This window comes from Microbacterium sp. W4I20, from assembly GCF_030816505.1.
In the GTDB taxonomy this organism is placed as follows: Bacteria; Actinomycetota; Actinomycetes; order Actinomycetales; family Microbacteriaceae; genus Microbacterium.
In genome coordinates, this window is record NZ_JAUSYB010000002.1 from 56420 (window position 1) to 110947 (window position 54528).

A 54528-nucleotide genomic window follows, 5' to 3' on the forward strand; every position below is an offset into this window, starting at 1 on the left:
CTCATCCATCCGTTCACTGGTGTGCCTCGGCCGGCCCGCGAGTGCGTCGGAGCTTTCCTCGATCACATCAACCCTCATTTCGATGGCCTCGAGGAAGCCGTCCGCGCACACCAAGGCGTGAAAGACATCCTGGCTCGCGGCACCGGGGCAGCTCACCAACGAACCCTGCTCGCTGAGCACGGCAACTGGACCGACATGATGGCCGCAGTCGTCGCACGAACCCACTCGGGCGGTGCCGATCGATGAGTGCCGACAACACGCCAACCGAACAGCATGCCCACGATCACGTGGGCGCATACATCACCAGCCACACGCCAGACATGCTCCAGCGCCTCGCCGCCTGGGTGGCGATTCCTTCCATCGCCGCAGACCCGGAACGTCGGTCAGACCTCGTCCGGTCCGCGCGCTGGCTTGCTGGCGAAATGCGCGACGCGGGATTCACCGCCACCATCTTCGAAACCGGTGACTCTCACGCGGTGTTCGGCGAGTTCATCGTCGACCCGTCGGCGCCGACGGTGCTGGTCTACAGCCACCACGACGTCCGCCACGCGAAACCCGAGCAGTGGAAAGAGACCAAACCCTTCACGCCGGTCGTGCGCGACGGCCGCCTCTACGGCCGAGGCGCGTCAGATGCCAAGGGTCAGGCTCTCGCCCATGTGTGGGGAGCACGCGCCCACCGCGCCACTCCCGACTCGGCGCGCATCCCGCTCAACATCAAACTCCTCATCGAAGGGGAGGAAGAAATCGGGTCGCCACACCTCGCGGAGCTTCTCGACACCCAGCGGGAACGGTTCACCTGCGACGTGATCGTCTTCTCGGACACGGTGCAGTGGTCCGTGGACGTCCCCGCTCCCGTGACCTCGATGCGCGGCATCCTGACCGCCACTCTCACCGTCACCGGACCCGCGAAGGACGTGCACAGTGGCGTGGCATCGGGAGTGACCGTCAATCCGGCACTCGCCCTCGCCACGGTACTGGGCCGGCTGCAAGACCCCTCCGGTCGCATCATGTTGCCGAACTTCTATGACGACGTAGCCCCCCTCACCCCACAACGGAAAGAAGAACTGGAGGCGATCCCCTACGACGACGAAGACTGGCTCGCACGCACCGACACGCGAGTTGTCGTCGGCGAAGCAGGGTTCACCCCGAAAGAACGACTGTGGGCGCGACCCGCGATCGAGGTGATCTCCCTTCTGTCCGGTGACACCGAACTCAGTCGATCCGTGATCCCCGCCGAAGCGAGCGCCACATTGAGTATCAGAATCGCGGCGAACCAGCGGATCTCGACGGTGGCAGAGCAGTTGCGGGTATTCGTCGCACGGGAGATGCCGCGCGGTGCGGCCTACACGCTGACGGTCGACGAGGATCTCGCGCAAGAGGCATATACCTCGCCAGAAGGTCCCGTGCTGGATGCGCTGGAGCACGCGCTCGAGCTCGGATACGGGACAAGCGCCCCCGGACGTGTCGGCAATGCTGGCGGAGGACCCGCCGACCTCTTGACCCAGAAGCTCGGAGCGCCCATCTACTTCTTGGGGACGGGACTTCCCGAAGACAACTGGCATGCCGACGACGAGAGCATCAACATCCGCATGCTGAGCCAAGGCACCGCCGCGATCGCGCACCTGTGGAACACCCTCGGCGGAATCCTCAGTGTCGAGACACCTTCAAGCGATCCGGAGGCATCTGTAGGACTCCTGCCGACAGATTGAAAGGAGTCGCGAAGAGGGCGAGAGCGAGAGCGAGTACGACGCGAAAGCGCATCCGTCAATAACCTCTTCGCCACCTCGTTCCGTCACTAACGTCAGAGAGTCCCACGGCGGCTACGGCCGGCGTCACATCACAGCCCAGGAGCGTCAGCCTTGAGCGCCAACACAGAAACGGCATCCGGATACGCGAAATCCGCCATCCAGAAGACGGCACTGATCGTGGGTATCGTCTTCCTCCTCGTCGGAATCGCCGGGTTCATCCCCGGCCTCACCCACTCGGCCGAGCACCTGCACAGCGTAGGTGCCGATTCCGAAGCTCACCTGCTCGGAGTGTTCCAAGTATCGGTCCTGCACAACCTCGTCCACCTCGTCTTCGGCGTTGCCGGCCTCGCCGCCGGCGCCCGCATTCGCAACTCCCGCCTGTATCTCATCATCGGTGGCGTGGTGTATCTGGTCGTTTGGATCTACGGCCTCATCGCGGTGAACAACGACCAGATCAACTTCCTCCCGGTGAACGACGCCGACAACTGGCTGCACCTTGGACTTGCTGTCGGGATGATCCTCCTCGGCATCTTCGTCTCACGTCCCACTCGCGTCGACCGGCCCGACGCCCGATCGCCGCGCGCATGATCGAACGAGGGTGATGGTGCACGGCGCGAGACAGCAATGACAGCAGCTCGACAACGACGCGCCGCGCTCTTGGGCTGACTTGTCATTGTCGGCGCAGTGCTTGTTCTCACCCAGTGGGGATACCCCGCCTCCTGGTTTGGCGGCGTCCTGGGAGCAGCCTCCGCCCTCAGCGTCATTCACCTCTTGACGACCAACGACGATGTCGCGCGACAGTACGCTAGTTCGCGAGTGGCCGTGGCGACAGTGACGGTTCTGCGCGTCAGCGGATCATGCGCGGGGCGTAGACGCTAGGCGGGCAGGCGAATCTGGCTGGCACCGGCACCCGTCGCGCCCCGAGTTGCGCGATGTCAACCCCTTCTGATGCCGAGACGACCGTTCGTAGTATCGCCTCATGTCGGATCGCTCTCTCACCGTGGGGTCTTCCGGGTCGGGCTGGTCGGAAGTCGCTCCGGGGTATTTTCAGCTTTCGGTCGCGGGGGTCAACTGCTTCCTCATCCGTCGTGACGACGGCCTCACGCTTATCGACGCAGGGTTGCCTCGGACCGCCCGCGTACTGGGGGAGGTCCTCACGCATCTTGGAGCACGGGCGACCGATATCGACGCGCTCGTTCTCACCCACGGGCATTTCGACCACGTGGGCATGGCCCGTCGGATCCGGGGTGCGGGCACGCCGGTGCTTGTGCATTCTCGCGACGCAGACCTCGCGCGGCATCCTTATCGCTATCGTCCTGCAGTCCCACGCGTCCCTTACCTCCTGAGCCACCCGGGCGGGATACCCATAGTCGGACGAATGGCGCTGAACGGCGCGCTGGTGGTGCGCGGGGTGGAGGCCCTGGGACGCGTTTACCATGGGCACCCCGTCAACGCACCGGGAGCGCCGATCGCATTGTGGACACCGGGGCATACGGCGGGCCACTGCGCCTACCTTTTCGTTGACGACGGGATCCTCCTCTCCGGAGATGCCCTGGTCACACTCGACCCGTACACGGGCGAGACGGGCCCGCAGATCGTCGCGCAGGCGGCGACAGCAGACGGCGACGAGGCTATGAGCGCACTGGACGTGCTCGCCGATACGTCTGCTTCGCTCGTGCTTCCCGGCCATGGCCGCGCCTATGCCGATGGTGTGATCTCAGCCGTAGCGCACGCACGTCGACGGGGCGTGCATTAGACCAGCACGGGAGATCGCTCGCCCGTCAACGTGGGTCGTCGGTGCTGGGCGGCGGCGTCATCCAGGTCGATGCCTGGTTCCGACGTGCTGCGGCGGCTGGTTCCGACGTGCGGCACCGCTCGAGACGCCCGTCTTTGTTCATGCTGTTTTGTCAACATCCTTCTTTGATTGCCTGGACTGGCCGACAGTTGTGCTGTTCGATTGGAGGCCGAAATGCCTGAGGCGCGGTTCGAGCTCCGCGAAGCCGCGGAGAAAGAATGGCTGGTCCTTGACCACAAGTACCCGGCGAACGACCCTCGACGCACTGTGGGCTGCGTCTATGAGGTCGACGAGTATGAGGTCGAGGTGATGTGGATCCGGGCACTACCCGTTGCGACGCGGTATATGTCACCGATAGAGGTGCTGGAGGATGTGCGGCAGCTGCACGAGCGCAGCCGATCCACGCGGCCGATCACGATCCCGCACCTGCCTCCCCTCCTCGCCACGTAGGGACACTGCTGCTCGCGTTGCCCCTGTTGGGGCGACGCCGGGCCGCTTGCTCGCCGCCCGACTCTCGATTTCAACGAATGGTGGTCTTGTGCACGGTCACGCCGACGGCGACAACTCGTTCGGTCAATGGATCATTCTGCTGCCACTCGCCGCTGCTGCCGTCATGTACGTCGCCGCGGCCGTCGGTGAATCCGGGAAAGGAAGGCCTTGGCCGTGGTGGCGCACATCGTTCTGGCTTCTGGGACTCGGCGTCGCGGCGTTCGCGTTGTCGGGTACCAGCCCGTCTGGCGTCGGTCGACCCTTCACCGATCATGCGATCGGACACCTGCTCGTCGGCATGGCGGCGCCCGTGTTCCTCGTTCTCGCGGCCCCTGTCACTCTCGCGCTCCGGAACTTCGCCGTGCTCTCAGCGCGCCGCCTCAGCCACGCGCTCCGCTCGCCGCCCGCCCGGCTGCTCTCGCATCCGATCATCGCTGCCCTACTGAGTATCGGAAGCCTGTATCTGCTATACCTCACCCCGCTGTACGAGAGCACCACCGATTCGGTACTGCACCTCGCGGTCATGGTGCACTTCCTAATCACCGGGTTTCTGTTCACCGCATCGATCATCACCGTCGATCCGTCCCCGCACCGGTCTTCGATGAACCTGCGCCTCATCGTCCTCACCCTTTCTCTCGCGGCGCACGGCGTGCTGACGAAAGCGCTCTACGCATCCGCCGTCAACGGAGAAAGCCGTCTTGCCCAGCTTGTGCAAACTGAGGGCGTCTCGCCGTCGGATCTGCAGGCGGGAGCGCAGCTCATGTACTACGGAGGCGATGTTGTCGACCTGGTCCTCATCGCCATTGTGCTCTTCGGCTGGTACCGCAGCACGATCCGACCCGCAACCAGGAGAACCCGAATGTCCCGGCGCACGCACATCGCTCAAGGCGGGCTCGGATGAGCGCACCAACGACAGGCACATGGCGACCCATCATCCACAACCGAACGTTCTGGGCAGCCGTCCTGCTGGGTGTCGGCACAATGGCGGCGATCGACGAGATTGTCTTTCACCAGTTGCTGCAGTGGCACCACTTCTTCGATCCTGCCCGCGGCGATCTCGGCATAGTCTCGGATGGGCTCCTGCATGCAGGGGAATTGCTCGCCCTCGGCACCGGGTTCTTCCTTCTGCTGGACGCGCGACGCCGAGGCGACTTCACGCGACCGGTCGCCGCGTCCGGCTATCTGGTCGGGCTCGGCGGTTTTCAGCTGTTCGACGGCATCATCGATCACAAAGTGCTTCAAATTCATCAGATCAGATACTGGGTCGATCTGCTGCCCTACGACATCATCTGGAACGGCGCGGGCGCTGTGTTGTTACTCACGGGCATCTCGATCGCGCTCCTGGCCCGCGACGAGCGGCCCACTGAACCGACCCCGAGGACATCAGATGATTAGGCTGCTTCGGCCGACAAGTCGCAGCGCCGTCTGCCATACCCGCGAGCCGGACCCGCTGCCGAGCCGCCGGCAACGATCGTTGCCGGCGGAGGCGGGATCTTATTGGCCTCTGGAGGCGGCGGCTAGTGGAACGGGCAACGGCGCGAAGGATTCACTGAGCGCATGTCACCGCCGGAGCGGGGCTTGGTGGGTAGCCGGCGGAGGTTGACCTGGAGCCCGGTGTCCAGGATGCGTAGTCGCGGGTCGCTCAACACGGCGATGGCCGCGGTGAGCCCGGCGACGGCGAGCTTCTCGCCCGGGCACCGATGGCCGGTCGCGACGTCGGCGCCCCCGTGCGGGATGAACGATGTGAGGGTTTCGAAGTCTTCGACGCCGAGGAATCGCTCGGGTGCGAAGCGTTCCGGGTGTGCCCAGGAGTTCTCACCCGTATTTGTGCCGAGGATGTCGAGCACCACACGGCCGCCGGCGGCGACGTGCTGGCCGTCGATGTCGATGTCAGCCGTCGCACGCCCAGGAAGCATCGGCACGAAGGGTGAGGTGCGGCGTATCTCTTGCGCGAACAACGTGGCGAGTTCACCTCCGACGAGCCGCCCGTTCGTCGCCGTCTCGGTCGCGATGCGTGTGCGCCATTCGGGCCGATCGTGAAGTTCTTTCGCCGCGAACGCGACGAAGCGGGCGACGGCGATCATCGGGCGGATGCTGTTCTGCAACTCGACACCCGCAGTCCGCGCGGAGAGCAGTTCGCCTGACTGATCGCGATGGTGAGCCCACACGAACAATGCGGTGTCGGGTTCGGGCTCGAGTGCCCCGGCCCGTACTGCTTCGATCAGGTGTGCAGCGTGTCGGTCGGACCAGAGTCGATTGAGTACGGCGACGCCGTATGCGGGCGAGTAGGGAGCGCCGAACCCGTAGACGATCTGCGCCAACCGCGCCGACCAGCGCGTTTTTGCGGCAGGGGTCCCTGGCAGCCCAGCCCAACCCATCACCGCGCGACCGAGAGCGCCCGTCGCTGCCTGATAGGCGTTGCGGATGCCACCACCGAGCCAGGCCGCACGTTCCGTCTCCCACTCGCGCTCCAACCATGGTGTCAGCCGTTCGACCTGCGTGTCCTCGTAGGCGACGTCGACGAACGTCGCCTTGCGATGCCGGTGCGCTTGTCCGTCGAGGCTGTGCACGGAACCGTGGCCGAAGAGCGTCTCCTGCACGAGAGCGGGCATCGCCCCATGCCGGGCGATACGCGATCGTCGTAGAAGACATCGATGCCCTCCGCACCCCGCACGAAGACGGTATCGTGGCCCAGCAGGCGCATCGGTGCTGAGCGGGCACCACGATGCACCCGTCGCCACACGGTTGCTCCGAAACCGTAGCCCCGAATGAGGATGGATGGAGCGTCGTCGACGAAGGCGCGCAGCGGCCGAACCGCCCTCGAGGGGAACCCGGGCACTATGAAGCGACGTCTTCCGTATCGTCGGCATCCGAACCGTCTGGCACCTCCATGGCCCTCGGATCGACGGCCACGGGGTCGTCCGACAATTGGCGCGGGACAAGCTCATCAGGGATCATCTGCTGGTCCTCGGGCGGGCTCTTTGCACCGAGCATCGTCGGTCTCACTTCCTTGAACTTCGCTGTCATGCTTCGGCGACCTGCCGACGACGGCCATGACACCTGGTGCACGCCCGGCTGCACAGGGCCTTGACACCTAGGGGGCACGCTCACCCGCCAGCCAAAGACGCACACAGCGGCCTCGCCTCGGGAGTGATCGTTAACCCGGCTCGCCCTCGCCGCCATGCGGGCGGCTGGGGGCTCATTAGTTCTGGTGAGGGGGCAGGCGGGTTTAGATCGACCCGATGTCGTACTCGCCGGGTCCGTCGGGCATGTCCTCCGGCGCGAACGGTGACACAGTGATCGGACTGAGTGATCGTGCTCTTGCCAAGAGGCGGTCGGCTGCCTCATCGTCGTCGAATTCGTGTGAAGAGTCGGCGTCCGCGACGGCTATGGGCATGTTTCCGTTGACGGCCAATCGCACGTGCGAGCGCTTCCCGTGCGAGTCCATGATCGGCAGATCGATGACGTCGCCTCGCCGCTCTTCCATCAGCGCCGTCCAGTAGTGCATTAGGGCGTCAGCGACCTTGTCGGTCGTGGTGTATGTCCCTACTTGGGTGATGACAGTTTTCACGCGTTCCCCCGATGTCGTGCGGATGTATCCGCTACCGGGTCCGGGGCAGCCATTCCAGCCTAGACCGAGTCGACCGACGGGTGACCCCCTTGCGCTTTCAGCTCTCCGGTGCTCCCAGAGTGATCTCGCGCCGCACGACGCGCTCCGCCACCTCACTCAGCCGCAGACCTCGAGTGCGAGCATACGTGCGAAGGAGACAGAAGGCGTCGGGGATCGGCACGCCTGCCGTGAACGAGATCACGCCCTTCGCCTGTTCGATCATCACTCTGCTGTTGAGCGCCGTCTGCAGCTGCGACGACAGCGTCTCCTTCTCACGCACGGTGCGCTCGTGCAGGATACCGATCGTGGCAACATCGGCGAAGGCCCGCGCCGCCACCAGATCATCGGGCGGAGCTGAGCCGGGGGTGGACCTCAGCAGATTCAGCGTGCCGATCGTCGTGTCCCGCAACCGCATCGGGATCGCCTCGACCGATACGAACCCGTTTTCCAACGCCGCCTGCCGGAAGAGCGGCCATCTCTCCGCATCGACACTGACGTCAGGGACGGACACCGGTGCCCCCGTCAGGAAACACTCGATGCAGGGGCCGGACTCCGCGCCGAGCTGCATCACCTCGACGAGCTCGGTGGCCTCGCTCGTCGACGCGATAAGCTCGAGTTCCCCTGCCGGATCGGTCAGCAGGATGCCGGCGTCCGTTGCATCCAGGAGGTCATGGCACGCATCCACCAGGGTCTGCAGCAGCTCCATGACGTCATAGTCATCGACCAGCGTGTCCGCCAAAGTGGCGAAGAGTTGAAGGAGGCGCGCATCCCGCGTGAGTTCCGTCACGAGCGCGCCTCCATCCCACCCGCCGTGCGAGTGAAGCGGAGCGTGCCATCCACGACGGCCTGAGCGACCTCCATCATGCGCTGGCCGGTCGAGAACGCTCGAGCCTGAATCATGAGCAGCGCATCGTCGGGGCTAATGTCGAGTTGCGCGAGGACGATTCCGGTCGCCTGGTGGATGATTCGTCGTGAGAATGCGCCGGATTGCGCGTCTTGATCGGCGAACTCGGCCAAGGCGTCCCGGAGGACGTGGCGGCCGATCACCTCAGCCATGGCGGTCGCCTGAGTGCATTCCCGCGAGCTCAGGGTCATGGGCGACGCCGCGTACAGATCGACCGCGCCGATCTTGAGCTCGCCGAGCGACAGGGGGAACGCGAACATCGATGCGACCGCGTCCTGGTCGACGGAGGCGGCGAATGCCGGCCAGCGGGTGACACCGCGGCGCCGAAAGTCCGGTTCCAGCACGGGGGAGACCGTGCGCATCGCCTCCCAGCAGGGTCCTTCGCCCAGATCGAACTGCAGCTCATCGAGACGCGCAGCCACATCATCCGAGGCGGAGATGGTCTCGCTGCCGAGCACATCACCCACCGTCGATACCGCCGCCCCCGTGATCGGGAAAAGATCCACGAAGAATCCGCTCAGGCTCGCCAAGCGGTGACCAGACTGCTGCAGGTCAGCGAGCGCGGATTCGAAGGACTCTCTCATAGTGTTCCTCACGATAACGCGATCCTCGAAGAACCAAGGGCATTCATGCAGGGATAACCGCTGCGTCCATCCCGGCCGACCTACTCCATGCGCGAGTGATCACGCCCTTCTTCGAACGAGGGCGACCCATCTTCCGGGACGATCTCCGGAGGGCTCTCTAGTTGCGATATCTGCGCTCGCATGTATTCGATGCCGGCCGCGTTCTCCGGCTCCTGCATGTCGCTGGAGGAACTCTCCATCAGCATGACGGTGCTCGGGTTGAGGAGGAAGGTGGCCTCGACGTAGTTGCCGTGGTCGTCGACCGCGGTCAGCGTCACCGTATCGCTGCGATTGGCATTGCCTAGAACGCTCGCATACTCCATGAGGGTCTGGGCCGCGTCGTCGCCCAGGAAATGGGCTTTTTCCCCGTACGTCAGATGCTTCATGGAAAGACGTTCCCGCCCCGGGATGATGCAGCCCAGGGGGTTGACAGCTGGCGTGGATCGTTCGACGGTGAGGTATGGGATATCTCCGCTATGACAGTAGCTCGCCTCCGATCGCGATCGAGGACGCCGAGTTGGCGAACCTGAAGGTCGTGATCGGGACGAAGCTTCGCAGGCAGGAGAGCTTCATGATGACGTGGCATCCGCCCGGGGGCGATCCGGGGCGGACCTGCAGTGCGTGGATACATCCCGCGATACCGTTGCAGTTCGCGTTCGACGGCGAGAGCATCCCGCAGGTGGAGCCCGCCCATGTCGCCGCGCTCATGGAGCGGGCGAACGCCACCGGCGACCTCGTCCTCACACACCTGATCGACTAGCTCATCGTGCCGCTGGGCGTAGATCGGCAGGCTGTGCTTAGACGGCAGGGAGCGGAGCCTTGTCTGCGGCGAGCCCGGTGTCGACCGGTTCATGCACGAGATAAAGACCGGTCGGCGCATTCGCCGTGTGCGCGAGTGCGTCAATCCAGTACCGGTTGATCGAGGGCTGCCGACTGCCCCCGTATTTGAAGACCAGCGCACTGCCGGGGTGGACCCAGACGGTCGTCCGCCCGCCACCGATGCTGACGTCCTCTCGCCAGGTGAAACCGAAGGGTTCGCCCCGGCGGAGTTTCGCGGTCATCACGAGTTGGATATGCGTCAGCGCGCGATCCTCCATCTCGACCTTCATGGTGCTTTCGTAGATGAACCGACCCATCCCGTCATTCCTCTGTTCGCCACGAAGTGCCCGTGCCAGAGGCCGCGACCATGATGATCGCAGTAGTGGTGATTCCAGCCTCCCAAGGAGACGCGCGCGCCGCGACCCCTTGCCAGTCCACTCCGCCGATGGTAGATCGAGATCGGCGAAAGCGGGGAGGCGCGAAAGCGGGAGCAGGCCTACCATCAGTCTGGGTGCCCAGAATCGCGCTCACAGAGAGGGACAGGTTAGCTAGCGCGACACCACGGGAGCCATCATGGTTCCAGACTGGGCTCAGCACGCATGTTCCGGCTCTCGACGGAGATGCGATTCGCGACTATTTCGCCAATCACCTGCCCGGGATCCTCGATCGGCTTGCCGTGTGGGTGGCGATCCCCGTCCATGTCGGCGGACCCGGGCGGCGGAACAATCTGTCCAGTCGTGGAACGCGGTTGGTGGCAACTCCTTACACCATGCATTAGAACCAAGCGTCTTACTCACGATCCGTCTCGCGGTCAGAATCCGGCGGGCCGTCCAGATCGACCGTCACACATGCGACCGCCACAGCAAGCAAACTGACGAAGAACACCACCACGCCCGAAACTACCGAGAATCCCCACGACCTTATGGTGAGCAAGGAGACGGCACTGAAGAAGCCCGCAGACAGCAGCGGCAGCCCAAACATGGGGAACACGAAGGCCTTTCGCGAGGCCTGACGCGTGGACGCTTTCATACTGTTGACTGCTTCCTCCGGCGGGGCGGACCCACTTTCCCGAGTGGGTCCGCCCGATCTGGTGGCGTGTCAGCTCTCGGTGAGATCCGCGCGAGCGTGCTGAGCCTGGTTCTTCACTTCGCCGGCAGCGGTCTGGGCTTCATCTGTGACCGTGGCCGCGGACTCCTGCGCCTGGTCCTTCACCGATGCGAGGGACTCCTGCGCGGGCTCTTTCAGGTGCTCGCCGACCTCCTTCGCCACGTCGGTGACCTCGTCGACCAGGGGCTGCGCCTGGTCCTTGACGGTCGCGGCGAGGTCCTTCTCCTTCGACGATGCCGGGATCAGCGACGCCAGCAAGAGACCTGCACCGAACGCGATCAGACCGACGGCCATGGGGTTGCCTTCGGCTTTGGCGACGGCACGGTCCTTCACGTCCCCCACGTGGACACCGGCGTCTGAGAGGGAAGAGCCTGCATCGTCCGCGGCACCCATCACACGCTCGCGGACGGAGCTGAACGCCCAGCGGACTTTGCTCATCTGCCGGTCCACCATCTTTGACGGGGACACCTTGTCGGCCAGGGCATCCACGTCGAGACCGAGGTCCTGACGGGTACGTTCGATGCCAGCGCGGATCTCATCGGGTGAATCACTCATCGGTTCTCCTCATTCCTTTTCAACGTTTCCGGAATCTCTTTCACGGTGTCCACCGTCTGCGGCGCACCCTCGACTTGCTTGAGCTGACCCCGCCCGACCAGGAACAGGATCAGTGCGATCGCCGCCCAGATGACGGCGACGACGACGCCGGCCCAACCGCCCCCCATCAGGGTGCCGAGAGCCCACCAGAGCGCGACGGACAAGAAGAACACCGCCATGAGTGCCCCGTAGCCGGCGGCGCCCATGAGGCCTGCGCCCTTGGCGGACTTCGTCGCGGACTCCTTCAGCTCGGCCTTCGCGAGCGTGACTTCCTGGCGCATGAGCGTCGAGATGTCCCGCGATACCTCGCCGAGTAGATCCCCGAGTGAGGTGGAGACGGCCTTCTGTTCAGACGGCGTTGGGTCGGTCATCGCCGTCCTCCCCGAGGATGTCCGGCCGGCTCGAGGCCGTGTGGTCGTAGAGCGGCGTGCCAGCTGCCTCAGCACCCGTCGCCATGTTGCCGACGGGGACAGGGACTGCCGGATCCGGGTGCACCTGACGCGGGGCCGGGGCCGGGGCCGGGGAGGCATCCTTCTCGTCCGACGCGTTCGTGGCGAGGGCACGAGTGAGCCTTCCGACGGCAACTCCGATGATGGCCGCACCCAGGATGAAGGTGCCGGGCTTGCGGCGGGCGTAGCGCTTGACCTCGGTGAGCACGGAGCCCGGGTCGCGGTCTCCAAGCCAGGTCGCCGCCGAGGACAGACGCGTGGAGACCTGCTGGACAAGGTCACTGGCGACACCGCTGCCGGTCGAGTTGGAAGCCATGGAGCCCAGCTCGTCCCCTATCGAGCGAAGGCCGCCCGCGACCCGCTGCTGCTGCGTGTGGGCCTGCTCCTTCAGCTCGCGCTGCGCCTGCGTGTATAGATCCTTCACCTGAGTCTTCGCTTCACCGACCACAGTGGTGGCTTCATCCTTCACCGTACCCAGGACATCCTTCGCCTGTGTCGCGGCGGTCTCCTTCAGGTCGGTCGCTTCCTGCTTGGCTGCGTCGACCTTGCCTGAAGAATCTGGGGATTGCACGTCGGAGCCGCTCGGGCTCGTCGACTCGAAATTGTCCGACATTGGTGCTCCTTTCGCGGACCGATCGATCTGATCGGTCCGCCTTGTATAGCCCCCGCTTCCGCCCCGAAGATGACCCTTGCACATAGAAGACTTACGGTGTAAACCGTCTCGAGGGCAACAAGAAGCGGCAGCGCAGCCGGCGCAGGCGCACGAGGCCGGTGTAGTCGCCGGTCCGTTGAACCTGGGCCGTACGAAAAAGGGGATCTACAGGCCGGTGAAGTCCACAACACCGCTGACTGGTCGCCCCGAGGTTCCCCAGACCTGTCGGGACCACCCTCATCCACAACTGCGGGGAACGCCCCCACGCGGTTAACGTCGACAGATCTGCGTCTGATGCTCACGCGAGACGAGGCGCAGAGTGGGAGATAGGAGTTAGCCGCGCCGAGTGAATCCGCGGCTCATGAGCGCACCCACACGTGGCTTAGGGTAGCGCCGGCCCAATAATCTTGCTCGAGGGAGGACCCGGTTGCACAGGCGATGGGCCTCAGTGGGCTCCGTCGATTTCGAAGTTCGAGACGTCTTCGCTAGCAAGGGGTGCGCTCGTCGGTCTTTCGATCGAGGCCGTGAGGTGGCGCAACCGTCCCACCAGCTCGGTATCAACGAGCTCCGCTCCGGGGGTCTCAACGGCTTCCGTCACGATCTGACTGGCTGGCCCGATCAGGAATTTCGCTGAGACAACTTCCCCGCTCTCATTGCGCACCGGGATCTCGATGATCTCTGCTCGATCGTCATCACCGAGCGCTCGACTGTAGTCGAGTAGCGCGTCGGCGATGTCGTCACCCGTCAGATACTCGTCTCCCGCGTAGATGATGATCCGCATACAGCGTTTCTACACTCGGCAGTGAGACAGGAGATTCCCCTTGTCAGGGGCCTGAGCGGGTGCTAAATGCTTCACACGCTCGGAAGACAAACGGCGAGCGGCGGCGTCAATGTACGACGCGAGCGAACATCCGTCAATATCCTCTTCGCCCGACCATCTCGTCACTACCTTCAGAGCTCCCAGCACGCCGGTCCCACTAGCGTGACACATCACAATCCAGGAGCGTCGCCATGAGCACCACCACAGAACCCGAAGCCGGGTACGCGAAATCCCCTATTCAGAGGACGGCACTGATCGTCGGTATCGTCTTCCTCCTCGTCGGAATCGCTGGATTCATTCCCGGCGTCACGCACTCGGCCGAGCATCTGCATGGCGTAGGCGCGGACTCTGAAGCCCAGCTGCTGGGCGTGTTCCAAGTGTCGGTTTTGCATAACCTAGTCCACCTCGTGTTCGGCGTTGCCGGCCTCGCCGCCGCCGCTCGCGTTCGCAGCTCCCGCCTGTATCTCATCGTCGGCGGTCTGGTGTATCTCATCGTCTGGATCTATGGCCTCATCGCCGTGACCAACGCCGAGATCAACTTCCTCCCGGTAAACGACGCCGACAACTGGCTGCACCTCGCTCTTGCTGCCGGGATGATCCTTCTCGGACTCTTCGTCGCGCGCCCCGCCCGCAACGCCCAGACTGCCGCAGGAACGCCGCGGGCGTGATCGGGTGAGCGAAGGCGCGCCGCGCGAGATGACAACAAGGCAGCAGGTGATGGAGGTCTCGCCGTGCTCTTGGAACAACTTGCCATTGTCGGCGCGGTGCTCGTTCTCGTCCAGTGGGGGAGTGCCTCCTGGCTCGGCGGCGTCCAGGCAATCACCTCCGCTATTGGCGTCGTTCGCCTCTTGAGACGGCCACGCCAGGGGGCGACGCCCAGCGAGTTCTCAAGATAGGCCGGAAGCTCATGGGTGGCCGCGGCGACGGTGAAAGTCGCGCTGGGCGCCACCATGCCGAACGGGCCATTACCCAGTCGCTTGTCCATCGAACGCGAGCGGGCCCACCAAAACGATCGTTTTCGACTGTCTCGCGCCCCATTGACGCCCTGGCGCTTTCGCGTAGTTCAGCGCGGCCAGTAGGGCCGAGCGCGAGCGGCGAGTGCCGGCACCATGCTCGCATCGATCTTCACGCGCGTCTCGTCGATGCCGAGTGTCGGCCATTGCATGACCAGTTCGATCGGCCCGGCTGGCGGCAGAGGCCATAGCCACAGGTGGTCCGCGGAGGAGTATGTGCTCCCTCCGCCGCCGCCTCCTTGCTCCCGATGGCTGAGAGTGTGCCCCTTGGGTTCGATCATCGGATCGCTGCCACGGAAGAACGGGGATGCGTCGGTCACGATCTTCTCACCGTCTGCGAGCACGACCCCGAATCGCAGCCGACCGGCTACGTCGACGAGGCCGCCGTAGGACATGTGCCCCATGAACGCGCCGCACAACTCATTCCACTCCGTCAGGGGGAGACCCTTTCGGCGGAGACGACGCTCCACCCGGAATTGGACCCCCTCACGGTGAACGTCGATCCCCACGAGTGCGATCGCGACGTGGTCAGTCACATGCCCGCTTTCGACTCCGCAAGGGCAGCGTGAACGCGGCTCCTCTCTGGCAGCTTCCAGCGCCAAGATCCGCGCATCGACCTGAGGGGCCGTTGATCGCCCTGGTCCGGTCACTAGAGGTGATCTCCAGCCCGCCCGGAAACGATCGTTTTCGGTGTGGTCGCCTCACTATGTGCCTTGTTTCATGCTCGGTGCAGCTCGCTTGTTATGTCCCGGATGCGCGCAGTGTTGTCCACAATGGCCATCGCTGGAACCCTCACTTGGCTGTAGCCCCCTCGGCTATGGCGGCGACGACGATCGACGGCCCCGTCAACCTCGGCACCGCTGCACCACTCTCGGTACTGGCCTCGTCAACGGGCACTAGCGCGGGGTCGTCTGTGATTAACGCGCGATGCAGTTCTCCCGCGGCGCTCGCGCAGGGGAGGGTGGCCTTCCGCTCCGCGATTGGCCCCAGCGCTCGCTCGGCGGAAGGCCAGAACGCGGCGCAGATCGTCCCCAGCTCAGTGGCACCGCTGCTCTGCGAGCAGAGTACGCCGTTAGACGCAGGGCGTCTAGATCGGCACTCGCTGCAACAACGTCGCAACCGCGAGACTGCTACTCTCAGCCGGTCGGGCTGTCTAAGACTTCGTCGATGAGCTGGGTGCCGCCGGCCGAGTTCGCAGAATGCATGAGTTCCTCGACCCACTTCACGTTGAGTTCAGGTGCTTCAGGTTCTTCGAACGTGAAGCGGAACGGTATCGAGGGGTAGCCAGATTGTGGAGCGTACGCCAGGCTCGTCCTCGGGTGGCGCCACGACAGCGTGAAGCTTTCGTTTCGTCGGAGCTTGGTCGCTACGACGACTTTGGGGTGGGCGAGGGCGCGGTCGTCGATGTGGATCGCGTCGGTGCCGGCACCGTAGAGGGTGGTTCCCATGGTCGTAACGATAACGTGGCGCGGCCTGCCGTCGTATCCCTTCACACGCCGACAGGCCGCAGGATTGCAGGGTTTCGCATGGCGTTCCCCAGAACGGCGCGCGTTCGCTACAGCTGGAAACGATAGCTGTCCCTGCTGACATGGCTAGGGGATTGACACTTCTCGAAGATGGTCAAGAAACGAACGATATTCCGTCTGCAACTAATTGCAACTACCGTTGTGCGGTGTTACTCGATATGTTGACAATAGATCGCAAGAAACGGCGGTCTACGGGCCGGTGAAGTCCCCAGCAACACCGGCAGGTGGTCCCGAGGGTTCCCCAGACCTGCCGGGACCACCCCTATGTGCGGCCCGCCCGTGCGTTGATGTCGTTCGGCGTACAGGAGCGTGACGGGTGAAGCTAGGAGAGATGCGGCCTATCGGCCCTCGTGAGTTGGCCGAGCATGGCATTCACTATCTTGCGGGTAGCGCCGCGCTGTCAGTTCGGGAGCGGACGCCCGGCAACATAATCCTGCTGGCAATGCGCGGCACTTCGACCGAGTTCAGGATCGACACCACCACGGCCAGGCCTGACCACGCGGTCTTCGCCTTCGTGGAGGCCGAGGCACTGTGGTCGCGGAACCAGGACGAACCGTGGCTGCAGATCGAGAGCGGCCTGGTGATCGCTGCGCCGGGAATGGTCCGCACCGTGCGCTGCCAGGGCTCCTGGCGAGCTGCCATCGCGTTCGTGCCGCGCGAAGCGATGGCGATGTTCGTGCCCGCCCTGCCGGCCGACGCGCAGATCTTCCCCGACCGGCGCCTTCTCGACCGAGCCATGCAGAACTTCATCCAAGGACTGCTGAGCGCGGACGAACGCGCAACCGCCATCGAACGGTACGCCGTCGAGCAGCTCATCGTGGAGATGAGTGGCGCGATCCTCCTCGACCGCGCGGGGGCGACACTGGGCCACGGCTCCCCACGTGCCGTACTCCGAGACAAGGCAATGGCAGTGATCGCGCAGCAATGCGGAGACCCCAGCCTGACACCCAATCAAGTCGCACGAGAGGTGCAGTCGTCCCTGCGCCAACTGCAACTCGTCTTTGCCGAAGCGGAGAACAGCGTTGCCGACGAGATTCGCCGCCAGCGTGCCCGCCTCGCGCGGACCCTTCTGGTCGACAGCCGCTACGACGTTCTCAGCGTCGAGCAGATCGCGAAGCGCGCGGGGTTCCGGTCACCGATGAGCCTTCGCCGAGCTATCGCCGAGGCGTACAACACAACGCCCCGCGCACTTCGCAGCCAGCGACGCACCTAGCCACCCTTCGTATCGCACGCCAAACGTCCCGCCGAGAGGATCGTCGCCCCGAGCGAATGAACGTGAGGTTGGCTTCGCGGCGTCCGCGGGAACAGGATGAGTGCATGATCGAGACGCCTGCTCCTATCTCCGCCTTCATCGATGCCACAAACGCTGGCGACTCAGATGCCTTCGTCGCAGCGTTCACCGAAGACGGATCGCTCAACGACTGGGGGCGCGTCGCCTCAGGGCATGAAGGAATACGCCACTGGGACCAGACCGACAACATCGGCAAGCAGTCGCAGTTCGAGCTCATCAACATCGCGGCAGAGTCCGAGCCTGACACCTACCTTGTGCACCTGCAGGTCAGCGGCAACGGATTCAACGGTGTCAGCCCTTTCCGCTTCACGCTGCGCGACGACCGTATCGAGCGGGTCGTGATCGTCCCCGACTGAACCACACCAGGAAGCAGTCCCTCCTCGGGACGCGACGCAATCCACCTCAGGCCCGACCGGGCGGGCAACGGGCATTGGCGGCTCGCCTCGCGCTCGTACGCTCGCCCCATGAGCGAGACGCGAACCATGGCGCGAACCGAGGTGGTGATCGATGGCGAACCTGTCCTCCTGGCCCAAGATCAAGACGTCGCCGACCTAAACGCGTCATCCGCATCGCCCACGCCCGCGGACCGCTCGATCCTCGGCGGCGAGACTTGCAAACCGCCCGGCGTCTGCGAGCTTCCGAAAACGATCGTTTCCGGCAAGACTCGCGGACACTGTTACCTGGACATCGACGCGCGCCAGGTGCATATCGTCAGTCTCACCGAACCCATGACTGTCGCAGGCTGGGGGTGTATCCGAAGCGGCACGACGAAAGTCGCGTAATGCGGAGAAGATCAGAGCGTCTCTCCTTGTGGGCGGCTTCCGCCCAGTTCCTTTCTCCGGAACTGTGTTGTTCCAGACCACTCCCGCGAGGTGATGAGAGGTTCCCGACCCTCTCTTCACCTCACACCATTGGCCGCTACTGCATCCACCGAAATGAACCGACATGACGCCTACCGCCCTCGCGAGCAACTACTCCAACCATGTGGACCCGCTCCTCGTTCGTAGGCCAGCCGAGGACACGCCGCGCCGATGGTCCGCTTCGCCCGCGATGGAGAACAGGCCGACTCGTCCTGGAGCACCAGTCGCGGGCTTTGGGAACGCATGAGGTCGGCTGCTGCCGCTGAGCCGCGGGGTGCCGACACAGCCCCTGCCGCTCGCATCATCGGTTTGGATCTCGCGCGCCTCCTGGCCGTTCTGGGCATGGTCGCTGCCCATATCTTCCTGGGGAACGCTCCCGAGGTCGCGCTGCTCGCCATCACGGGTTTTCCGGCTGCTCTCTTCGCCGTACTCGGGGGAGTGAGTGCAGTCGTCTCCACCCGTTCACAGGTGCACGAAGGCCGTGTCTTCGCTGCATGCGCTTCAGTGGTCCTCCGCGGGGGGATCCTCCTCCTGATCGGGACGCTCCTGGGGTTGCTTCCCAACTTCATCGTGATGGTGCTCGCCTACTACGGCGCTGCACTGGCGATCACCGGATTGCTGCTCTGGTTGCCGACATGGCTACTTGCGCTCGGCGCCACAACCCTCGTCTTCATCTCCCCGTACGCCATCTTGGCGGTCCGTCAGGCGACCACGTCCGAGCCGATCGCCGTCCCGGTGCTCGACAGTCCTCTGTCGTTCATACAGACGATCGGTTTCACCGGCTTCTACCCAGCAGTCACATGGCTGACATACATGCTCATCGGAGTGTGCGTCGGACGCTGGCTCCTCAACGCGCCCCTCACCGCAAACCGCACTCTTCGGGGCGCGGCAGTGGGCGCGCTGATAGCAGTGGCGGGGAGCGCCAGCGACCTCGCAAGCCGGGGCCTCATGATCGATCAGTTGCGCCGAGAAGGATCGTCGTTTGACGAGGCACAGCACCTGTTGACAGCGGAAGGCCACGGAACGCCCCTAAGCGGCGGGTGGGTGGCACTACTGAACGCAGCACCACACACCGGCTCGAGTGCAGATATCCTGCGGACCGCAGGTGTGGGCATCCTTATCCTCACGCTCCTGGTCGCGGCAACGGCCTCAAACAAGCAGCCGCTGCGACAGCCGCTCGACGCCCTGGCGCGCGCAGGCGCCGCATCCTTGACCATCTACGTCCTCCAGTACGGCAGCGTCCCCATCATGCTCATCGTGACGTCCCTCCTTCTCCAGGACACCGAAGCGGCCCCGGCCATTCAGGTACTCACGCTGTTCGCGCATGCTGTCCTGATCGCCGCGCTGAGCTGGCTATTGTCGCGCCTGAACCGACGCGGTCCGTTGGAGGCTCTCGTATCCGACCTGGTGAAAGCCTTCACGAGCAGAGCCTGACAGGGCGGAACAACGGGTTACACGTACTCACTGACAGGTCTCGTGGAACCCAGGCCGACACCTCGTCGACATCGAAGGTATCCAAGGACGCTGGGGCAGGAAGGTCGCCGCGCTCAACGAAGTGACCGAAGTTCTGAAACGAACCGACTGGTTCAAGAGCCTCACCGAGCCGATCTGGGTACAGCTTCGGGGCGGAGCATCAGGCACGGGACGCTGAGGAGATTCCTTTAGTCTCTGACCACATCGTCGACCGGAGGGTGAACAAATTGCGCACCAACGACGCCACCTACCCGTCGCTGATCGCACCTGTGGTTTAGCCGGAGGGAGGCTGCCGTCCCGTCACGTGAGGGTTCAGGAAGAGAGCCGAACTGATGGGCCTTCCGCTCCGCAATGTCAAACAAGGCTCGGCGGAAGGCCCGAGAGCGGGGTACGAGAGGTCCCCAGTCCGCACCGACGCCACCCTCGGCGAAGACTACGTTGAGATGCCTACCCTCGGCAATACCGCGCTGGGAGTTTGAGTTCCCAAACGATGCAACGCGTCGCAACTTTGCCAGGTATAGAGTGACCATTAATCGCTTCGAGCGTTCGCGATTATGGGCCGGCGGAGTCCCCAGCGAAGCCGGCTGGTGGTCCCAACGAGCTCCCCAGACCCGGCGGTACCACCCCGCGCTTTCCCGTCCACGACGGAGGCCAGGTCGAGACGGCATCGGCCGCGTTCCGTACGCAGCCAGGTGCACCGCGAAGGGAGCCGGTCTCCACGGCATTCCCAACGGCTGAGGTGCTACGTGCTATTCATCGCGAATGCGCTAGGTCCAGCCAGAAACGATCGTTCTGGCTGCCGCGCACCCTGCAGCGTGTCGAGACCGGCGTTGGCCGCGTCAGCTGCGAGTGTTCAGTTCGAAGATTAGTTGCTTCTCTTCGGTTGACAGGCTGGAGACGGAGAGCACCTGTTGCAGCACCTCCGACTTTTCGGCGATATAGGTCGCGATATCCATGTCCGAGTCTTCTGACAGTCCCAGCTTGACTGCACCATATCGCTCGCGGAGATCGGATCGCCGCCGAAGGACATCACGCACAGCCAGGTGGTTCCTCAGATGGAGCGTGCCCTCTACGCAGACGTACACGTTGCGCGCGGGTTGCTCATCGGGTGCAGCCACTGCCTCTCTGTCTGTCACGCCCAGATCGCCTCGGTGCGAATATCCCGCGATTGTGAGCGCGATGAGAGCGTCTGCCATGTGCTCTCGGTTCACGATGATGTCAATATCCAGAACGGGTTTGGCAGCGAGGCCGGGCACAGCTGTGGAGCCGACATGTTCGATCGAAACGATTGGAACGGCTTCGAGCGCGCGGTGCAAATCTTGTGCCACGCTGGAGAAACGCGTGGGCCATTCCTCGGAATACGGAACGACTTTTACAGACACCTCAACATGTTCCCATACGTCAACGGAGCTGAGGAGCTATCGCACGGAGCACTGCCCCACCCAGAACCGCCGGCTTACTGGTGATTGTGGCGAGCGTTTGCGGCGGCCACTCCCAGGCGTAGACCTGGGGTCGAACTCGAGATCCCCTCGGATCACCGCGACTTGATCTTGCAGAACGCCTGCGCGGCCTTGTACGCCGGATCATCCTCGACGATGGGGGCGGTGTTAATAACCTTCGCCGGCTCATCCAGACCGCTGTCGACTTGGGCATCCAGTAGGCCCAGCACAGTCCTGAGCCATCTGCCGGACGGCCGTGCTTGGAGAGGAACTGTATGCCGAGCGGCAGCGTGCCGTCGTCGAGCTGGACGTGCTCTCGAATCTCGCTGGCGATCGCCGTGGTGAGGACACGGTCGTCACCGGTAAGGTCGGCGAGGGTGAGCGGCTTGTCGGAATCGCCGTTCTTCGTCGGCCAGGGACCCGTGAAGAGGTCGTGGATCGCGGCGATGGTCTCCGTGGCCGAGGCGTCGATCCACCAGCCCTCGGGGTACTCGAGCGTGTAGAGCGCGCGACCGTCACGGAACGTACGGGGGAGCCACATGGCCTTCATATTGCCGGCCTCGTCCCACTCGGCGACAATCTCGTCCCAGTAGGCGTCGAGGCTCATACCCATCGCGTCCGCGGCCGGCTGCAGCGCGCGTCGCTCAGTGTCGATGTCGGTGCGGTACGAGGCGAGGAGCTCCATGAACGCCGTCACGCGGTCCGCGCTGCTGTAGATGGTCCGACCGAGGGTGTCGTAGCGGCCCCAGTTGCTGGGGTCGTCGGTGGTTTCGCGGGGCTTGGGCGCCAGAGCGCCGTACGACTCGCGGGGCGATCCGGAACGAGGACACCGGACCCGCAACGAGTGCGAGTCCGGTGTTCTGGCAGATGCGCCGGGTGCCCGGCTCAGCCACTGAAGCTGTCATCGATCAGGGCCTGGGCGGCGTTCCCCACGTCCTTGAGGCGGTCCTCGCGGATCGCCATGATCGGGGTGTCGTAGCCGAGCCAAGGGTTCGCGCCGATGAACCAGACGCGAGCGACGTGCTCGCCCTCGACTTCGGCGACCTTTTGCCACTGCTCGTACGCGAACACCAGGCGCTTGACCACCTCGGGGCCCGGCTGCGGCCCGGACTCCTTGGCCCACTTGTAGGAGGCCTTCGTATCCTTCGAGCCCGCGAGCGTGGAGACGAGCGTGCCGCCGAGCGCTGCGTTCAGGCGACGGGTGATCTCGCGCACATCGAGCTTGACCGCCTTCTTGTGCGCACCGTGCTTCGTGGCCGTTGCGATCGTGTCACCGGTCATCAGCGGGCCTCCTGTTCCTTGACTCGTAGTCACACTCTACTCCGGCGACACTGGGAATGCCATAAACATGCCACTATAAAACCCCTAGTCCGACACCGCGACTTCGATGCCACCGCGACGGGTTCAGGCGACAGGTTCGAGCAGTATGGGGTCGGTCGGGTCGACCGTGCGAGTCGCCGACCTTGCGGTCGACGATGTGCTCGCGGATCGTAGAGGCGATGTCGCTTGAGGTGTGCTCGAGCGCTGCCAGGTCTCAGCCTTGCGGTCACCGGTGAGCTTCTCAGGGGCCAACCACGCAACCCAGGTATCGGGCGCGCGGAACGCGGGCACCCAGTCGTGCACCTCTCCGCTGGCATCACGCGCCTCGCGGGTGATGACGACGACCAGCGCGAAAAGCGCTACGAGCAGCAGCGATTTCGGCATGACCCGGCGGAATCCGAAGGCAGTGAGCGGTCGACGGATGAGGACAGCGGGGTATGCATCACGCACAGGAAGCGTGTCTGGGTGTGTTCGATTTGATCTTCGGATCAGGTTGCGCAAGCGTTGGGGGGTGGAGACGGGGGGCGCGATCGACGTACCGAACGGGTTGATTCTCGCCCCCTTGGCAGTGGGCGGCCTGGTCCTAGTGTGGCGGCGACTCACACTCGGGCAAAGGCGGACCCCGATCCGAACACTCAGTGGACTTGCCGGAGTGATCTACGGGCTCGCCCTGGTGTATTACACCTTCCTGCCCCTCCAGCTCGGTCCGGATCCGTACACCAACCCGTGGTGGATCTGGCTGCAGGGCGTGCCGCTCCAGGACCTCTTCGATGATCCCCTCGGCCTGATCCTCAACGTGGCACTGTTCGTGCCGCTGGGCTTTCTCGCGCCGCTTCTCATCCGCGTCTGGAAGTGGTGGGAAGTCGCGCTCACCGGGCTCTCAGTGAGTGCAGCCATCGAGATCCTGCAGTTCCTCGGAGACATCACGATCAGCCCGGGCCGAGTCGCCGACATCGATGACCTGATCGCCAACCTCGCTGGGACGATACTTGGTCTGCTGCTACTGCGCCTCGTTCTGATCGTTCCCCTGTTCCGCCGGCTCACGGAGGCCGCCGCCTGGCCCCCGCCTGCGGCCGGCGCGGATCAACCGATTAGGAGCCTCCGCAAACGATCATCTGAAGGTCACTGCAGCGGCGGTGTCGGGTAGTCCGTGGCGTCCGCCAGGTCGGTTCATTGCGCGTTGACGGCGGAAGGTGGATCTGCAGCTGGCCATCCTTTCGCCGCTGAAGCGAGGTCAACCCAGTACAACGAAGAATCCGAGCACGGCGCTCGCTGCTGACAGCGCCGCGAACACGACGTTGGGGATGATGGACTCGCCGTGACGGATGTGCAAGATGGCTGCTCCCCCCATGGTGAGGAAGAGGCCCACGGCCGCCAGCGGAGTCAGGATCGGTGCGATCCCCAGCAACAGGGGGAAGATCAGCCCGATGACGGCCAACAATTCGACAACACCCACGGCCTTCATTGTTCCCTCGCTCAGGTGCGCGACACCCTTCTGGCCGAGAGCGACGACCTTCTCGCGGCGGAAAATCACCTTCGGGACGCTCGCCCAAGCGAAGTTGAGAACGAGCAGGATATTGGCGATCCAGAGTGCGATGAGCATAGTTCCTCCGATGGTTACTCTTAGTGCGTGACCTCATCATGAGTCACCGCGGAGAACCCTACAAAAGGCACACCCGTGTGCCTGGCTGAAAAGGTGCATCATGCGCAACTCAGAAGCTGACGCCGTCATCGGTGATCAGAAACGGGAAGCCTCCTGCTACGAAGCGCACCAGAAAGACGCTCCCGCTATCCGGGATGTCCTAGCTCGGATCGGTGACAAGTGGTCGCTTCTGATCATCGTGACGCTGAAAGAGGGCAAGCTGCGCTTTTCGGAGCTGCACGAACGCATCCCCGGGGTTTCACAACGGATGTTGACTCGCACCCTTCGCCATCTCGAGCGCGATGGCCTCGTCGACCGTCGCGTTCATGCGCAGGTCCCACCACGAGTCGATTACACCCTCACGGAACGAGGCCGAACCCTCATTGACCCCGCGCTCGCTCTCGCCACGTGGTCGATCGCCCACTTCGAGGGCATCCAAGCCGCCCGAACTGCTTACGACTCACCAACCGTCGGAGGGGACTGAGGAGAGGAGAGTCCAGCCGTGGGTGGCAATAGCGGCGGGGTCGCATAGGCGCGTCGTCGACGGCAGCGGGGGATGCCCCTTAGCCGTGGTGTGTCGAGGGCGAGCCGGCAGTAGCTGGCCGCTCTGAGAGCCAGCGAGGGACTTAAGCCTCTATCTCGAGATTTGTCGGGGCAGATAGGTTGACGGGTAGATCGCATGAAGCCGCGATTCATGGGCCGGTGAAGTCCCCAGCAACACTGGCTGGTGGTCCCGAGGGTTCCCAGACCTGCCGGGACCACCCCCTTCTTCCTCACGAAAGTCGTCCTCAATGCCGGAAGACACGGCCGCCACGACCCACGCCGCCATACTGCGCAGTACTGCAGCGGGCTATCGGAGCAAGGCCGCCGCCGGTGCCGTTGTCGCCGACATCGGAATGTTCCTCACCGCCGCCTCTCTCCTCGAGGGACGCGCGAAGCGAATCGCTGCCGGCGAGAACGACTTCTCCACGGTTTCACTCGCAGGAGTGGAGAACGAGCTGGGTTGACTCGGGAATTCGTGCTCAACGTTGCATGCGAGCCCTGCGGGCCGTGGTGCGTCTTGAGAGAACGGCTCCGCCGATGATCGCCGCGATCAGCGAGCCGCACCCCGATCCCGAGCCGTAGGCGAGCACTCGAGACGGACTTATCCAAGGACCGTGAACACTGTCCTCTCCCGTCGAAGTCGCGAGGGCGCCTGGAGCGTCACTACTGAGCCACGGCCCCTCGGATATTCCCGATGGAGCGTTTAGTCGCACAGGTCGTCGCCCTGCCGCTAACGATCGTTTTCGGTAACGCCCGTCCCGTGTCGCCGGTCAGTAGAGAAGGCGGTGAAACGCCGTGATGTCGGTTGCGAGGAGTTCGGGTTCCTCGTGTGGGGCGAAGTGGCCACCGCGGGGCATGACGGTGTACTGGACGATGTTGTAGGTGCGCTCCGCCCAGCTGCGGGGCGGGTGCGTTAGATCGAGCGGGAAGACGGCGAGGGCAGTCGGCACTGTCACTCGTGTCACCCGGGTCATGCGCCCGGAGGCGTACTCGTAGTACGGGCGGAGGGACGTGGAGATCGAGCCACTGAACCAGTACAGCGATGCGAGCGTCAGAAGGTAGTCGTCGCTGAAACGGCGGGAGAGGTCGCCGCCGCTGTCACTCCAGGCCCGATGTTTCTCGATGATCCAGGACAGCAATCCGACGGGGGAGTCGGAGAGTGCGGGGGCGAGCGTGAGCGGGCGTGTCTGTTGCTGGTGCTGATATCCACCCTCCGCTGCCGTCCAGGTCTGCACTTCGTCGAGGTACGCGCGCTCTTCGACGGTCACCGTCGCTTCATCGAAATGCGGTGGAGCCGCGACGGCGAGAAGATGAATGCCCACGACGGACTCCGGATGGCTCTCGGCGAGGCGGGAGGTGATGCCCGCTCCGAGATCGCCACCGTGGGCGGTGTACTGCTCGAAGCCAAGTTCCTCCGTCATCAACCTGTGCCAGAGCTCGTGCGTCTGATCGTCGAAGGTGGGCCGCTGCGGGGAGAACGGGAAGCCTGGCAGCGCGGGCACGATCACCGTCACGGCGTCCGCTGCATCACCTGCATAGGCCGAGGGGGAGGCAAGGCGCCTTGCGAGGTCGACGAGCTCGAGGGCGGAGCTGGGCCAGCCGTTGGTCAGTATGAGCGGACGGCGGCCCGGCTGTTCCGCGTCGAAGCGAAGATAGGAGAGGTCCACCCCGTCCAGCGAGACGCTCGCCCAGGGGAGAGCATGGATCTCTCGCTGACGGGCGTTCCAGTCGAACTCGTTCACCCATCGCTCGGCCAAGCGGCGCAAAGTGGCCTGATCCGTACCCGCCTCCCACCCCGCCACCGGCCACGCTGGCACCCATCGAGTGCGCTTTATCCGGTCCCGCAGATCATCCATATCCTCAGACGACGGCACGATGTCGAAAGCGTGCGTCATGAATCCTCCTCGCCAGAGTCGCGGCCGCCTGTCCACTCCCATCCTGCCCCCAGCCACAGAGGACATCGAGTATTACGTCACAATCCGCTGTTTGTAGCACCAACGGGCGCACCGGAAACGATCGTTTACGGCGTTGAGGATCGCCTATCGAGGCGCCCGCGATGGCCGCCGGGTAGGCAAGAATCGGACCATGCAACTTGAACCGGTGGGCCTGTCCAACGCGACCACGACCTTCGACATGATGCTTGTCGATCCGGCGTCCTCAGTCGGGCGCGCAGTCATTAGACGCTTCTTCAAGGAGATCGTCGGACGCTACTGGGGCCGGGAAGCGACCGATGTTGAGGTCGAGCAGGCGATGCTCGATGAGCCCAGCGATGATCTCAGAGGAGATACCGGCTTTCTTGTCATCGTCCGAGATGGAGAGCGGGTCGTCGGGTGCGGGGGCGCGAAGGTCGTCGAGCCGGGGATTGCTGAATTGACACGGGTGTTTGTCGATGATTCTGTTCGTGGACTCGGCACCGGGAAGGCGTTGGTGAGGGAGATCGAAGCCCTGAGCGCGCGGCGCGGCGTGCATACCCTCCGGTTGACAGTTCGGGAAGATCTCGCCGAGGCGCACCGGCTGTACCGCCAGCTCGGCTACAAGCCCGTTCCTCCGTTCTCGACGTCGCCTTACGCCGACAATCAACTCGCGAAGGTGCTACTCGAATCCCGGTAGAGGACTATCGAGGTCGCGGCATCGCTCTCGCTATCGGGATCCGCCTGAAACGATCGTTTCCGGCGACGGCGAGACTGAGTGGCCACAAACGGCGGCCGATTCAAAACTAGGTTTCAAGGCTGATTTTCGGCATGCCAGCGGAGCGTCTCGCAGGAAAGACGGAATCAAGAACGCGCGCGTCACCGTGGATTCGTAGCGAGCGGCGCGCCTGTTCGACCGTCAGTGCGCCGGCTGCAAGGGCGACGATAATCTCAGGGTCCGCTTCGACGACGGTCCCTGCCGCGAGGTCAGGGCGATGGAGAGCGTGGGGGCCACGCTCGTCAATGAGCAGGGTGATCGAGTACCCCTCGATCAATAGATCGACCTCGACCGCGGGCGTCGCAGAGACGCCTCTCAGAAGGGCGGGCAGAGCGAGAACCAGCCAGCGTGGATGGAACGCATCGCCACCGCGTCCTGAGACGACCAGTGGCGTTCCCCACCGTCCGAGGGCTTCCATCGGTTCGCGAAGCTCGGCACCCCACAGGGTCAGGGCATAGAGCACGCCAGCATCCCCGAGCCGTCGTTCGACAATGCCGTTTTCTTCTAGCGTCCGCAGTCTCTCGGCCAAGAGGTTCGAGGCGATGCCGGCGAGCGATGCTTTCAGTTCGTTGTAGCGCAATGGACCGGGAAGCAGCTCCCGGACGATGAGGAGATTCCACCGCTCTCCTACAAGGTCAAGCGCGCGCGCCAGACCGCAGAACTGCCCGTAGGAGCGGGCTCCATGTCGCTTTACTTTATCCATCACGATAGATACTATCAACTTGTTGTCTGGTCAGCCACTACTGGCGTGATCGGAACGACGCTCGCGCACACAGGGGAGTGAATCGCATGATGGGTATCAACTGGCTTAGTGTCGTCCTCGCCATTGTCGTAGGGATGATCGTCGCGTTTGTCTGGTACCAGAAAGGGCCTATCGCTAGCGCCTGGGAGAAGCTGACCGGGGTGACCCCGGAGCGGATCAAGCCGGTGCGGGTGAGAAGCATGGTGCAGCTCTTCATCACCGTCATCATCATGGCGCTCGGGCTGGCGGTCGTGATCCAGCTCGCGGCCGAGGCGACCGGTGATGATTCGGTGTGGGCGGCGCTGCTCGTGGGGCTCGTGATGTGGGTCGCGTTCTCGGCGTCGACACTGGTCCAGCACAACGCATTCGAGTTGAAGCCCGCCAAGCTCACGATCATCAACACCGGATACCAGCTCGTGCTCTTCCTCGCGATGTCACTGGTACTCGGACTGTTGTAGAGGCTGCCGAAAACGATCGCTTTCGGTGGCCGGAGTCGAGACGCCCCCCCGCGCGGCTGGCGCTTTCGTTGTGCCTAATGCGCTGGTCGCGTCGGCCGAGGAGACGTATCTTTGACAAATGGGCAAAAGGCGAGCGGCGGCGGTCGGAGCACTCCTATTGGCGGGATTCGTTCTCGCCGGGTGCAGCGGCGAGCCGACGAGTTCCGACAATGTCTCGTCTTCGTCGCCTTCACCTTCGAGCGCTCAACCGACGGCCACCCCGACTCCCGATGACACCGTCGCGGCAGACGCTGATGCGGCGCTACTGCCCATTCCTGTAAAGGAAATCTCTACGTGGGCGGAGACGGCCGTACCGGACGCCAGCTCCCTCAAACTTTCCGGGTGGTTGAGCGACAACTCCTCCGCGCACCAGAAGTCGACGATGCAGTCTTTCGATCCCGGCACCTATCAGGCTCAGATCGCCTGTTGGGGTGAGGGAGAGATCACCGTGAGCGCCGGCGAGTTCGACGGGGATGGGATGTCAGATCCCGTGGTGTGCGCTAACCAGTCGATCGTCTTCAACGTCCCGATCACCCGCATCGGTATGCAGGTGCTACTGGACCTCGAGGGCGCTCCGAGCATCTACGCAATCTCCTTGAGGCAGGTGGACTGACGACAGGACGGCGTGGCCCTCTGCGCGGCGAGAGCGACCTCCACCAGAAACGATCGTTTCCGGCAGGCGGACTGACCGATCGGGCAGGCTGATCACATGGACGAACTCCCACAGCCGCTGGCCGATCTCTTTGATGCAGAGCGGCAACAGGATTGGCGACGCGTTCGGACGCTTCTCCACCGAGACGTGGTGTGGACTGTGTACGACGGTGAAGAGTCACGCACCTATGGCGCCGAGGCGTATGTCTCCCGTCTGCGTGCGGCGTACGAGCACGGATCTGCGACGCGCTTCACCGTCCGGCATGTCCGGCGCGGAGCAGCCGGCCTCGTGGCCACCGAACTGATCGACGAGAACGGGTCGATCTCGCTAGACATTTTCGAACTTGACCAGAATGGGCAACTCCGGCGCGAGTGGGAACACCTTCTCGGCAAGACGACCAGCTGACCAAGACTCGCAGGAGAACGGCTTGTAGTGCGTCTGATGGCGTGAGGCGCCTCCACCGGAAACGGTCGTTTTCAGTGCGGTGCCGCGTCAAGGAAACTCATGTCGGAGCGGAACGCCGACCGCGAGCATCTCATCAATGCTGGCCCCGCTGAGACTGACCGTGAACACCCCTCGTGCGCCTCAGCGGCAATAGTGGTCGGGCGGTGGTCGACGTTCAACTCGATGTCTCATCGATCGATCCCCCGCGGACACCGCATGGTCCTAGTGGCAATGTCGTCGTTGCTCACCGTCACCGATTTAGAGTCGCTGAGTGCGGGCTCAGCAGATCGACCCCAGAAGTCAGACATCCCAAATCGACGATCCGAGCTATCGGGTGCATTTCTGGGCAGACGATGGCAGCACAAACGAAGAGTGGGAGCTGTCTGAGGCGGACCTCGATGAGGTACTGGCCTGGATACCCACGCACGCACGCGGTCGCTCTCACAGCCTTTGGGCGGTGACAAGATCCGCGGGCAGCGTCTGCTTGATCCGACTCCGGGGCATCGATCCAGATGCTCAACGCATCTCCTGGCCACGCTGGGCGGACCCAGCTCGCTAACCCTCGCAGAGAGGCATAGTGCCGCGCTGGGACTCGCGAAGCGATTCACTTACTCGCAGCCACGACCGGTCCGGGCGGAGCTGCGGTGCCCGAAGATCGTCTCATTCCCCATCTTGCTTGTCGCTGCGGAGTCGGCCGCTGATTCCGAGGACGCTGAACACCCGCAGTATCGTGAGAAATGTGGGATTGGCAGCCTGGCCAGAGGGTGAGCGACCTCGCTCTAGGCAACCGTAGGAACCCAGCGCTATATCGGCTCTCATGGCAACCTCTTCTTGGGAGAGACCTCTTTCCAGCCTTGCCCGTCGAGTCTTCTACGGGCTCAACGACCCTCAGAACTCAGCCAACAGTTGGTCGAAGACGATCGATTTCGAGTGGACGATGTACACCGGATTTCCGTCGGCTCAGAACAAGATACGCACTATCCCCTCTGCGGGCTCTCCGACAATGAGTGGCACTGTAACGAGCCGGAAGCAGAACGGTTGGTGGGCGCCCCCCACAGAGCTCTCCTCCAGTATCTGGACAAACGTCGGCAACACCACGACGACCGGATGGGTTGTCGGGGGCATGAACACCACAGGGTCCCATTCCGGCTGGATCGCGGATGTCCACGTGAAGGACACTCCGCGAGGCTACGACGGGTACCTATCGCCGGATGGCGGGTTCGCGTCCTACCGATTCTGGTGCAGTGAAGACGAGGAACGTTGCTACTTCCCCAACGGGGAGGAAGCCGGCGTCTGACGCCGCGCTATCCCAGGGGCTCGATGCTCTCGTACGCCAGCAGGTGGACGGGAGTATCGAGCCTCACTGCGTGGCGACGGCGTGAGTCGATGCTCAATCGTCCGTGTAAACCCGGTGCCTTTGTGTGGACCAGGCCTAGATGAACAAGGTCATCTTCCGACGTCGCAGTGCCATCGAAACGATAGTCATCGATGCTCCGACCCCACACGCCGAGCGATAGCGGAAAGGCCAGCCGTGCCGGTAGCGGCTCCGGTGTCAACGCTGCCACCGACTCCTCTACGCGCTGGCTATGTTCAACTCGCCGGCGCTCCGCCCAGTCGAAGCTGTCAACTGCCCCGGTTTTCGTGTTCACCAGCTTGTAGGACAGCGTCTGCGGGCTCGCTTCCAGATCATACAAGCGGGATTCTGTACCCTCATCGCCCAGTCGATGAATCACGCGGGCTCGAAATGAGCCGACGGATCGCCAAGACATTAGTAGTGCCAGTCCCGCGAAAAAGGTGTCTCGATCCGTGAGGTCCACCCTGTGATCTTATGCGCCCAGGCAACAGCCGCACTATCCCATACAGACGCGGCGATCAGGGCTGGGGAGATGATCAACCGAGGCGGATGGGCCAGGTCTATGACGCAATGGCCTCGTGATGCGGCGGTGTCCGTGATGCGGCGGTGTGTGAGGGGATCGGTCCATGAGACTCCCATGGGGATTCGGCGAGTTGTGCGTTGTGTAGCGTCGAGCGTCTCGCGCAGGGTGTTCATGCTCAGTCTCATCACGGGCAGCGGTGATGAGTCGCTAACGGTCGCGATCCGCTACAACACGAGTCATCCTTGATGAGGCGATCACACCGGAAACGATCGTTTACGGCGGGCTTGAGGCCGGAGCCTTCAGACGGTTTCCTTAAAGGCGTGCCAGAACCCTGTTGCGGCGGAGGCTTTCGGTGATGTGCTTTGCTCTGCCGTAGCGAGGATGACCACCCTCTGCGTCGATATCGTGGGAGGTGTGTCCGGTCACGTTTCCTCGAGGCGCTTGTCAACGCGTGTGCTGCTGGTGTGCGCCGCGCTGAGCGTCGCGCATGTCCTCATCCACCTTGCGACCGTTCCTCTCCTCACGGCGCTCGCGCCGCTCGCCCCGCCTGTTTACGCACTGGTGGCGGGGTTGCACAGCGTGATGCCGTTTCTGGCTCGTCGAGTCACGGGAGTGTCTGGGTCCGCGATCGTAACCAGCGGAATTGCGGCGCTGCTGGTCGCGCCAACGAGTTCGTCAGGGTTTATTGCGGCGATCCCCGTCGTGTTGGCCGGATGCGTGATCGATCTGGTGTTGTGGCGCTCTCAACGAAGTCAGATCTCCGAGTGGTGCTACGTCGTCGCTGCCGGTACTGCTGGGGTTGTGCTTTTCGCGGTGTCTCTTGCTGTGTTCTCGCCCGCGCATCTCACGCCGGTCATGATCGTCGGCACTCTCATCGGACGCCTGTTGGGGGAGGGAGGCGCTGTTGTAGTCTCTCGTCTCCTGGCCCGAGGCCTCGCTCGAGCGGGAGTAGGGCGACCAGCAGCGGACTAGATCGCGCTCCGGTAGTTTCTGCTTTTACGGAACTCGAGAGCCCCCGGTTCTCGCTACTGCTGATGGGGCGCGGGCGGGGTCCCTGGACCTGTGCCGGGATCCGTAGCCGTGTCGGTGTCGGTGGACGTGCTGCCGTCTTCTTCCTTCATAGCCTTCATTTCGCCCTTGAAGACCCGGGCCGACTGACCCATGCTCTTCGCGAGCGCTGGCAGCTTGGCAGCGCCGAACAGGAGGAGAATCACGGCGAGCACAATCAGCAGGTGCCAGCCTTGCATTCCAGCGAACATGTCAAATTCCTGTCTTCGATGAGCAATACACCGAGCCTACGGTTTGAGATCGGCCCACGTCACCTGCTCAGCGGGACGCTCCGAGAGGGGTAAGGCGTGCCATCTTTCACCCAGTGTTGCGGTTCGGACAGTCGTGGGTTCGGTTATGCCAGGTTGCTCGGAGGGTGGAGCGAGCCACGCATGTTCCTGCTTTAGGGGAGCGAGGGCATGCGTGACCCGCACGGTACGCTGTCCGCCCACCGCAGTAGGAGACTATGAAAACGGTCAAGACACGGCGAGGCTTAAATCGAAATTCACCCTCTGCTCACTGGAAGAGGAGACAAAACCCGTCACGAGTGGCGATCTTTTGAGATGCCATGCGGCGCGGGGCCCAAGCACAGCGACGCCATTGACCCGGGAGGAAGATTCACCCTCACGTCATCCTTCGAAGGGCGTGATTATTTCATGCTCTTGCAGTCTTATATAGATAACGCGAGTCTTTCAGCCTCCCCAGCTGGGCTTGCGATCCCACGGGATGGGGGTCCGTCGTCTCATCGTCACGGAGACGACGGACCCAGAGGAAGAAATCCGCCACAGGCGGCCCCTGGGAGGGCGTGCAGGGACACCAACTGCAAGTACCGACTAGGTGGCACTAGTCTCACCGTTACGGCACCCGAGAGCCTGATGTCTTCTCGCTGAGGAACTCGGATGAGAGGGATGTGTTCACGTATGTCGGTTCGAGCGCGCCACCGGAAACCGGGATAAGCCAGACGACTGGCAGCGGGACGATATTTGCGCTGCCGTTGAGCACGCCGACGTATGTGTACTGGACTGTTCCTGAGGCACCTGGAGCTGGTGCCGCCCCTACTCGGGTCCAGCCGCTGAGCGAGCGCTCTTCCAGGCGGTAGTCTGCTGGCTCGGGAACGCCGTTGCCCGGCCCCCATTGCACGGTCACTGTGATGAGTCCCGATCGGTAGGTCCCGGGGGGGACGATATCGCCGGTGTTCGCGTCGAAAGCGTTGAAGCCCACGTTCTGGCCGGTGTTGACCTGTACTCGGTTCGGTTGCGTGATCGTCCAGGTTTGCACAGAAGTGCCTCCCTGCCACACGGAGAGCCCGCCGCCTGGTGCGGGCTGCGGTTCGGCAGTGCTCGCGGCCGCCAGCGGTGTGGATACCGCGACGGCGATGACTGGAACCGACCAGGCTGCGGCTTTCACGATTGTGCGACGAGCGATGGAATGCTGCTCCCGCTCAGGTTCTTCCAAAATGCCCATGATGAATCTCCCGTGGTGAGCGCACCGGCACCGCAATAGACGGATGCCGCGTGTCGATACGCTGACGTCATTGCGTGGTGGCTGCAGTTAGCGATGCATGCCGGGCGTGCGCGCTGGCGATCGTGACCGGCGCTAGCCCTCATTGACGCTAACAACGGGAGAGGTACGGCAACCTCGATTTCAAGGCAATCCACCCGGGTGAGACCCAGGTGAATTCAGGGCCGCTGTTAGGAGGCGAGGAGCTGGAGGGCTCTTCTGATGGTTTCGGCACTCGTTGTGAGGTCGTAGTGGTGAACGAACCCGTGGCTGTCTTCAACCGTCATGACCACCCTCACGTCCTCGCTGGTGACGGCGCCATGGTTGGTGGCGATGGTTGACGGGCGCAAGTGAGTACCTATCTCGAATGTGGTCGGGAGTGTTGCCGAGCTTGGGCCGCCGTCCCCAGGCCGGCGGCCCAAATCTCATCCCCAGGCGGAGAGCTCGGGCCTCCCCACGAGGCGCCGAGCTCTCCGTTGCGCGCTCTCGCGGCACCCCCCTCCGGTGCGCGATGACGTGCTCTACCTATGAGACGCGGAAGGCCGCGTGTCATCACGCAACAGGGGGTGTGAATCGGGGGTGAATTACGAAAACGAGGCTCCCGGGCCACTCGAGATCCCCTGGCATTCCCGCCGCTCCCGCTCTCCCGTGTCTGACGGCGAATCGAGCCACCGGTCAGAAGTCCCGTGTCTGCGCAACATGCGTGAGCAAGTGGGACGTGGCAGCTAGAGAAGCCCCAGGTCATGCGCACGCGCCAGGGCTTCGTCACGATTGTTGACTCCAAGGCGACGGTAGAGAGCCTTGGCGTGAGTCTTCATGGTGTTCACGGACAGATGCTGCCGTGCGCCGATCTGGCGCAGGGTCAGCCCCTGGTCGAGCCCCTGGAGGACCAACACCTGTCGGGCGGTGAGCCCGGCCCGTTTCTGCGTTCGCCGGCAGTATTTCTCGTCGGTCCGGCTCATCATCTTTTCCACCATCTTGCGGATCGTGTCTCGGGAGGGAGAGAGTGACGAGGGCCAGACCATTGGCCTGCGCGGCGGCTTCGAAGTCCGGAGACGAAATCGAGGCTTGAGGTTCTTCGCGCAGGAGACTTGTGGCTGTTTGCACGGCGAGTGCTTCCACACGCGTTCGGGTGGAGTAGCCGTCGCTGAGGGCAGCGGCGGCATAGCGAGAGGCCGCGTCGTAGTCCGCGGCGGCGAGTTCCACTCGCGCGCGCGCCACGCGGGTGACAGGGTGGTCTGCGCTGTTGGCCAGCACGTGTCGAGCGGGGTGCACGCGACCGAGGGAGAGCAAGAGATCGGACTCAGCCATCACGAGAAGGGGGCGGAGGGTGGTTCCTTCGACCAGCCACTCGGCGTACCGCTGTTGGTCTCGTCGCACGTTCTCGACGGCCCCGTGTCGATCGCCCCACGCGAGTGCGTACCGAGCGTGGGCATATGTGACCCCAGGTCCCCAACTCTGTTCAGCGTTGACGGGCTGATCGAGTCTGGCCAAGGCGGTTGCAGCCTCAGCCTGGTGGAGTTCTTCGGTGGCGACAAGGGCGCGGGCGATGTCCGCGGTGAGGGCGATCCGGGGTTTGAGCCAGCCGTGAGCGTGCGGGGACTCGTCGTGGCGCCGCAGCCAGGTGGCCGCCATGGTCATGTCGCCCGCGAGGGCGAGGAAGAACGCGGATTTCCCCGCAGCGTCACGTTCCACGTGTTCTTTGCGGGCGTTGGGCCCGCGTTCATAGGCATCGCGAAGAGTGAGGAGCGCACCGGGGATATCGTCGGCGAGTCCTCGCGTGATTCCGGCCTGCAGGAGCGCCACGGGAAGGCGGGGAGAGATCAGGGCGGGTTGGTGTACTCCTGCTATACGGCCGAGCCTTTCCAGTAGCTCAGCGAGCTGCGCGGCGCGCTTAAGACGCCCCCGCACGCGGAAAGCGATCATCCGTACGGCGATGACGCTGAGGAGGCTGAGCGCTCTCGGCGATCGGGCGACCTCGTCGAGGACCACCAGGTCATCAAGGTCCGGTAACACGGCCTCTCCGAGCATCCGGTCAACCTCGTCTGCTGCCACGTGCAGGCGAATATCTCGGATGGCCGCGGCGCGAGTGTCCTGAGCAAACGCTGGCAACGGGATCACCCGCAGAGCGTCGTCGAGCACCTCGCGGAGATCGTCGAGGAGCATGGACCAGTGAGCCCCCACGAGCCCCACCGCTCGAGTCCAGTCCTCCATCGCGAGTGCTCCGCGCAGTTCCGCGACTATCGCACTGGCTGGCGCCGGGTCATGTTCCGCTGAAGGGGCGCTAAGGAGTGAGGGTACGGTCTCCATGCTTGTTGCTCTCCTCAATAGGGTCGGCGCTCGGCAGCGGTTCGGGTACTGCGAGCTCGAAGGCGAAGAACGAGGGGTTCAGCGAATCGACAACCAGGTTTCTCGGTGGAGCGCGGGCGAATATTCCATACTCCGCAGCCCGTCTCCTCGACTCAGTGATCTCGTCGCTCGGATCGCGAGCGCGACGCCGCCAGTGACAAGGGCGAGGAGCGCCGCGACATGAAGCCAGGTTATCTCGTAGCTGCTGGCGATGAGTTCCTCGGCCAGCTCCGCGCTCACTCGGAGCACGAAATCGCTTGTCATCGAGATCTCCTCTCCATCGCAGGGAGCCAGCCGTCAGCGTCTGGGCGAGCGGAGGACGAGGCGCCCTCGAGCCTTCTTGACTTCCTGAGCCTCGGCGTCCCAGCGCACGCCGGTCACGCCACTCTCGAGCGTCACGCGTAGTGCAGACTCGACGCCCGTGATTGTTCCATGTCCCGGTATGCCGGCTTCGACGAAGTGACGCCACTCTGACGCTTGCCAGAGGACCCGCTTGCCCCACGGCGCCCATTGCACCGTCGCGATCGCGAGGTCATGGCGTTCCATCTGCTTCCCACAGGTTTTGCACGTCCATCGCGAGCCTGGACGGACAGCCCAGGGCGTTTTCCCACTTCCCGGGGGGAAACCCTGACGGAGCCTCTCTGATGGTGATGAGACGACGGGGTCAGTTGATGGCACCGCGCCGAGGGCTGGTTCGCGAAGCGAACGTCGAGTCTTCGTCATGGCATCCTCGTATGTCGCGGGAAGAGACCTGGCAGTAGTGGACCTCCAGGCGGCATGCTGGCATGCGTTCGCCCAGCGCATCTCGGATGTCGGCTCATCCGCGACTTTATGCGTCAGGTGAGAGACAAAACCGTGCGGCTCGCGCGCCGAGAGCGGTCGGATGACTAGGAGCGGGTCGTGAGGAGTGACGAGGCTCGTGAAGCGAGAGAGAGGATGGCCGGGGAGCCTGCGACGGGCTCAGAGAGGATGGTCCCCCCTCGGCTGACGAGAGCGGCTCCCGGATATGCAGAAAGCCGCAAGGATTCAGCAAGTGCCCACGCATTGAAGAGGCTGACTGCCGCGAGGTCAGGGTGTTCACTCCTGAACCTGGCTTCGTCGCCCGCTACAACAAGGAGCAGCCCGGCGTCGCCAGGCAGACGGGCGCGGAGGGAGTCGGCGTCGTTGAGCAAGGCCGTGCACGCCAGGCAACCGGGCCGCACAGTGACGATCATGTGTGGATGCTCCTCGAGCATGTCGAGAAGCCGCACGGGTTCCTGATTGCTCGTCGTGAGGTACAGATCGGGTAGCGCGGTGCCGGTCAGTTGATTTCCAGGCACTGGTGGAGCGGGCGTGTCGGGAGCCGCGCGCGTTGAGTGCACGAGGGTCGTTGCGAGCGCGACGAGGAATGTCGCCACGATGATCCAGGCAGCGTCTCCCCCTTGGACCATGGCGACGGCAGGAATCAAGCCGTCGAAGCCACTCAAACCGAGGACTGTCGCTCCGAGTGCTGCTGCCGCCAGAAGTACGTTGCGCAGGACAATAGCGCGACTGATGGGGGAGTGAACGGCACCGAAGCATCCACAGTCGAAGCGATCTCCGCGGGCGAGCGCTCGTGCCGTAAGGAAGACGAACACGATGGTCGCAGCGGTCGTGGCGACGGCGGTGGCGGTGTATACCCACCCCGATGTGACGAGCAGCGAGATACCCAGCAGAATCTCCGCAAGCGGCAGCGCCAGCGAGACGGGCCGGCGGTGGAAGACGCGGGGGACGCCGAAGTTTTGGAGCGCGTCAAGGACGAGTTGTGGTCGACGTAACTTCGAGAGCCCGGCAATGAGAAACACGGCCGCGAGGACAGCGGGAAAAACTGCGTAAGGCCACATGCAAGATCCTCAGCTGTCCCACCGGTTCGTAGCCACGCCGGGTCTGGGTCTCCGGGAGGGCAACAGCTTCGGGAACGGCACAGTCCGACTCTCTCACAGCCTCCACGGATAGCGCTCTTCCATCTCGCAATCAACGATAAGCATGCACATGGATGAATCATCTTCACCCTCGATTCACCCAGGTGAATCAGCGCCGATGACACTTTTTCGCCCGATCGTGTGACTAATCTGCTCAGTGGACAGCGGGCCGCACCTGACCCCCACGAGGGATCAAGTGCTGGTGTTCGGGGTTCCTCACCCTCTTCGGGGAGAGATCTGCTTCACCTGTATTGCCTCGGGGGAGGGATGCGATGTGGTGGTCATTTGATGCGCTCGGCGCTCCGGCGCGACGCCCAGAGATGTCATTGCTGTTCAGGCGAGCGTCAACAGGGCGGTCAGCGATATGAAGAAGAGTCTGATCGAGCGGGGGGTCGCTCTCAGCGGATCGCAGGCGAAGGAATGGCTGCACACCCGGGGTTGGGATGCGACGGCTCAGAATCTTCATGTCTTCGCTGATGTGTTCGATGCGCCTCGTTTCGGGTATTCACGTACGTGGCTCGCAGCCGGCCAGTATGAACGCATCGGCACAGAGGAATCTTCTCGCGTCAGGGCGTTGCTACTCGTGGAAGGCAGCGCCGAACTCGGTCTTGACCATCAAATGTCGGACTTTGGGGTCGGCGACATGGCTCTCGTCGGCGGAGCGTCGCCGGTCGTGCTGTCCACCACCGCGCCGGTGGCGATCTATGAGATCGTCACGGACTACGACCGGATGGGTTTGGGGAGGTATGACCTTCCGCCCACCTCAGGCCCTCACGCAACGTCACCCAACTATTGGCCGGCACTAGCAGGTCTCATCAATCAGGTGTTGGCGTCGTCCGTAACAGCAGAAGACTTCGGTATTAGCAGCGTCCGAACTGCCGTCGACAACCTCCTGCTCGCCTCGCTGAAGGAATCGACGGCGATGTCGGCGCGAAAGAGGCTTGCAGAGGAGAACCATCTCCTGCGTCGGGCACGAGCGATCATCCAGGACGAGGCGCACTCGTCGGATCTGACCGTTGCGCGGCTCGCTGAACTGGTGCGGGTTTCTCGGGCGCACCTGCACCGCCTCTTCTCCGCGGATAACTCCACACCACTCGCGGAGATTCGTGCCGCACGGGTCGAGTTGGCACAGCTACATCTCGCGGAGGACAACGGCCAGCAGGAATCAAACTTGCTCGAGGTCGCCCAACGGTCCGGATTCAAGACGGCCTCTGCTTTGCGCCGGGCACTCCGGCGGGCATGAGGGTCAAACCCGGTACCATCCGAGACCCCGGTGACGCACCCCCGCGCTCTGTTGCGCAACCGCATGCGTCTACGAACTCGTTGAACGCTCTTCACGTGCGTGCCACGGACCTGAGGACTCATGGGGTCCGTTGCCTCGACGACGATGCTGTGTGGGCCAGTAAACAGAACATTGGGCAAAGCGTTCTTCTCTCCCTCGAGGCCGCTGGGTCCGTAGAAGTCGTGCTCAGCACGCCGGTTGCCCACCCTCACCACGCAGCGTTCGTCTTCGTGCTCGCTAAAGGCCTGCAGCGAAGAACCGGAGGGCAGTCCTCGCGCACCGTCGTGATGAAGAGCAACCTCATGATTGCCCCTTTGGGAGCTAACTCGACGTTGCGCTTCGCCGGCCGCTGGCAGCTGATCGTCGCGCTCGTGCCGCGTTCTCCTCTCACAGCACTGGCTCCGAGGTTGCCGGAGAGTGCTCGCACGTTTACGGATCGGCGACTGCTCGATCGCACCCTGCAGCAGTTCCTCGAGATGTTGCTACAGGACTCGTCTGAGGTGTCGCGCGGCGAGGAGATTGCCCTCGAGCGGGTGATCTCAGAATTGTGCGGGGCGGTACTCCGGGACCGTAGCGCGCCCGCCGGCGAGGACTCACGGCGGGATCGTCTACGCGGTCGCGCTATGACTTTCATCGCCGAGCATTGCTCTGACCCTGAACTATCGCCGGCGCGGGTCGCACGTGAAGTCAACTCATCGCTCAGGCTGCTGCAGGAGGTGTTCTCGGAAGCGGGAAACGGAGTGGCCGGAGCGATCCGACGCGAGCGCGCCCACCTGGCGCGCTCGCGCCTCATCGATTTTCGCTACGACGCGGTCAGCATCGAACAGATTGCGCGGAGTTCTGGCTTTTCATCACCGATGAGCCTCCGTCGCGCCCTCGCGACAGCGTATGGCGCGACTCCGAGGGCCCTTCGGAAACGTCACCCGGAAGCTTGAGGGCCTCCTATCGTCGGGAGACATGAATGTCACCTGACGGCAATCGTATGATCTCCTCTTTCGGCCGAGGCCAGAGAATTGGCGGGCTCCCGCGTAAGGAACGGGCTTCGACTTCGTCTCGATAGGTGGAGGCCTTCACCTCCTTGGCGGTCGCCCAGGCCCGCCACGCCTGGCGGGAGAAGCCCTCTCTCGCCAGGCGTCTCCGAGCTGGGTCGATGATTTTTCGGAAGAAGACACCGTGGCTTCGTGGCTTGATCTTACTGACCTCTTCAACGTTCTCGGCCTGGCCGGAACAGTGCTTGCCGTCGCAAGTGCCGTAACAGCGGGCATAGCGTTCGCCATCGTCGGAGCTCCGTCTGGTGGCGGTGTAGCTACGGTCTGGTGGCTGGGATGTCTTGTTCTCAGTCTGTGCGCCGCCCTAGCCGGCGATTGGCTCCTTCCCGGGATCGCGGCCGCGGCGTTCCCTGCTTCGTTGACCCTGGCGGGCCTCGTCGGACTGCTTCGTGCTGGGTTGCCCCGACCTACAGTACGGGTGGCTCACTAACAGGCCTCGGAGCGGCAACCCCTGAAGCTGCCGCTCAACGCAAGACAACCGCGCTCTGATAGTTCGTCGCTCGCGCTTCGTGCTGACTCGGGCTGTGCCGGGCACCCTGTGAATGCAACGCCACTCCACCAACCGGCAGCGGGTGTGTAGTTCGGTACGCGGGGAGCGGGCTCAGACGAGAATGACCAGTGCCAAGGCAGTGAGTAAAAGCAGAGCCGCATCGAGCATCAGCACGATGTGCCAGCCGTTCTCTCGCGCAGTACGCCTGGTCACCGAGTCTCTCTCCGTGGCCGCTCGGGGGAAAGCAAGCGATATCGACGCGGCGATGATCGAGGCGACAGTCAACACAAGAACCACGGCTATCGCGCCTTTCTCATGACACTTGACGAGTTCTAAGCCCGGCCGCTCGCTCCCTCGGGCTGACCGGTGCGCAGAGCAGGGCGCAGCAGGCCTACTAACCCGAGCGCTCGCCCCAAGAGCAGAGACAATGGAAGCGCTCCTACGGCATCGGCGGGCATGACCCAGTTCCCAATGACGAGGCCGCTGAACACACTCAAGGCGAGACAGATCAACCAACCAGCGGTCGCCATTCCCCCGCCCGCGGGGGAGCCGAGGAAGGTGAAGGCGATCGCCGCGGTGAGGGCAGCTCCGACCGCAAGCACTGTACCCGCCATGCCGAGGAACGCGAAGGCGTCAAGAAGATTCAGCCAGAGGGCCATGTTCTTCTCACCCAAAGTGAACTGGTGCGGTGGCGTTGCCTCGGTCTCCCAGTTGATGCTCGGCAGCGTGAATGTTGGTCGTTCCTGTGTGTCACCTTCATGCATGGTTCGTGAGCTCTCGACCGGCCGTAGCGTCCGAGGCGATTCCTGCGGCGCGATCGATGAGGGAACCTATTGGTCGGGCGATGAGGTAGAAGATCGGGAATGCGACAAGCACAGTGAGCGGCGCCCACCACAATGAGACTGGGGCCGAAGGAAGAGCCACGGCAGCCACACAGATCGCCCAGACAGCTGTAGACCATCTCCGAGAGTTCGCTGCAGCCGGTCCTCGCTCTGTAGCTGCAATCAGGCTGACGGCTCCTGCGACGAGGAGTGAGCACACCAGAAGCATGCACGTCATCGCCACCATGGATTCTACAAAGTCGACGGCGAGGGACTCCGGTGCGGATCCCGTGAGAACGAGACCAACACCTCGACTAACCCCAAACACGGCTGCATCCTCTACCCGCTCTGCCGCCCGCCATGGAGTGGCTAACTCGAGGATGAGGGATGCCCCTGGTGCGTTCTTCCGCGAACATACGTCAGCTTCCTAGAAAGACCTCGGTGGATACGTCCACTCCTGCCTACCGGGTTTCGTTATCCGCGGGCACCGCGAGCGAACTGATCGGAGACATACCGCTCGAAACTCGCGAGGTTCGAGCGGAAGACTGTGGTGTTAGGGCGCTTCCCGCCACAGGAGAAAGCTGAATCGGATCGCTACGGCCTGCGTATCTCAGCATGCGAGACGCGCGTTTCTACTTCATCCCGCTCACTCGAGCCCCAGCACCACGACGGCGCGGGCCTGGCTCCGTAGGAATCTGCTTCTCGCCATCCGGCTCTGCGTCGCGCGCGTACCCGCTATATGCGCCGTAATATTCCCTGCCGTAGTACGCGGATTCGGCGCCCTTGCGGGGCACGCGGTTCAGAACGACGCCGAGCACGCGGCCGGTCGTGCGCGTGATGTTGTCGATGGCGCGCTGCAGCATGTCGAAGGTCGTCTTCCCGGACGACACGACGATGAGCACGCCGTCGGCGCCGGCGGCGAGGACGGAGGCATCTGTCACCGGCAGCACCGGCGGGGAGTCGAGGATCACAATGGCGGACTTGCTGATCTCGGCGAGGAAGTCGCGCATGCGCTGAGAGCCGAGCAGCTCACTTGGGTTCGGCGGGATACGCCCGGCGCCGACGACCGCGAGGGGGATGTCGCGCGAGGGGCGGTGAGCCACGTCCTGCAGGTCGGCGCGTCCTGCCAGCACATCGGTGAGCCCGACATCGTGGGACATGCCGAAGATGTCGGCGATGACCGGACGCCGCAGGTCGCAGTCGATAAGGATCGCCCACTGGCCCGCCGCCGCAAGGCTCGACGCGAGGTTGACCGACACGGTCGACTTGCCGTCGCCGGGCACCGAGCTCGTCACCACGATGACACGCGGCGGGTTGTCCACGTCGATGAACTGCAGGTTCGTGCGCAGCTCGCGCATCGACTCGAGGGTGTGATGGGAGACGCCGTGCTGCGATTCCAGCGAGAAGTCGATCACCTGGCGCTCGTCGGCCATCGACTTCTCGAGCGGCAGCGTGCCGATCACCGAGACGCCGGTCTCACGTTCGATGTCACGCGGGTGGCGGACGCGACGGTCGAACGTGTGCCGGATGAACGCGTACACCAGGCCCAGTGCGAGTCCTGCGAGTGCGCCGATGATGATGTTGAGCCGCGTGTTCGGGGATGATGGCGTGGTGGGCAGCCGTGCCGAGTCGCCGACGATCAGCTCCACAGCAGCTGAGTTGCCGCCCTCTACTGTCTTGACTTCAACCGCCATACCTCGCATCCAGGCTTCGGCTAGCTCCTGCGCCGACTCCGGTGAGGGTCCATTCGCGGTCACCTTCAGCGCCGTCGTGTCGACTGGGTTGGTCACCAGGACCCGACCGACGAGTTGTTCCGGCGACTCGTCCAGCTCGAGATCGGCGATCGCATGCTCCGCGACAGCGCGCCAAGAGCCAAGGTTGAGATAGGACTTGACACGGCTCTGTGCAAGCTGATTGCCGACAAGTTCACTCCCGGTACTACCGTCGCCACCCTTGGCAGTAACGATCCCCGTGGTGTCGGCGGAGTACACCCGCGGCTGCAGGGTGCTCCACCCGAACGCCGCCCCGCCGCCAATAATCGTCACGGCGAGGAGGATGCCCCATCGCGCGCGCAGCACGCGTAAGTAGTCGCTTAGTTCCATCCGCGAATCCTCCTTTGATTCCCCGAGGACCCATGCACGGGAAGTACCAGGGAGAGCATAGAAGGCTGATTGCTCAATGGGTCTCTAAAACCGCAACCGGCCACAAACATCACCTCGACCCAACCGAGAAATCTCATTCTTCGGTAGCGCGCACTGCTGGTTGGCGAGGAAGTCGCGCATCCGTTGCGAAACGAGCAACTAGCTCGGGTTGTGAGGTATCCGCCCGGCTCCTACCACCGCGAGCGGGACGCCCCCTGAAGGCCGGTGTGCGACGTCTTGGAGCTCGGCTCGCCCAGCGAGCACGTCAGTGAGCCCGACGTAGCTCTATGGCGAGCTCACGACGGTCCGCGTCGCTCGGGGGCTGACCGTCGATCTGACGTTCAGAGCACAAGACGGCGAAGGCCAGGAAGAGCACACGTCGCGGAGTTCCAGCTTTGGCCGCAGGCGAACTTCGCGACCGTACCGCTCCAGGTCGCCTGGAGCTACTAGGACAAGGATCTGAAAGCGAGAGTCGCCATGTCGCGGGTCAGCTCTGAGTCGCGACGTCGGGACGCGTTCGTCGCCGAGTCGGCGGTTGCCCCCCGTTTCTGCAGTTTACGATTGGGAGACAAGCGGGCATGCGGGGTCTACCGCTCCGGGTTGATCCCTCTTCGGGAGATCGAGTCCTTGCGAACCACTGGTGCATCTTGGATCAAGGTGGCTAGTACCGCAGCAGAGCAGCTAGTCCGCAAATCTCGCGCTCGATGCTGTCATCGACGTCGGACCATCGTCCTGAGGCGTCGAGGCGCACTATGAACACAGTCCCTCGAACCACGTCGCCCTGTTTCAAGCTGCCGCCGAGGTGCGCAACCGTGGCCATGGCAAGTTCGTTCGGGTGGCCGTTGCTCGATCTCTCATCATCGAGGATCAGCATGTAGTCATCGCCAAGGGGGACCGCCGAGATGAAGCCGCCGACTCCACCTTGGTAGTCATTGAGCGAGTGGACCTCGACCTGACGGGTTCTCCCGACAGCGGTGATCTTGAGTGCCCTAGTCATTGCTAGCCTTCCGGGCTGGCCTGCTGCGGCCACCTTTGGATTGACGTCCTCAGGTTCGCGACGGGCGAGTAAAGGGTCCTTAGGAACAGAGAAGGCCGCCCACGGTGGAACGTGGGCGGCCTTCTCTGAACTCACGTGGTTAGCAGGCGGCGTTCGTTGTGAACGAGATCCAATCCGAACCACCGGCGAGGTTTTGCGCCCAGGCGGTGCCGACGTTGGTGGCGACGACGTTGCCGAAGTAGTACAGGTTTCCGTTCGGCGCGAGGTATGTGTTCTGCCCAACTGTGACGCTGTTGGCAGGAACACCCGCAACAGCGGTAGGGGCCCCGCCGGGCAGGGGCACATAGTACGAAACACCGTTGGAGACATACGTCGCCCAGTCGGAACCCGCTCCAATGTTCTGTACATATGCGGAGGTCACGTTGCTGGCGACGACAGTCGGAGAGCTGTAGGAGTAGACCAGATCACCGTTCGGGGCCAAGTATGCGTTCTGGCCGACAGCCGTGCTGTTCGTGGGTACGCCGGGAGGGTTACCCGGTGCGCCAGGAACGCCGGCCGACGACGAGATGTAGTGCGCCGTACCGTTGGCGACATACGTGATCCAGTCTGCACCTGGGCCAGTGTTCTCACTGTGTGCTGAGCTCACTCCCGTGGCGACGAGCGTGTTGTTGTAATAGAGATCTCCACCGGGAGTCAGGAATGTCTGCTGTCCGACTGCCACGGCGTCGGCAGGGATATTCGACCGGGGGGTGGGGGAGGAGGGCGGGCCGGAGTACGCGGTGCCGTTGGAAACATAGGAGACCCAGTCTGAGCCCGCTCCGATGTTTTCCGCATGTGCTGAGGTCACTCCGGTGGCAATCACGTTGCCGAAGTAGTAGAGGTCTCCGTTCGGAGCCAGGTAGGTGTTCTGACCCACAGTCTGGGAGCCAGCCGGCACATTGGGAACCTGCGTGGGGGCACCGCCGCCGTTGCTGAAGAAGACGTTGCCGTTTGGAGCGACCGTGACGGGTGCGCTTGCGGTAGATGTGCCTACCGAAGCGATGATGTTGGAAACACCCACACCGCCGGTGGAGATGAGACCGGTCAGGGTGGCTTGGCCGTTGGCTCCAACGACGACGGGACGTGCACCGGTGCTGCCGTCGCTCCAAGTCATGCCCGTCGGCAGGACGACGGTTACCGTGGTCCCCACGGGAGCGGGCGCACCTGTCGAGGTCGTGGCCTCGATGACCACGTTGCCGAGGGTGCCACAGGAGAGAACGCTGTATGGACCATTGACGAACTCGAGAGTGATGTCGGCAACAGACGCTGCTGCCAGCGGCGTTGCGACAGCGGCGGCAATCACAGGGATCGACCAGGCGGCTCCCTGGACGACCGTCCGACGGGTTACTCCGGTCGGCTTGGATTCGGATTGAGGATCGAGATCAGGCATGATGGCTCTTTCGTTAGGTACAAGGGTGGTGGCGAAGCCAGCAGCTCCTTGTCCCACCTCGACGCCGATGTTTCTACAGGCGCTTTTGAGAGTGACACAGCGTCGCTTGCTGCACTCCTCACCTGCGAGATCTCGACTCAAACATGAGATAACTCGCATCGTTGGTGAGACAAACCGCACCTCCCCCCGGCGGGACCCAGTCCTGCTCCGCAGCCCCGCAAAGCTAGCCCGGTCCGACGCTTACCCTGCCTGGTGTACCTTCCACGGTGTTCCGGGGAGACTCCTTCCAGCCCTGATGGGGACCGCCGACTGCGGCGCTCAGCCTGTTCGGTCAGGCGCCGCCACGACTGACGCGATCGAGGAAGCGAGTAGCCGTCGCGGGGAGCGCGATCGGTCCGGGCAGAAATGGATAGCCGGGTAGCGTTCCCAACCAAGGGGACGACCGGGTTACTGTCGCCAGGTTGGGGCTTGACTGGGAGCACTCCGGCGAGGGCTACTCGGATTCGACGCTGCTGGCGTGGTGGGGGACTCCGACGGGTTTTGATTCGGGTAACCGACGCGCCGCCCGCCTCGCCCGCCCCGTGGACCGCTCGATACTCGACGGCGAGGCATGCAAACCGCCCGGCGTCTGCGAGCTTCCGTAAACGATCGTTTGTGACGGTTTGACGGATTCGTTGCTCTAGAGGTCGCCGTATAGGTGTGCCAGAACCTGGTTTCGGCAGACGGTTTCGGTCCACAGTTCCGGGGCGAGGAAGCGGCCCCGGCGTGCTATAGGCCAGGTAGGCCGTCGATGCTGAGTGAGTTTTTCTGGCGGCGGTATTCGTCCATCCCCGCCGGCCCCTTCTTCTCGGCATGAAGTCGGATGAGGTCGCGTTCCTCGCGCACGTCCATTGTTGGCACTCCCCACCCGCATGAGTCGCTGATCCTTGTAACGTCCACTGCGATAACGGCGCGCGTGCTCGGGTTGTTCGGATGCAGGCTGACAACCTCATCGAAACCAGCATCGCCGGGGAGAACGACAGAACCTTTCCCGTGGAGACGGACGATACGCGGGCGGCCGTCGAACGAAGTAAACATCAGACAGATGCGTCCGTTCTCGCGAAGGTGCGCGATCGTCTCGACGCCGCTGCCGGTGTAGTCGACCCAGGCAACGCGGTGGGGCCCGAGAACGGACAGCGTGTCATGGCCGCGCGGGGAGACGTTGACATGCCCGCCCGCCGCAAGCGGCGCGGTGGCGACGAACCATAGTGGTTGAGCCTCGATCCAAGAGGCCAGCTTGGCGTCGATTTCATCGAAGAGTTTGCCCATATCATGCACGCTTCTTTCGTGAGGTGGGTTGCGGTGAGCATTCCCCTCGATGCCGAACTCCGACAAGTCTCCCAGTCGCTGCCGCAGGCGACAACGCACCCCACTTCTCGAGCGGGTGTACCGAGGGTGGTGCGGCTCCGTCTCCGGGAGGAATCGGCAAGCTAGCGGGCACCTTCATGCGGGGTGTTTAGGGGGCGCATCAGCACTAGCGCGAGGGTTCCCACGGCCGCGGCGGTGACTGCGATGAGAGTGACGGCGGTGGGACCGTGGTCGAGGAGACGGCCGCCGAGGGTGGCTCCGGCTGCGACGCCGAGGTTGAGGACGGTGACGACGATGCTTCCGGCGAGAGGCCGGAAAGAGCTCGTGGATACGCGCATCACCCGGGTTTGTAGGATCGGGGGAAACGCGCCGACCGCGAGTCCCCAGATCGCAATTCCGGTGATGAACACGACCGGTTGCCCTGCGCTCAGAGCGAGCACGGCGAGACCAACTGTCACCAGAGTTGCCGCGGCGACGATCGCACCGCGCGGGTAACGATCAGATGCAAAACCGGACCCGACGATACCTACCGCCCCGCTCACACCGAACACCAACAGCACCAAGGGGATCGCGGCGCCGGGCAGCCCGCCCAACTGGGTGACTAGTGCCGTGAGGTAGGTGAAGACAGCAAAGTGCCCGACCAACACCAGCCCGCCCGCGATTGCTACCGCAATCACTCGGAAGGTGCTGCGATCCCAGACGCCGCCACGGGCAGGCAACGCTGAAGGTACCTGCGGCAGGATGAGCCAGAGCACCCCGGCGGTCAGGACAAGAACCACAGATAGGCCGATGAAGATTGCACGCCACCCCACCACATCGGCCAGAGCCGCCGCCACCGGTAGTCCGGCAAGGCCAGCGAGCGTGGGCCCAGCCAGGACGATCGCCAGTGCCCGTCCGAGCCGCTCGGCACTGATGACGGACGCAACATAGGAAACGACGAGCGCCCAGAACAGTCCGTGCGCCGTCGCGGCGACGATCCGACCGGTAAGTGCGAGCGTGAGGCCTGGAGCAGTCGCGGTGAGCAGGTTTGCTGCCGCGAGCACAATCAGACATGCCGCCAGCAGTGGCGTGCGGGGCACCCGGATCGTGAGTCGCACGAGCGGAATCCCCACGATCGCGATAGTGAGCGCCCAGGCGCTCACCATCAGCCCGATCGCTGATTCGGATACGCCCAGATCAGCACTCATCACCGGCAAGAGCCCGGAGGGCAACATCTCGACCGTTACCGTCAGCAGCGTCGCCGCGGTCAGCACCGCCAGAATCGGCCAGGCACGGTGCGGACGGGCGGTGCCGGGCAGGGGTGACGGCGTCGATCGTGTGCTCATACGACTACGCTAAAGATTGACATCACTGTCAAGGTCAAGTCCGGAACCACAAGACCCGAGTACGAGGAGTGAACGGATGCGCATCGGTGAGATCTCCCAGCGCAGTGCAGTCGCGTCCCGCATGCTGCGGTACTACGAAGCCCAGGGACTCCTCCAACCAGGACGACACCCCAACGGATATCGCGACTACACCGAATCCGACCTGAACCAGGTCGTCACTATCCGCGATCTTTCCCGCTCCGGTGTCCCGACACGATTCATCAAGATTGTCCTCGATCGCCAGAGCGGCCAATCTGGGTGGTCGAGCACCTGTGACGACATCCTCGCCCGCATGGTGACCGAACAGATCGACGACCTCGACACCAAGATCGACTGCCTCACCACCAGCCGCGCAGCGCTGACCCAGTTCCTCCGCGAAACCCACGCGAGCACCTAACACCGGCACGATGCCGGGCGGGTACGGCAGATACGTGAGCGGCTATATCGCCGCGGTCGTTCTTCTTGCAGCGCCCTGTCCAGGTCGTCCAAAAACGATCGTTATTGGGCCACTGAGGGACGTTCGCCCGCTACTCCGTCCCGGAGGGGAGAGAGCAAAGAGCGCGGCCTCAGTGGATCAGCGCTTGGTCGTAGATCCCCACGTGCCTGGGTCCGATCGTCTGTCCCAGCTATTCAGTGAGGTCGATCACTAGTCGGGGAAGCTCGCGGCCAGGAATCGAACCACTAGGCGAGGTACCAATCCGTCGAGCGCCAAAACGCAGATAGAACGACTCCGCACCTGGATCCGCGTCGAGTTCCAGACGCGAGAAACCTGCGGCCCTCGCGGCGCGCAGCGTGTGCTCAAGCAGCATTCGGCCGCAGCCGGTGCCGATCGCGGACGGATCAACGAACAACGCCGATAGCTCGCCGTCGTTCGACCCACCTTTTAGGAGGCTGAAGCCAAGAACCGTGGCGTCGTGCTCCACGACCCACATCAGTCCTGACCCACAGACCGTCGCATCGAAAGTCAGCTCAGCTCGGCACGCTTCGAGAAACTCGGCCGAATACCCCCAGTGACCCTTTGAGCGCAGAGCCAACGCGGAGATCTCTTCGTGCTCCTCGGGTCGCGCCTCCCGTACCTGCAAATCACTCATGAGTCTCACTATGCACGCCCCGGCGCCCAAGACGCTGCCCGCTGGGGATGACGTGCCGCAAACGATCGTTTACGGCGGGCTCGTCGACGGCCACGATCAGGTGCGCGACACGCCGCCGAACGATCCGCCGAAACCCCCTGCCGAAACCGAAACGCGCCGAATCTCCTGCAGTACCGTTTTCGGCATGCCACATGAAGTCGGATACGCCCGCGTCTCGAAGCGAGACCAGAACCCCGGGGCGCAAGAGGCCGAGCTGCGCGCCGCCGGCTGCGAACGGGTGTACGTCGACCACGGTGAGTCCAGCCGCGTAACCGACCGCCCGCAATGGCTCGCATGCCTCGACTACCTCCGACCGGGGGACACCCTCAAAGTTCGCCGCCTCGACCGACTCGCCGGCAGTGAACGCATCCTGATCGAAACGCTGCAGGACCTCGACGCCCGCCGGGTGAACATCGTCAGCCTCACCGAACCGTTGATCGACACAACAACTCCGATGGGCCGAGCGCTCTACGGCATCGTCGCCGTGTTCGCGCAGCTCCGCGTCGACACCATCCGAGACAACACGCAGCGCGGCCTCGACTACGCACGCAGCCAGGGTCGCGTCGGTGGGCGACCGAGCGTGATGACCTCCGAGCGAATCGCGACCGCGGAGCGGATGCGCGCTGAGCACCAGAGCTGGGACAGCATCGGGCGTGTGCTCGGAGTGGGGTCGTCGAGCGTGCGCCGTGCGCTCAACCAACGAAACCAGGCGTAAGTAGGTCCCGAGCGCGCGCTGCTGATCCTGACGCGAACACCATCCCTAGACTGATCGCACGAGGACTGCCTCTGAGCCGATGCTCAGTCGAGGGGCGTAGATCTGTTCCGGCTCGCCTCACGAGACGTGCGAGCAGCAAGCGCACAAAAACAGTCAAAGGAAAGGCAGGCCGATGACGACGGGGTTTGAGCGCTACAGCGGACATGAGGTCTGGGAAACTCTTCGACTCAAGCGAGAATCTCTCAACGCAGCGCGGTTTGACAATGAGGCGTCTGAACAAGCGCGCGAAGACATTATCGAATGGCTCGACGAGGCGCTGAAGACACGAGCCGCTCGCCAGCCATCTCTGTATCTGGGAGCGCTGGATCAGCTAAGCGCAGCCCTGAATCAGCTCCCCGTTGACACAGCGTCCTTCAATCAGTTCGTGGCGTATCGGGCTCATAACGGGTACCCCTTTCAGCTGCTTGAGCAGGCACTTCAAGGGTTGCCTCTGCCTCCACCTAAAGATCTCAAAGCATCGTATGTTGAGCTGCTGGACCGTGAGGTCGAGGCGCGCACTGCTCGTTTGACCGAGTTAGAACGACGCATTGCGGAGACTGAGACAGCACTTCAAGATCGCATGAAGGAGTTGGAGGGCGTCAGCGTTGCTGCGGAGGCGTTGCAGGCCGATCTCCAGAGCCAGCGGGAGGAGATTGCCTCAGTCAGCCAGTCGGCCGAATCGGACATGCGCCTTGCATGGCAGGCAGCGCTCGAAGAGTGGCAGCAGGAACGCAAAGCGAAAGACAACGAGCACGAGGCTCAAGCGCTCGAGAGCATCGCCACACTCGCCGCAACCACCAGTGCTGGCGAAGCTCTAGCCGAGCATGCTGCTGGCGATCTAAGCGCCACCGATTGGTACGGGCGCGCTAAGCGAGAGCGCACCGCCGCTCAGTGGATCCGGGTCGGAGCCTGGATCGCGTTCGTGTTCGCAGGCGCCGTCGGCTTCTACATCGTTAACGAAGCGATCATCAAGAACTTCGACATCTCCATTGGCGGAGGAATCCTGCGCGCTTCCATTGCCGTCGTCATCGGCGCGTTTGGCGCGCTACTTCTGCGCGAGGCGGGCAGACATTTTCGGGAGGCCGATACGGCCGAAGATGTGGCTCTGTCACTCAAGGCTTTGGCTCCGTTCTACGCTAACTCCGCCGATGGCATCCGTCTGGCAGCGCGAGTCGAGCTAGGAGACGCCGTGCTGGTCAAGAACGTGCTGTCTAGGTTCTCCCATCGGGACGCGTCCAAACATGGCGCAGAGGTCAAGCCTGCAGAGCTCCCTGGGCTGGTCAAGGAAGCTGCAGAAGCACTAAAGATCACGGGAGACGCAACGACGAAATAGAGGCATCCCGTCGATTGGCAAGCCGACTGGCAGGATGAGCTTCGTGGACTACGACTTCAGTTCAATCGGCACCGACGGGTTCGAGCGTATGGCTCAGACCCTCGTGGTGGCTGCGCTCGGCAACCACGTGAAGCCCACTGGCGTCGGGCGTGACGATGGTCGTGACTGCTATTTCAACGGGCCCGTGAGCTACTCGGGCGTAACCGGTCCCTGGGACGGCTACGGTGTCGTCCAAGTGAAGCATCGCGCGCGGGACTCGGATACAACCACGAACCGTCAGTGGGTGCGCACTCAGATCTCATCGGAACTCAAACGCTGGAAACCGCAGCATGGAAAAAGGCGCGACAAGCGAGCACGGATCCCGGCCTATTACCTCTTCGTCACGGGCGCCACGCTCTCTCCGGAGGGCCAGGACGACTGCCTCGCCTTCCTGAGGGAGAAGTGCGCAGAGATAGGGATCATCGACTGCGACCTCTGGTCCCGCGCAGAGGTCTCGCGCCACCTCGATAAAGAACCGGGCATCCGCCAGACATATCTCCACATCATTCTTCCCGGCGACATCGTCGAGGCGATGCGTAACGGAGCGGGCGAGCAGCACGCCCTTCTCGCTATGCATCTCAGCGTCGGAGCGCTCCGAGAGCTGGGAGAACGGCAATGGGCCCGCCTCAGTGATTCGGGCCTGCAAAGCGAGGAGCGCCTACGGCTCACATCGGTGGCCGTCGATCTCCCTTGTGCGCGGGAAGGAACGACGGACCAATCTCAGGGCATCCTGCGTACCGCTGTCGCGCTGGGGGAACGCGACCTCCGTCCGTCGGAATCGAATCAGTACACAGGTATTCTGCTGAAGGGCGGGCCGGGACAGGGCAAGAGCACAATCGCTCAACTCCTCTGCCAGTTCTATCGAAGCGCATTTGTCGAGGACAGCCCCGCGCTCCTCCCGAAACAGAGAGAGCTTCTAAAATCGACGGCCACAGCGGTCAGTCGACTAGGTCTTGAAACTCCAGTGCGAAGACGCTGGCCAGTGTATGTGGATCTATCGAAGTTCGGTGACAGCCTTGCCAGCGACGAGGGCCAGTCGCTGCTGAGTTACATCGCATCGTCTACCCAGATTCAAGGTCAGACGATGCATGAGGCGGATCTTATTCGTTGGCGCAACGTGTGGCCGTGGGCTGTAGTACTTGATGGGCTCGATGAGGTTGCGCACGCTACGATCCGCGAGCGCGTGTCCAGCGCCATCGACGATTTCATCACAGACTGCCGGATGAGTGATGCCAACGTGCTGTTTCTCGCGACGACTCGGCCCCAGGGGTACCACGGTGAGCTGGGCGGGCTCGACCTAGATGAATTGAGCTTGCATAGTCTCGGTCCGCAGCAGGCGTTGGAGTATGGCAAGTTGCTGGCGAGCACACGTTATGACGATGACCCAATAGCTCGGAACCGAATCGTTGAGCGGCTAGAGGAAGCGTCCGAGTCTGCATTGACCTCAAGACTGATGTCCACGCCCCTGCAGGTGACAATCATGTCGACGCTGCTCGAACAGGCTACTCGCGTCCCCGAGACCCGTCATGCCCTTTTCGACGCCTACTACAGTGCGATCTACTCACGCGAGCAAGCAAAAGCCTCACGCCTCGGCGAAATCCTTACGAAGTACCGTCTCGTCGTCGATTTTCTTCACGAACAAGTAGCGCTTTACCTGCACATTCAGGCGCAGTATGCGGGACGAGCTGAATCACTTCTTGACAGTGCTCGGCTCGCGCAGCTGATCGCATATCGCCTCAGGTTGGACGAGCATGACGAGCGGGATGCTCGACGCCTCGCCGATGAGATCATTACTGCAGCACGAAACAGGGTCGTCTTGCTTGTCGGTAAACATGACAACTTGCTGGGGTACGAGATCCGGCCGATTCAGGAGTACTTCGCTGCGCGCGCCATCACCTC

The 54528-nt window shown here is 63.5% G+C and carries 61 protein-coding genes (2 of these 61 only partly in view); 27 read left to right on the top strand and 34 right to left on the bottom strand.

Translation table 11 applies throughout. From position 1 onward, the window contains the following. The 7 genes from QFZ21_RS20630 to QFZ21_RS20660 all read left to right on the top strand — a co-directional run. Positions 1-246 carry the 3' portion of a glutamate--cysteine ligase gene (locus tag QFZ21_RS20630; protein ID WP_307381537.1) on the top strand. The gene continues 933 nt to the left of window position 1, outside the view, so the window shows 246 of its 1179 coding nt (coding positions 934-1179); the start codon falls outside the window, past its left edge; the stop codon is at positions 244-246. Beyond that, positions 243-1709 carry a M20/M25/M40 family metallo-hydrolase gene (locus QFZ21_RS20635; protein WP_307381538.1) on the top strand — a complete coding sequence of 489 codons (1467 nt, stop codon included), beginning with the start codon at positions 243-245 and terminating at the stop codon, positions 1707-1709. The genes QFZ21_RS20630 and QFZ21_RS20635 overlap by 4 nt, the downstream gene beginning before the upstream one ends. Positions 1710-1859: 150 nt before the next feature. Then, positions 1860-2336, top strand: coding sequence for a DUF4383 domain-containing protein (locus QFZ21_RS20640; protein ID WP_307381540.1), 477 nt, complete (start codon positions 1860-1862; stop codon positions 2334-2336). A gap of 391 nt (positions 2337-2727) precedes the next feature. Then, entirely contained in the window at positions 2728-3504 is a 777-nt protein-coding gene (locus QFZ21_RS20645) for an MBL fold metallo-hydrolase (protein ID WP_307381542.1), read from the top strand. Positions 3505-3717: 213 nt separating this feature from the next. Then, positions 3718-3993, top strand: a complete 276-nt coding sequence (locus QFZ21_RS20650; protein ID WP_307381543.1) for a hypothetical protein — start codon at positions 3718-3720, stop codon at positions 3991-3993. 88 nt (positions 3994-4081) lie between these two features. Beyond that, positions 4082-4933, top strand: a complete 852-nt coding sequence (locus QFZ21_RS20655) for a cytochrome c oxidase assembly protein (protein ID WP_307381545.1) — start codon at positions 4082-4084, stop codon at positions 4931-4933. Further along, positions 4930-5427, top strand: coding sequence for a DUF2243 domain-containing protein (locus QFZ21_RS20660; protein WP_307381547.1), 498 nt, complete (start codon positions 4930-4932; stop codon positions 5425-5427). Before QFZ21_RS20655 ends, QFZ21_RS20660 begins: the two co-directional genes overlap by 4 nt. Positions 5428-5549: 122 nt before the next feature. On the opposite strand, the gene QFZ21_RS20665 is transcribed toward QFZ21_RS20660, so the two are convergent. The 6 genes from QFZ21_RS20665 to QFZ21_RS20690 all read right to left on the bottom strand — a co-directional run bounded on the left by QFZ21_RS20665 (position 5550) and on the right by QFZ21_RS20690 (position 9555). After that, entirely contained in the window at positions 5550-6644 is a 1095-nt protein-coding gene (locus tag QFZ21_RS20665) for a cytochrome P450 (protein ID WP_307381549.1), read from the bottom strand. A 226-nt stretch (positions 6645-6870) separates the two neighbouring features. Continuing rightward, positions 6871-7059, bottom strand: coding sequence for a hypothetical protein (locus QFZ21_RS20670; RefSeq protein ID WP_307381551.1), 189 nt, complete (start codon positions 7057-7059; stop codon positions 6871-6873). 202 nt (positions 7060-7261) lie between these two features. Beyond that, a complete protein-coding gene (locus QFZ21_RS20675) occupies positions 7262-7603 on the bottom strand; it encodes a hypothetical protein (RefSeq protein ID WP_307381553.1) in 342 nt (113 codons plus the stop codon). Between the two features lie 97 nt (positions 7604-7700). After that, entirely contained in the window at positions 7701-8429 is a 729-nt protein-coding gene (locus QFZ21_RS20680) for a GAF and ANTAR domain-containing protein (RefSeq protein WP_307381556.1), read from the bottom strand. Next, positions 8426-9130 carry a GAF and ANTAR domain-containing protein gene (locus QFZ21_RS20685; protein ID WP_307381558.1) on the bottom strand — a complete coding sequence of 235 codons (705 nt, stop codon included), beginning with the start codon at positions 9128-9130 and terminating at the stop codon, positions 8426-8428. The genes QFZ21_RS20680 and QFZ21_RS20685 overlap by 4 nt, the downstream gene beginning before the upstream one ends. 80 nt (positions 9131-9210) lie before the next feature. Further along, positions 9211-9555 (bottom strand): hypothetical protein, encoded by a 345-nt coding sequence (locus QFZ21_RS20690; RefSeq protein ID WP_307381560.1) that lies wholly within the window; start codon positions 9553-9555, stop codon positions 9211-9213. Between the two features lie 131 nt (positions 9556-9686). Here QFZ21_RS20690 and QFZ21_RS20695 point away from each other — a divergent pair, with 131 nt between their 5' ends. Further along, the gene (locus QFZ21_RS20695; protein ID WP_307381562.1) at positions 9687-9929 is read left to right on the top strand and encodes a hypothetical protein; all 243 of its coding nucleotides are present in this window, start codon (positions 9687-9689) and stop codon (positions 9927-9929) included. A gap of 37 nt (positions 9930-9966) precedes the next feature. Here the strand turns inward: QFZ21_RS20695 and QFZ21_RS20700 are convergent, their stop codons facing one another. The 6 genes from QFZ21_RS20700 to QFZ21_RS20725 form a co-directional block, all read right to left on the bottom strand. Then, positions 9967-10305 carry an ATP-dependent DNA ligase gene (locus QFZ21_RS20700; protein WP_307381563.1) on the bottom strand — a complete coding sequence of 113 codons (339 nt, stop codon included), beginning with the start codon at positions 10303-10305 and terminating at the stop codon, positions 9967-9969. A 472-nt stretch (positions 10306-10777) separates the two neighbouring features. Continuing rightward, positions 10778-11017: a hypothetical protein gene (locus QFZ21_RS20705; protein ID WP_307381565.1), complete on the bottom strand. Its 240-nt coding sequence runs from the start codon at positions 11015-11017 to the stop codon at positions 10778-10780. A 69-nt stretch (positions 11018-11086) separates the two neighbouring features. Continuing rightward, positions 11087-11650, bottom strand: coding sequence for a DUF3618 domain-containing protein (locus QFZ21_RS20710; RefSeq protein ID WP_307381567.1), 564 nt, complete (start codon positions 11648-11650; stop codon positions 11087-11089). Then, positions 11647-12060, bottom strand: coding sequence for a phage holin family protein (locus tag QFZ21_RS20715; RefSeq protein WP_307381569.1), 414 nt, complete (start codon positions 12058-12060; stop codon positions 11647-11649). Before QFZ21_RS20715 ends, QFZ21_RS20710 begins: the two co-directional genes overlap by 4 nt. Beyond that, entirely contained in the window at positions 12038-12751 is a 714-nt protein-coding gene (locus tag QFZ21_RS20720; RefSeq protein ID WP_307381571.1) for a hypothetical protein, read from the bottom strand. Before QFZ21_RS20720 ends, QFZ21_RS20715 begins: the two co-directional genes overlap by 23 nt. A gap of 484 nt (positions 12752-13235) precedes the next feature. Beyond that, the gene (locus QFZ21_RS20725; RefSeq protein WP_307381574.1) at positions 13236-13571 is read right to left on the bottom strand and encodes a hypothetical protein; all 336 of its coding nucleotides are present in this window, start codon (positions 13569-13571) and stop codon (positions 13236-13238) included. Between the two features lie 230 nt (positions 13572-13801). Here QFZ21_RS20725 and QFZ21_RS20730 point away from each other — a divergent pair, with 230 nt between their 5' ends. Further along, on the top strand, positions 13802-14278 hold the full coding sequence (locus tag QFZ21_RS20730) for a DUF4383 domain-containing protein (protein ID WP_307381575.1): 477 nt from the start codon (positions 13802-13804) through the stop codon (positions 14276-14278). Between the two features lie 395 nt (positions 14279-14673). On the opposite strand, the gene QFZ21_RS20735 is transcribed toward QFZ21_RS20730, so the two are convergent. Both QFZ21_RS20735 and QFZ21_RS20740 read right to left on the bottom strand, forming a co-directional pair. Beyond that, positions 14674-15027 carry a hypothetical protein gene (locus tag QFZ21_RS20735; RefSeq protein WP_307381578.1) on the bottom strand — a complete coding sequence of 118 codons (354 nt, stop codon included), beginning with the start codon at positions 15025-15027 and terminating at the stop codon, positions 14674-14676. A gap of 732 nt (positions 15028-15759) precedes the next feature. Further along, positions 15760-16071 (bottom strand): hypothetical protein, encoded by a 312-nt coding sequence (locus tag QFZ21_RS20740; protein ID WP_307381580.1) that lies wholly within the window; start codon positions 16069-16071, stop codon positions 15760-15762. A 394-nt stretch (positions 16072-16465) separates the two neighbouring features. On the opposite strand from QFZ21_RS20740, the gene QFZ21_RS20745 reads away from it, so the two are divergent. The 4 genes from QFZ21_RS20745 to QFZ21_RS20760 all read left to right on the top strand — a co-directional run bounded on the left by QFZ21_RS20745 (position 16466) and on the right by QFZ21_RS20760 (position 19734). Continuing rightward, on the top strand, positions 16466-17362 hold the full coding sequence (locus tag QFZ21_RS20745) for a helix-turn-helix domain-containing protein (RefSeq protein WP_307381581.1): 897 nt from the start codon (positions 16466-16468) through the stop codon (positions 17360-17362). 104 nt (positions 17363-17466) lie between these two features. Next, on the top strand, positions 17467-17796 hold the full coding sequence (locus QFZ21_RS20750; RefSeq protein WP_307381584.1) for a nuclear transport factor 2 family protein: 330 nt from the start codon (positions 17467-17469) through the stop codon (positions 17794-17796). A gap of 108 nt (positions 17797-17904) precedes the next feature. After that, positions 17905-18222 carry a hypothetical protein gene (locus QFZ21_RS20755; protein WP_307381585.1) on the top strand — a complete coding sequence of 106 codons (318 nt, stop codon included), beginning with the start codon at positions 17905-17907 and terminating at the stop codon, positions 18220-18222. A 249-nt stretch (positions 18223-18471) separates the two neighbouring features. Beyond that, a complete protein-coding gene (locus QFZ21_RS20760; RefSeq protein ID WP_307381586.1) occupies positions 18472-19734 on the top strand; it encodes a DUF418 domain-containing protein in 1263 nt (420 codons plus the stop codon). 878 nt (positions 19735-20612) lie between these two features. Here QFZ21_RS20760 and QFZ21_RS20765 read toward each other — a convergent pair. The 4 genes from QFZ21_RS20765 to QFZ21_RS20780 form a co-directional block, all read right to left on the bottom strand. After that, positions 20613-21155 carry a GrpB family protein gene (locus QFZ21_RS20765; protein ID WP_307381588.1) on the bottom strand — a complete coding sequence of 181 codons (543 nt, stop codon included), beginning with the start codon at positions 21153-21155 and terminating at the stop codon, positions 20613-20615. A gap of 19 nt (positions 21156-21174) precedes the next feature. Beyond that, positions 21175-21909 carry a hypothetical protein gene (locus QFZ21_RS20770; protein WP_307381589.1) on the bottom strand — a complete coding sequence of 245 codons (735 nt, stop codon included), beginning with the start codon at positions 21907-21909 and terminating at the stop codon, positions 21175-21177. A gap of 188 nt (positions 21910-22097) precedes the next feature. Next, on the bottom strand, positions 22098-22493 hold the full coding sequence (locus tag QFZ21_RS20775) for a hypothetical protein (protein WP_307381590.1): 396 nt from the start codon (positions 22491-22493) through the stop codon (positions 22098-22100). A 123-nt stretch (positions 22494-22616) separates the two neighbouring features. Continuing rightward, complete coding sequence (locus QFZ21_RS20780; protein ID WP_307381592.1) at positions 22617-22982, bottom strand: hypothetical protein; 366 nt, start codon at positions 22980-22982, stop codon at positions 22617-22619. Positions 22983-23184: 202 nt separating this feature from the next. Between QFZ21_RS20780 and QFZ21_RS20785 the strand changes: the two genes are divergently transcribed. Continuing rightward, the gene (locus QFZ21_RS20785; protein ID WP_307381593.1) at positions 23185-23679 is read left to right on the top strand and encodes a VanZ family protein; all 495 of its coding nucleotides are present in this window, start codon (positions 23185-23187) and stop codon (positions 23677-23679) included. Between the two features lie 87 nt (positions 23680-23766). Here QFZ21_RS20785 and QFZ21_RS20790 read toward each other — a convergent pair whose 3' ends face one another. Beyond that, positions 23767-24135 carry a DoxX family protein gene (locus tag QFZ21_RS20790; protein ID WP_307381595.1) on the bottom strand — a complete coding sequence of 123 codons (369 nt, stop codon included), beginning with the start codon at positions 24133-24135 and terminating at the stop codon, positions 23767-23769. 100 nt (positions 24136-24235) lie between these two features. On the opposite strand from QFZ21_RS20790, the gene QFZ21_RS20795 reads away from it, so the two are divergent. Together QFZ21_RS20795 and QFZ21_RS20800 are read left to right on the top strand one after the other, a co-directional pair. Continuing rightward, the gene (locus QFZ21_RS20795) at positions 24236-24658 is read left to right on the top strand and encodes a helix-turn-helix domain-containing protein (protein WP_307381596.1); all 423 of its coding nucleotides are present in this window, start codon (positions 24236-24238) and stop codon (positions 24656-24658) included. A 307-nt stretch (positions 24659-24965) separates the two neighbouring features. Further along, positions 24966-25181, top strand: a complete 216-nt coding sequence (locus QFZ21_RS20800; protein WP_307381597.1) for a hypothetical protein — start codon at positions 24966-24968, stop codon at positions 25179-25181. A 306-nt stretch (positions 25182-25487) separates the two neighbouring features. Here QFZ21_RS20800 and QFZ21_RS20805 read toward each other — a convergent pair whose 3' ends face one another. Continuing rightward, entirely contained in the window at positions 25488-26654 is a 1167-nt protein-coding gene (locus QFZ21_RS20805) for an epoxide hydrolase family protein (protein WP_307381599.1), read from the bottom strand. Positions 26655-26802: 148 nt separating this feature from the next. Between QFZ21_RS20805 and QFZ21_RS20810 the strand changes: the two genes are divergently transcribed. Further along, on the top strand, positions 26803-27327 hold the full coding sequence (locus QFZ21_RS20810; RefSeq protein WP_307381600.1) for a GNAT family N-acetyltransferase: 525 nt from the start codon (positions 26803-26805) through the stop codon (positions 27325-27327). Positions 27328-27433: 106 nt separating this feature from the next. Here QFZ21_RS20810 and QFZ21_RS20815 read toward each other — a convergent pair whose 3' ends face one another. Then, positions 27434-28108: a helix-turn-helix domain-containing protein gene (locus QFZ21_RS20815; RefSeq protein ID WP_307381601.1), complete on the bottom strand. Its 675-nt coding sequence runs from the start codon at positions 28106-28108 to the stop codon at positions 27434-27436. A gap of 89 nt (positions 28109-28197) precedes the next feature. Between QFZ21_RS20815 and QFZ21_RS20820 the strand changes: the two genes are divergently transcribed. From QFZ21_RS20820 to QFZ21_RS20830, 3 genes are all read left to right on the top strand, one after another. Then, positions 28198-28605 (top strand): DUF1761 domain-containing protein, encoded by a 408-nt coding sequence (locus QFZ21_RS20820; RefSeq protein ID WP_307381681.1) that lies wholly within the window; start codon positions 28198-28200, stop codon positions 28603-28605. A gap of 118 nt (positions 28606-28723) precedes the next feature. Then, entirely contained in the window at positions 28724-29257 is a 534-nt protein-coding gene (locus QFZ21_RS20825; protein WP_307381603.1) for a hypothetical protein, read from the top strand. Between the two features lie 96 nt (positions 29258-29353). Further along, the gene (locus tag QFZ21_RS20830) at positions 29354-29701 is read left to right on the top strand and encodes a nuclear transport factor 2 family protein (protein WP_307381605.1); all 348 of its coding nucleotides are present in this window, start codon (positions 29354-29356) and stop codon (positions 29699-29701) included. A gap of 699 nt (positions 29702-30400) precedes the next feature. Here QFZ21_RS20830 and QFZ21_RS21150 read toward each other — a convergent pair. The 4 genes from QFZ21_RS21150 to QFZ21_RS20845 form a co-directional block, all read right to left on the bottom strand. After that, complete coding sequence (locus QFZ21_RS21150) at positions 30401-30592, bottom strand: helix-turn-helix domain-containing protein (RefSeq protein ID WP_373426059.1); 192 nt, start codon at positions 30590-30592, stop codon at positions 30401-30403. A 2050-nt stretch (positions 30593-32642) separates the two neighbouring features. After that, positions 32643-32876 carry a twin-arginine translocase TatA/TatE family subunit gene (gene tatA / locus QFZ21_RS20835; protein ID WP_307381607.1) on the bottom strand — a complete coding sequence of 78 codons (234 nt, stop codon included), beginning with the start codon at positions 32874-32876 and terminating at the stop codon, positions 32643-32645. Positions 32877-33519: 643 nt separating this feature from the next. Then, complete coding sequence (locus QFZ21_RS20840; protein ID WP_307381609.1) at positions 33520-34128, bottom strand: hypothetical protein; 609 nt, start codon at positions 34126-34128, stop codon at positions 33520-33522. A 761-nt stretch (positions 34129-34889) separates the two neighbouring features. Beyond that, positions 34890-35141, bottom strand: coding sequence for a response regulator transcription factor (locus tag QFZ21_RS20845; RefSeq protein WP_307381611.1), 252 nt, complete (start codon positions 35139-35141; stop codon positions 34890-34892). Between the two features lie 538 nt (positions 35142-35679). Between QFZ21_RS20845 and QFZ21_RS20850 the strand changes: the two genes are divergently transcribed. Next, on the top strand, positions 35680-36036 hold the full coding sequence (locus QFZ21_RS20850) for a hypothetical protein (protein WP_307381612.1): 357 nt from the start codon (positions 35680-35682) through the stop codon (positions 36034-36036). Between the two features lie 516 nt (positions 36037-36552). Here QFZ21_RS20850 and QFZ21_RS20855 read toward each other — a convergent pair. Together QFZ21_RS20855 and QFZ21_RS20860 are read right to left on the bottom strand one after the other, a co-directional pair. Continuing rightward, positions 36553-36777, bottom strand: coding sequence for a hypothetical protein (locus QFZ21_RS20855; RefSeq protein WP_307381613.1), 225 nt, complete (start codon positions 36775-36777; stop codon positions 36553-36555). A gap of 623 nt (positions 36778-37400) precedes the next feature. Continuing rightward, entirely contained in the window at positions 37401-38375 is a 975-nt protein-coding gene (locus QFZ21_RS20860) for a MauE/DoxX family redox-associated membrane protein (RefSeq protein WP_307381614.1), read from the bottom strand. Between the two features lie 442 nt (positions 38376-38817). On the opposite strand from QFZ21_RS20860, the gene QFZ21_RS20865 reads away from it, so the two are divergent. Beyond that, positions 38818-39696, top strand: a complete 879-nt coding sequence (locus QFZ21_RS20865) for an AraC family transcriptional regulator (RefSeq protein ID WP_307381616.1) — start codon at positions 38818-38820, stop codon at positions 39694-39696. A 221-nt stretch (positions 39697-39917) separates the two neighbouring features. After that, positions 39918-40670 (top strand): helix-turn-helix domain-containing protein, encoded by a 753-nt coding sequence (locus QFZ21_RS20870; protein WP_307381619.1) that lies wholly within the window; start codon positions 39918-39920, stop codon positions 40668-40670. A gap of 936 nt (positions 40671-41606) precedes the next feature. Here the strand turns inward: QFZ21_RS20870 and QFZ21_RS20875 are convergent. The 6 genes from QFZ21_RS20875 to QFZ21_RS20900 all read right to left on the bottom strand — a co-directional run bounded on the left by QFZ21_RS20875 (position 41607) and on the right by QFZ21_RS20900 (position 49334). Beyond that, on the bottom strand, positions 41607-42038 hold the full coding sequence (locus QFZ21_RS20875; protein ID WP_307381621.1) for a hypothetical protein: 432 nt from the start codon (positions 42036-42038) through the stop codon (positions 41607-41609). A 689-nt stretch (positions 42039-42727) separates the two neighbouring features. Beyond that, entirely contained in the window at positions 42728-44197 is a 1470-nt protein-coding gene (locus QFZ21_RS20880) for a polysaccharide biosynthesis tyrosine autokinase (RefSeq protein ID WP_307381622.1), read from the bottom strand. A 700-nt stretch (positions 44198-44897) separates the two neighbouring features. Beyond that, positions 44898-45233, bottom strand: a complete 336-nt coding sequence (locus QFZ21_RS20885; RefSeq protein WP_307381624.1) for a DUF3846 domain-containing protein — start codon at positions 45231-45233, stop codon at positions 44898-44900. Between the two features lie 139 nt (positions 45234-45372). Further along, on the bottom strand, positions 45373-46662 hold the full coding sequence (locus QFZ21_RS20890; RefSeq protein WP_307381626.1) for a hypothetical protein: 1290 nt from the start codon (positions 46660-46662) through the stop codon (positions 45373-45375). Positions 46663-47430: 768 nt separating this feature from the next. Next, positions 47431-47970: a pyridoxamine 5'-phosphate oxidase family protein gene (locus QFZ21_RS20895; protein WP_307381627.1), complete on the bottom strand. Its 540-nt coding sequence runs from the start codon at positions 47968-47970 to the stop codon at positions 47431-47433. A gap of 161 nt (positions 47971-48131) precedes the next feature. Further along, positions 48132-49334 (bottom strand): MFS transporter, encoded by a 1203-nt coding sequence (locus tag QFZ21_RS20900; protein WP_307381630.1) that lies wholly within the window; start codon positions 49332-49334, stop codon positions 48132-48134. A gap of 76 nt (positions 49335-49410) precedes the next feature. Between QFZ21_RS20900 and QFZ21_RS20905 the strand changes: the two genes are divergently transcribed. Further along, positions 49411-49770 carry a MerR family transcriptional regulator gene (locus tag QFZ21_RS20905; RefSeq protein ID WP_307381634.1) on the top strand — a complete coding sequence of 120 codons (360 nt, stop codon included), beginning with the start codon at positions 49411-49413 and terminating at the stop codon, positions 49768-49770. 229 nt (positions 49771-49999) lie between these two features. Here QFZ21_RS20905 and QFZ21_RS20910 read toward each other — a convergent pair whose 3' ends face one another. Then, entirely contained in the window at positions 50000-50464 is a 465-nt protein-coding gene (locus tag QFZ21_RS20910) for a GNAT family N-acetyltransferase (protein ID WP_307381635.1), read from the bottom strand. Positions 50465-50474: 10 nt separating this feature from the next. On the opposite strand from QFZ21_RS20910, the gene QFZ21_RS20915 reads away from it, so the two are divergent. The 3 genes from QFZ21_RS20915 to QFZ21_RS20925 form a co-directional block, all read left to right on the top strand. Continuing rightward, positions 50475-51218, top strand: a complete 744-nt coding sequence (locus QFZ21_RS20915) for a recombinase family protein (RefSeq protein WP_307381636.1) — start codon at positions 50475-50477, stop codon at positions 51216-51218. Between the two features lie 172 nt (positions 51219-51390). Further along, positions 51391-52590 carry a hypothetical protein gene (locus QFZ21_RS20920; protein WP_307381638.1) on the top strand — a complete coding sequence of 400 codons (1200 nt, stop codon included), beginning with the start codon at positions 51391-51393 and terminating at the stop codon, positions 52588-52590. 43 nt (positions 52591-52633) lie between these two features. Further along, a protein-coding gene (locus QFZ21_RS20925) for an NACHT domain-containing NTPase (protein WP_307381639.1) crosses the window boundary here: on the top strand, positions 52634-54528 show its 5' portion. The gene runs 910 nt beyond the window's last position; 1895 of the gene's 2805 nt are visible here — the first part of the coding sequence; its start codon is at positions 52634-52636; the stop codon falls past the right edge of the window.

What these genes read in the sequence shown, in the direction of transcription:
- QFZ21_RS20635 (WP_307381538.1), top strand. Translation starts at nt 243, where the DNA reads ATGAGTGCCGACAACACGCCAACCGAACAGCATGCCCACGATCACGTG.
- QFZ21_RS20645 (WP_307381542.1), top strand. Translation starts at nt 2,728, where the DNA reads ATGTCGGATCGCTCTCTCACCGTGGGGTCTTCCGGGTCGGGCTGGTCG.
- QFZ21_RS20650 (WP_307381543.1), top strand. Translation starts at nt 3,718, where the DNA reads ATGCCTGAGGCGCGGTTCGAGCTCCGCGAAGCCGCGGAGAAAGAATGG.
- QFZ21_RS20660 (WP_307381547.1), top strand. Translation starts at nt 4,930, where the DNA reads ATGAGCGCACCAACGACAGGCACATGGCGACCCATCATCCACAACCGA.
- QFZ21_RS20665 (WP_307381549.1), bottom strand. Translation starts at nt 6,644, where the DNA reads ATGCCCGCTCTCGTGCAGGAGACGCTCTTCGGCCACGGTTCCGTGCAC.
- QFZ21_RS20670 (WP_307381551.1), bottom strand. Translation starts at nt 7,059, where the DNA reads ATGACAGCGAAGTTCAAGGAAGTGAGACCGACGATGCTCGGTGCAAAG.
- QFZ21_RS20685 (WP_307381558.1), bottom strand. Translation starts at nt 9,130, where the DNA reads ATGAGAGAGTCCTTCGAATCCGCGCTCGCTGACCTGCAGCAGTCTGGT.
- QFZ21_RS20690 (WP_307381560.1), bottom strand. Translation starts at nt 9,555, where the DNA reads ATGAAGCATCTGACGTACGGGGAAAAAGCCCATTTCCTGGGCGACGAC.
- QFZ21_RS20700 (WP_307381563.1), bottom strand. Translation starts at nt 10,305, where the DNA reads ATGGGTCGGTTCATCTACGAAAGCACCATGAAGGTCGAGATGGAGGAT.
- QFZ21_RS20705 (WP_307381565.1), bottom strand. Translation starts at nt 11,017, where the DNA reads ATGAAAGCGTCCACGCGTCAGGCCTCGCGAAAGGCCTTCGTGTTCCCC.
- QFZ21_RS20710 (WP_307381567.1), bottom strand. Translation starts at nt 11,650, where the DNA reads ATGAGTGATTCACCCGATGAGATCCGCGCTGGCATCGAACGTACCCGT.
- QFZ21_RS20715 (WP_307381569.1), bottom strand. Translation starts at nt 12,060, where the DNA reads ATGACCGACCCAACGCCGTCTGAACAGAAGGCCGTCTCCACCTCACTC.
- QFZ21_RS20720 (WP_307381571.1), bottom strand. Translation starts at nt 12,751, where the DNA reads ATGTCGGACAATTTCGAGTCGACGAGCCCGAGCGGCTCCGACGTGCAA.
- QFZ21_RS20725 (WP_307381574.1), bottom strand. Translation starts at nt 13,571, where the DNA reads ATGCGGATCATCATCTACGCGGGAGACGAGTATCTGACGGGTGACGAC.
- QFZ21_RS20730 (WP_307381575.1), top strand. Translation starts at nt 13,802, where the DNA reads ATGAGCACCACCACAGAACCCGAAGCCGGGTACGCGAAATCCCCTATT.
- QFZ21_RS20735 (WP_307381578.1), bottom strand. Translation starts at nt 15,027, where the DNA reads ATGGGGCACATGTCCTACGGCGGCCTCGTCGACGTAGCCGGTCGGCTG.
- QFZ21_RS20740 (WP_307381580.1), bottom strand. Translation starts at nt 16,071, where the DNA reads ATGGGAACCACCCTCTACGGTGCCGGCACCGACGCGATCCACATCGAC.
- QFZ21_RS20750 (WP_307381584.1), top strand. Translation starts at nt 17,467, where the DNA reads ATGATCGAGACGCCTGCTCCTATCTCCGCCTTCATCGATGCCACAAAC.
- QFZ21_RS20755 (WP_307381585.1), top strand. Translation starts at nt 17,905, where the DNA reads ATGAGCGAGACGCGAACCATGGCGCGAACCGAGGTGGTGATCGATGGC.
- QFZ21_RS20760 (WP_307381586.1), top strand. Translation starts at nt 18,472, where the DNA reads ATGGTCCGCTTCGCCCGCGATGGAGAACAGGCCGACTCGTCCTGGAGC.
- QFZ21_RS20775 (WP_307381590.1), bottom strand. Translation starts at nt 22,493, where the DNA reads ATGACCGGTGACACGATCGCAACGGCCACGAAGCACGGTGCGCACAAG.
- QFZ21_RS20790 (WP_307381595.1), bottom strand. Translation starts at nt 24,135, where the DNA reads ATGCTCATCGCACTCTGGATCGCCAATATCCTGCTCGTTCTCAACTTC.
- QFZ21_RS20795 (WP_307381596.1), top strand. Translation starts at nt 24,236, where the DNA reads ATGCGCAACTCAGAAGCTGACGCCGTCATCGGTGATCAGAAACGGGAA.
- QFZ21_RS20800 (WP_307381597.1), top strand. Translation starts at nt 24,966, where the DNA reads ATGCCGGAAGACACGGCCGCCACGACCCACGCCGCCATACTGCGCAGT.
- QFZ21_RS20805 (WP_307381599.1), bottom strand. Translation starts at nt 26,654, where the DNA reads ATGGGAGTGGACAGGCGGCCGCGACTCTGGCGAGGAGGATTCATGACG.
- QFZ21_RS20810 (WP_307381600.1), top strand. Translation starts at nt 26,803, where the DNA reads ATGCAACTTGAACCGGTGGGCCTGTCCAACGCGACCACGACCTTCGAC.
- QFZ21_RS20815 (WP_307381601.1), bottom strand. Translation starts at nt 28,108, where the DNA reads ATGGATAAAGTAAAGCGACATGGAGCCCGCTCCTACGGGCAGTTCTGC.
- QFZ21_RS20820 (WP_307381681.1), top strand. Translation starts at nt 28,198, where the DNA reads ATGGGTATCAACTGGCTTAGTGTCGTCCTCGCCATTGTCGTAGGGATG.
- QFZ21_RS20825 (WP_307381603.1), top strand. Translation starts at nt 28,724, where the DNA reads ATGGGCAAAAGGCGAGCGGCGGCGGTCGGAGCACTCCTATTGGCGGGA.
- QFZ21_RS20830 (WP_307381605.1), top strand. Translation starts at nt 29,354, where the DNA reads ATGGACGAACTCCCACAGCCGCTGGCCGATCTCTTTGATGCAGAGCGG.
- tatA (WP_307381607.1), bottom strand. Translation starts at nt 32,876, where the DNA reads ATGTTCGCTGGAATGCAAGGCTGGCACCTGCTGATTGTGCTCGCCGTG.
- QFZ21_RS20840 (WP_307381609.1), bottom strand. Translation starts at nt 34,128, where the DNA reads ATGGGCATTTTGGAAGAACCTGAGCGGGAGCAGCATTCCATCGCTCGT.
- QFZ21_RS20845 (WP_307381611.1), bottom strand. Translation starts at nt 35,141, where the DNA reads ATGGTGGAAAAGATGATGAGCCGGACCGACGAGAAATACTGCCGGCGA.
- QFZ21_RS20855 (WP_307381613.1), bottom strand. Translation starts at nt 36,777, where the DNA reads ATGACAAGCGATTTCGTGCTCCGAGTGAGCGCGGAGCTGGCCGAGGAA.
- QFZ21_RS20860 (WP_307381614.1), bottom strand. Translation starts at nt 38,375, where the DNA reads ATGTGGCCTTACGCAGTTTTTCCCGCTGTCCTCGCGGCCGTGTTTCTC.
- QFZ21_RS20865 (WP_307381616.1), top strand. Translation starts at nt 38,818, where the DNA reads ATGAAGAAGAGTCTGATCGAGCGGGGGGTCGCTCTCAGCGGATCGCAG.
- QFZ21_RS20875 (WP_307381621.1), bottom strand. Translation starts at nt 42,038, where the DNA reads ATGCATGAAGGTGACACACAGGAACGACCAACATTCACGCTGCCGAGC.
- QFZ21_RS20880 (WP_307381622.1), bottom strand. Translation starts at nt 44,197, where the DNA reads ATGGAACTAAGCGACTACTTACGCGTGCTGCGCGCGCGATGGGGCATC.
- QFZ21_RS20885 (WP_307381624.1), bottom strand. Translation starts at nt 45,233, where the DNA reads ATGACTAGGGCACTCAAGATCACCGCTGTCGGGAGAACCCGTCAGGTC.
- QFZ21_RS20890 (WP_307381626.1), bottom strand. Translation starts at nt 46,662, where the DNA reads ATGCCTGATCTCGATCCTCAATCCGAATCCAAGCCGACCGGAGTAACC.
- QFZ21_RS20895 (WP_307381627.1), bottom strand. Translation starts at nt 47,970, where the DNA reads ATGGGCAAACTCTTCGATGAAATCGACGCCAAGCTGGCCTCTTGGATC.
- QFZ21_RS20900 (WP_307381630.1), bottom strand. Translation starts at nt 49,334, where the DNA reads ATGAGCACACGATCGACGCCGTCACCCCTGCCCGGCACCGCCCGTCCG.
- QFZ21_RS20905 (WP_307381634.1), top strand. Translation starts at nt 49,411, where the DNA reads ATGCGCATCGGTGAGATCTCCCAGCGCAGTGCAGTCGCGTCCCGCATG.
- QFZ21_RS20910 (WP_307381635.1), bottom strand. Translation starts at nt 50,464, where the DNA reads ATGAGTGATTTGCAGGTACGGGAGGCGCGACCCGAGGAGCACGAAGAG.
- QFZ21_RS20915 (WP_307381636.1), top strand. Translation starts at nt 50,475, where the DNA reads ATGCACGCCCCGGCGCCCAAGACGCTGCCCGCTGGGGATGACGTGCCG.
- QFZ21_RS20920 (WP_307381638.1), top strand. Translation starts at nt 51,391, where the DNA reads ATGACGACGGGGTTTGAGCGCTACAGCGGACATGAGGTCTGGGAAACT.